This window comes from Paraburkholderia xenovorans, assembly GCF_046030735.1.
GTDB lineage: Bacteria > Pseudomonadota > Gammaproteobacteria > Burkholderiales > Burkholderiaceae > Paraburkholderia > Paraburkholderia xenovorans_A.
Map to the genome: position 1 here is coordinate 1 of NZ_JAQQBV010000029.1, position 56303 is coordinate 56303.

General features: G+C 64.1%; 53 protein-coding genes (1 of these 53 running past the window's edge). 34 read left to right on the forward strand and 19 right to left on the reverse strand.

All coding sequences use genetic code 11. The annotated features are described in order from the left end of the window. The 4 genes from PQQ51_RS24960 to PQQ51_RS24975 form a co-directional block, all read right to left on the reverse strand. Positions 1–267: DUF2147 domain-containing protein (locus tag PQQ51_RS24960; RefSeq protein ID WP_459252350.1), on the reverse strand; the 267-nt coding region annotated here is incomplete at its 3' end. Positions 268–397: 130 nt separating this feature from the next. Beyond that, a complete protein-coding gene (locus PQQ51_RS24965) occupies positions 398–2107 on the reverse strand; it encodes a ShlB/FhaC/HecB family hemolysin secretion/activation protein (RefSeq protein ID WP_408499543.1) in 1710 nt (569 codons plus the stop codon). Between the two features lie 257 nt (positions 2108–2364). Next, positions 2365–3750, reverse strand: a complete 1386-nt coding sequence (locus PQQ51_RS24970) for a collagen-like triple helix repeat-containing protein (protein ID WP_408499544.1) — start codon at positions 3748–3750, stop codon at positions 2365–2367. A 175-nt stretch (positions 3751–3925) separates the two neighbouring features. Beyond that, a complete protein-coding gene (locus PQQ51_RS24975; RefSeq protein ID WP_408499545.1) occupies positions 3926–5482 on the reverse strand; it encodes a collagen-like triple helix repeat-containing protein in 1557 nt (518 codons plus the stop codon). Between the two features lie 656 nt (positions 5483–6138). Between PQQ51_RS24975 and PQQ51_RS24980 the strand changes: the two genes are divergently transcribed. From PQQ51_RS24980 to PQQ51_RS25045, 14 genes are all read left to right on the forward strand, one after another. Beyond that, a complete protein-coding gene (locus tag PQQ51_RS24980) occupies positions 6139–6321 on the forward strand; it encodes a Flp family type IVb pilin (protein WP_408499546.1) in 183 nt (60 codons plus the stop codon). 140 nt (positions 6322–6461) lie between these two features. Then, positions 6462–6962, forward strand: a complete 501-nt coding sequence (locus PQQ51_RS24985) for an A24 family peptidase (protein WP_408499547.1) — start codon at positions 6462–6464, stop codon at positions 6960–6962. Further along, positions 6959–7447, forward strand: a complete 489-nt coding sequence (locus PQQ51_RS24990) for a TadE/TadG family type IV pilus assembly protein (RefSeq protein ID WP_408499548.1) — start codon at positions 6959–6961, stop codon at positions 7445–7447. The genes PQQ51_RS24985 and PQQ51_RS24990 overlap by 4 nt, the downstream gene beginning before the upstream one ends. A 91-nt stretch (positions 7448–7538) precedes the next feature. Next, positions 7539–8483 (forward strand): Flp pilus assembly protein CpaB, encoded by a 945-nt coding sequence (gene cpaB, locus PQQ51_RS24995; RefSeq protein WP_408499549.1) that lies wholly within the window; start codon positions 7539–7541, stop codon positions 8481–8483. Positions 8484–8524: 41 nt separating this feature from the next. After that, complete coding sequence (locus PQQ51_RS25000) at positions 8525–9985, forward strand: type II and III secretion system protein family protein (protein ID WP_408499550.1); 1461 nt, start codon at positions 8525–8527, stop codon at positions 9983–9985. A gap of 128 nt (positions 9986–10113) precedes the next feature. Next, on the forward strand, positions 10114–11346 hold the full coding sequence (locus tag PQQ51_RS25005) for a fimbrial protein (protein ID WP_408499551.1): 1233 nt from the start codon (positions 10114–10116) through the stop codon (positions 11344–11346). Positions 11347–11349: 3 nt separating this feature from the next. Continuing rightward, a complete protein-coding gene (locus PQQ51_RS25010; protein WP_408499552.1) occupies positions 11350–12759 on the forward strand; it encodes a TadA family conjugal transfer-associated ATPase in 1410 nt (469 codons plus the stop codon). Beyond that, positions 12752–13807 carry a type II secretion system F family protein gene (locus PQQ51_RS25015; protein WP_408499553.1) on the forward strand — a complete coding sequence of 352 codons (1056 nt, stop codon included), beginning with the start codon at positions 12752–12754 and terminating at the stop codon, positions 13805–13807. Before PQQ51_RS25010 ends, PQQ51_RS25015 begins: the two co-directional genes overlap by 8 nt. Before the next feature lie 2 nt (positions 13808–13809). Continuing rightward, the gene (locus PQQ51_RS25020; protein WP_408499554.1) at positions 13810–14829 is read left to right on the forward strand and encodes a type II secretion system F family protein; all 1020 of its coding nucleotides are present in this window, start codon (positions 13810–13812) and stop codon (positions 14827–14829) included. A gap of 11 nt (positions 14830–14840) precedes the next feature. Next, the gene (locus PQQ51_RS25025; protein WP_408499555.1) at positions 14841–15701 is read left to right on the forward strand and encodes a tetratricopeptide repeat protein; all 861 of its coding nucleotides are present in this window, start codon (positions 14841–14843) and stop codon (positions 15699–15701) included. Positions 15702–15727: 26 nt separating this feature from the next. After that, positions 15728–16084 (forward strand): DUF3613 domain-containing protein, encoded by a 357-nt coding sequence (locus tag PQQ51_RS25030; RefSeq protein ID WP_408499556.1) that lies wholly within the window; start codon positions 15728–15730, stop codon positions 16082–16084. Between the two features lies 1 nt (position 16085). Next, complete coding sequence (locus tag PQQ51_RS25035; RefSeq protein ID WP_408499557.1) at positions 16086–17906, forward strand: TadG family pilus assembly protein; 1821 nt, start codon at positions 16086–16088, stop codon at positions 17904–17906. A 10-nt stretch (positions 17907–17916) separates the two neighbouring features. Then, positions 17917–19308 carry a sigma 54-interacting transcriptional regulator gene (locus tag PQQ51_RS25040; RefSeq protein WP_408499558.1) on the forward strand — a complete coding sequence of 464 codons (1392 nt, stop codon included), beginning with the start codon at positions 17917–17919 and terminating at the stop codon, positions 19306–19308. A gap of 47 nt (positions 19309–19355) precedes the next feature. Continuing rightward, entirely contained in the window at positions 19356–20072 is a 717-nt protein-coding gene (locus PQQ51_RS25045; protein WP_408499559.1) for a DUF2968 domain-containing protein, read from the forward strand. 164 nt (positions 20073–20236) lie between these two features. Here PQQ51_RS25045 and PQQ51_RS25050 read toward each other — a convergent pair whose 3' ends face one another. Further along, the gene (locus PQQ51_RS25050; protein ID WP_408499560.1) at positions 20237–20446 is read right to left on the reverse strand and encodes a hypothetical protein; all 210 of its coding nucleotides are present in this window, start codon (positions 20444–20446) and stop codon (positions 20237–20239) included. Between the two features lie 315 nt (positions 20447–20761). Here PQQ51_RS25050 and PQQ51_RS25055 point away from each other — a divergent pair, with 315 nt between their 5' ends. Further along, positions 20762–20989 (forward strand): hypothetical protein, encoded by a 228-nt coding sequence (locus PQQ51_RS25055; protein ID WP_408499627.1) that lies wholly within the window; start codon positions 20762–20764, stop codon positions 20987–20989. A gap of 20 nt (positions 20990–21009) precedes the next feature. On the opposite strand, the gene hfq is transcribed toward PQQ51_RS25055, so the two are convergent. Continuing rightward, complete coding sequence (gene hfq, locus PQQ51_RS25060; protein WP_408499561.1) at positions 21010–21522, reverse strand: RNA chaperone Hfq; 513 nt, start codon at positions 21520–21522, stop codon at positions 21010–21012. A gap of 349 nt (positions 21523–21871) precedes the next feature. On the opposite strand from hfq, the gene PQQ51_RS25065 reads away from it, so the two are divergent. The 6 genes from PQQ51_RS25065 (at position 21872) to PQQ51_RS25090 (ending at position 26219) form a co-directional block, all read left to right on the forward strand. Next, a complete protein-coding gene (locus tag PQQ51_RS25065; protein WP_408499562.1) occupies positions 21872–22015 on the forward strand; it encodes a hypothetical protein in 144 nt (47 codons plus the stop codon). A gap of 15 nt (positions 22016–22030) precedes the next feature. After that, on the forward strand, positions 22031–22561 hold the full coding sequence (locus PQQ51_RS25070; RefSeq protein ID WP_408499563.1) for a sigma-70 family RNA polymerase sigma factor: 531 nt from the start codon (positions 22031–22033) through the stop codon (positions 22559–22561). Further along, complete coding sequence (locus PQQ51_RS25075; RefSeq protein WP_408499564.1) at positions 22561–23424, forward strand: anti-sigma factor family protein; 864 nt, start codon at positions 22561–22563, stop codon at positions 23422–23424. The genes PQQ51_RS25070 and PQQ51_RS25075 overlap by 1 nt, the downstream gene beginning before the upstream one ends. 245 nt (positions 23425–23669) lie before the next feature. Continuing rightward, on the forward strand, positions 23670–24164 hold the full coding sequence (locus PQQ51_RS25080) for a hypothetical protein (protein ID WP_408499565.1): 495 nt from the start codon (positions 23670–23672) through the stop codon (positions 24162–24164). Between the two features lie 69 nt (positions 24165–24233). Continuing rightward, positions 24234–25811: an FAD-binding oxidoreductase gene (locus PQQ51_RS25085; protein WP_408499566.1), complete on the forward strand. Its 1578-nt coding sequence runs from the start codon at positions 24234–24236 to the stop codon at positions 25809–25811. 15 nt (positions 25812–25826) lie between these two features. After that, complete coding sequence (locus PQQ51_RS25090; RefSeq protein WP_408499567.1) at positions 25827–26219, forward strand: hypothetical protein; 393 nt, start codon at positions 25827–25829, stop codon at positions 26217–26219. On the opposite strand, the gene PQQ51_RS25095 is transcribed toward PQQ51_RS25090, so the two are convergent. The 8 genes from PQQ51_RS25095 to PQQ51_RS25130 form a co-directional block, all read right to left on the reverse strand. Beyond that, a complete protein-coding gene (locus PQQ51_RS25095) occupies positions 26216–27106 on the reverse strand; it encodes a DUF1571 domain-containing protein (protein ID WP_408499628.1) in 891 nt (296 codons plus the stop codon). The genes PQQ51_RS25090 and PQQ51_RS25095 overlap by 4 nt on opposite strands. Before the next feature lie 127 nt (positions 27107–27233). After that, positions 27234–29009: an AMP-binding protein gene (locus PQQ51_RS25100; RefSeq protein ID WP_408499568.1), complete on the reverse strand. Its 1776-nt coding sequence runs from the start codon at positions 29007–29009 to the stop codon at positions 27234–27236. 107 nt (positions 29010–29116) lie between these two features. Next, entirely contained in the window at positions 29117–30418 is a 1302-nt protein-coding gene (locus tag PQQ51_RS25105; RefSeq protein WP_408499629.1) for an acetyl-CoA C-acetyltransferase, read from the reverse strand. Between the two features lie 35 nt (positions 30419–30453). Beyond that, positions 30454–31395 (reverse strand): MaoC/PaaZ C-terminal domain-containing protein, encoded by a 942-nt coding sequence (locus PQQ51_RS25110; RefSeq protein WP_408499569.1) that lies wholly within the window; start codon positions 31393–31395, stop codon positions 30454–30456. 2 nt (positions 31396–31397) lie between these two features. Then, a complete protein-coding gene (locus PQQ51_RS25115) occupies positions 31398–32807 on the reverse strand; it encodes a 3-oxoacyl-ACP reductase (protein ID WP_408499570.1) in 1410 nt (469 codons plus the stop codon). Positions 32808–32941: 134 nt separating this feature from the next. Next, on the reverse strand, positions 32942–35440 hold the full coding sequence (locus PQQ51_RS25120) for an acyl-CoA dehydrogenase (RefSeq protein ID WP_408499571.1): 2499 nt from the start codon (positions 35438–35440) through the stop codon (positions 32942–32944). Between the two features lie 403 nt (positions 35441–35843). Next, on the reverse strand, positions 35844–36713 hold the full coding sequence (locus PQQ51_RS25125) for a TetR/AcrR family transcriptional regulator (RefSeq protein WP_408499572.1): 870 nt from the start codon (positions 36711–36713) through the stop codon (positions 35844–35846). Positions 36714–37072: 359 nt separating this feature from the next. Beyond that, a complete protein-coding gene (locus tag PQQ51_RS25130) occupies positions 37073–38293 on the reverse strand; it encodes an MFS transporter (RefSeq protein WP_408499573.1) in 1221 nt (406 codons plus the stop codon). A gap of 460 nt (positions 38294–38753) precedes the next feature. On the opposite strand from PQQ51_RS25130, the gene PQQ51_RS25135 reads away from it, so the two are divergent. Next, complete coding sequence (locus PQQ51_RS25135; protein WP_408499574.1) at positions 38754–40085, forward strand: chloride channel protein; 1332 nt, start codon at positions 38754–38756, stop codon at positions 40083–40085. 42 nt (positions 40086–40127) lie between these two features. Here PQQ51_RS25135 and PQQ51_RS25140 read toward each other — a convergent pair whose 3' ends face one another. Beyond that, positions 40128–41204 (reverse strand): LacI family DNA-binding transcriptional regulator, encoded by a 1077-nt coding sequence (locus PQQ51_RS25140; protein WP_408499575.1) that lies wholly within the window; start codon positions 41202–41204, stop codon positions 40128–40130. Positions 41205–41414: 210 nt separating this feature from the next. On the opposite strand from PQQ51_RS25140, the gene PQQ51_RS25145 reads away from it, so the two are divergent. After that, entirely contained in the window at positions 41415–41684 is a 270-nt protein-coding gene (locus PQQ51_RS25145; protein ID WP_408499576.1) for a hypothetical protein, read from the forward strand. Between the two features lie 39 nt (positions 41685–41723). Here PQQ51_RS25145 and PQQ51_RS25150 read toward each other — a convergent pair whose 3' ends face one another. Then, positions 41724–42644 carry a LysR family transcriptional regulator gene (locus PQQ51_RS25150; protein ID WP_408499577.1) on the reverse strand — a complete coding sequence of 307 codons (921 nt, stop codon included), beginning with the start codon at positions 42642–42644 and terminating at the stop codon, positions 41724–41726. A 120-nt stretch (positions 42645–42764) separates the two neighbouring features. On the opposite strand from PQQ51_RS25150, the gene PQQ51_RS25155 reads away from it, so the two are divergent. The 3 genes from PQQ51_RS25155 to PQQ51_RS25165 are packed head-to-tail and all read left to right on the forward strand — an operon-like array spanning position 42765 to position 45053. Beyond that, a complete protein-coding gene (locus PQQ51_RS25155; RefSeq protein WP_408499578.1) occupies positions 42765–43649 on the forward strand; it encodes an intradiol ring-cleavage dioxygenase in 885 nt (294 codons plus the stop codon). Continuing rightward, a complete protein-coding gene (locus PQQ51_RS25160; RefSeq protein ID WP_408499579.1) occupies positions 43646–43999 on the forward strand; it encodes a Dabb family protein in 354 nt (117 codons plus the stop codon). Before PQQ51_RS25155 ends, PQQ51_RS25160 begins: the two co-directional genes overlap by 4 nt. Beyond that, the gene (locus tag PQQ51_RS25165) at positions 43986–45053 is read left to right on the forward strand and encodes a maleylacetate reductase (protein ID WP_408499581.1); all 1068 of its coding nucleotides are present in this window, start codon (positions 43986–43988) and stop codon (positions 45051–45053) included. The genes PQQ51_RS25160 and PQQ51_RS25165 overlap by 14 nt, the downstream gene beginning before the upstream one ends. A 92-nt stretch (positions 45054–45145) precedes the next feature. Here the strand turns inward: PQQ51_RS25165 and PQQ51_RS25170 are convergent, their stop codons facing one another. Both PQQ51_RS25170 and PQQ51_RS25175 read right to left on the reverse strand, forming a co-directional pair. Beyond that, positions 45146–46528 (reverse strand): MFS transporter, encoded by a 1383-nt coding sequence (locus PQQ51_RS25170; RefSeq protein WP_408499582.1) that lies wholly within the window; start codon positions 46526–46528, stop codon positions 45146–45148. A 48-nt stretch (positions 46529–46576) separates the two neighbouring features. Continuing rightward, on the reverse strand, positions 46577–47548 hold the full coding sequence (locus tag PQQ51_RS25175; protein ID WP_408499583.1) for an amidohydrolase family protein: 972 nt from the start codon (positions 47546–47548) through the stop codon (positions 46577–46579). Between the two features lie 243 nt (positions 47549–47791). Between PQQ51_RS25175 and PQQ51_RS25180 the strand changes: the two genes are divergently transcribed. From PQQ51_RS25180 to PQQ51_RS25200, 5 genes are all read left to right on the forward strand, one after another. Then, positions 47792–48256, forward strand: a complete 465-nt coding sequence (locus PQQ51_RS25180; RefSeq protein ID WP_408499584.1) for a MarR family winged helix-turn-helix transcriptional regulator — start codon at positions 47792–47794, stop codon at positions 48254–48256. Positions 48257–48421: 165 nt separating this feature from the next. Then, complete coding sequence (locus PQQ51_RS25185) at positions 48422–49171, forward strand: TonB family protein (RefSeq protein ID WP_408499585.1); 750 nt, start codon at positions 48422–48424, stop codon at positions 49169–49171. A 35-nt stretch (positions 49172–49206) separates the two neighbouring features. After that, entirely contained in the window at positions 49207–50013 is an 807-nt protein-coding gene (locus PQQ51_RS25190; protein WP_408499586.1) for a MotA/TolQ/ExbB proton channel family protein, read from the forward strand. Between the two features lie 2 nt (positions 50014–50015). Continuing rightward, positions 50016–50462, forward strand: a complete 447-nt coding sequence (locus tag PQQ51_RS25195; protein WP_408499587.1) for an ExbD/TolR family protein — start codon at positions 50016–50018, stop codon at positions 50460–50462. A 19-nt stretch (positions 50463–50481) separates the two neighbouring features. After that, a complete protein-coding gene (locus PQQ51_RS25200) occupies positions 50482–51465 on the forward strand; it encodes a fatty acid desaturase (RefSeq protein ID WP_408499588.1) in 984 nt (327 codons plus the stop codon). Here the strand turns inward: PQQ51_RS25200 and hutC are convergent. After that, the gene (gene hutC / locus PQQ51_RS25205; protein ID WP_408499589.1) at positions 51456–52226 is read right to left on the reverse strand and encodes a histidine utilization transcriptional repressor HutC; all 771 of its coding nucleotides are present in this window, start codon (positions 52224–52226) and stop codon (positions 51456–51458) included. The two genes, PQQ51_RS25200 and hutC, sit on opposite strands and share 10 nt — an antisense overlap. A gap of 419 nt (positions 52227–52645) precedes the next feature. Between hutC and PQQ51_RS25210 the strand changes: the two genes are divergently transcribed. The 3 genes from PQQ51_RS25210 to PQQ51_RS25220 form a co-directional block, all read left to right on the forward strand. Next, on the forward strand, positions 52646–53473 hold the full coding sequence (locus PQQ51_RS25210) for a DUF427 domain-containing protein (RefSeq protein ID WP_408499590.1): 828 nt from the start codon (positions 52646–52648) through the stop codon (positions 53471–53473). A gap of 199 nt (positions 53474–53672) precedes the next feature. Then, positions 53673–55838, forward strand: a complete 2166-nt coding sequence (locus tag PQQ51_RS25215; protein WP_408499591.1) for a TonB-dependent receptor — start codon at positions 53673–53675, stop codon at positions 55836–55838. Between the two features lie 45 nt (positions 55839–55883). After that, positions 55884–56303, forward strand: the 5' end (the start) of a protein-coding gene (locus PQQ51_RS25220) for an ABC transporter substrate-binding protein (RefSeq protein ID WP_408499592.1). It continues 1188 nt past the right edge of the window; the window shows 420 of its 1608 coding nt (coding positions 1–420); its start codon is at positions 55884–55886; its stop codon lies beyond the right edge, outside the window.

The window sequence follows — 56303 nt, forward strand, 5'->3', positions numbered from 1 at the left end:
GGTGCAGCGGCGGTCCGGTTGATCGTTCGGCCCTAATCCCTTGATGACCTTGCCGCTCAGCGAACCGCTGCCGTCGTCGGCGATTTGCACGAGTGCTTTGGGCTGGCCGGTGTTGTCGTCGATGGTTTGCCAGGTGCCGACCGGCGTGCCGGTTTGCGCGATCGCGGTGACGGCACCGGCGAGCAGTACGCCCGCGAGCGCCGCCTGTTTGGCCGTGCGAAGCGCAGCGGCGCGAGCGCGCTGAGTGAATCGAGTGACTTGCAGCATTGTCTTCCTCCTTGATAAAAGACGGCGCGATCTTGGTCGCGCGATGTGTTATGGGTCTGCGCAGAATACGTGAAAGCGCGCGTGCCGTTTGATAGTGGAACCTCTAATCAGCCCGCGGCACTTCCATCGATCAGTTGAGCTGGTACGAGAACGTCGCGTTCACACGCGGGCTGCGCGACGCGCTTTCCACCGGTGCGTCGCCGACCGGCTTGGCCACCGATAAATCGATGCTGTAGTACTTCGCGTCCGAAATGCGGAAGCCGAATGCAATCGACGAGAGCTTCGAAGGCGACGGCGTGCCGGCATGCAGATAGACGCGCGCCATGTCGAACGACACATAAGGCGTGAACGTGCGCAGATACGTGAAGCCCGGCGTGAACGCGCGGTTGACCTCGAAGGTCGCGCCCCAGCCCGAGTCGCCCGATGCTTCGCCAGGCTGGTAGCCGAGCGCGAAACGCTGCGCGCCGAACGAGATCTGTTCGGATGTGGGCAGCGAAACCGCGCTGTACTGGCCCGTCATCGATACCGACGTGCCGATCTTCAGCGGCCACTCGTTGGTTTGCGAAAAGCTCGCGCCGGTGCGCACGAAATTGATCGACGCCGGATTGGTTTGCACGAAGCCGGGCACATTCGAGTCGCCGCCTTTCGACGCGCCGAGAATATCGAAGGCCTTCGCGACGTTGAAACTCGCGCGCCGCACCTGGCCGGTTTGCACGCTCGTGTAGTCGGCCTGCAATTGCAGCACGCGTACTTGCGAGTGCAAGCCGATCTGCGCGCCGGTGGTGGTCGCGTTATAGCGGTCTTCGTCGTGCGACGCGTAGACCGACGCCGTGCCGAGCAGGCTGCGTTCGTTGCTCAGCAGGATCGGATAGGAGAGCGAGCCGCCGATCTTGTCGTTGATCACCGTGCGCTGCACGGAAGAGGGTAGGCCCGGATTGTCGGTCGGATTGCCGCGATAATGCGATGCGTCGATCTTCGCGATCAAACCGTTGCTGCCGATCGGCACTGCGCCGTGCGCGGCGAGATAGGTGACGTTGTCGCGCCCTTTCGGCAGCAGCGCCGATACGCTCAACTGTTCGCCGAGCGCGGTCAGTCCGTTCTCGGTTGCGGTCAGCAGGCCTTGCACGCCGGGATGATTGAAGTCGATGCCGGTGCTGACGTCGAACGGTTTGCGATCCACATTCAGCTCGAGCGTGGTCGCGCCGTCGGTGTTCTGCGGCGGCGGCACGTTGGCCGCGACCTTCACGCCGGGCAACAGGCCCAGCACGTTGATGTAGCGCTCGAAGGTCGCGCGTCGCAGCGGCCGGTCGGCGACGATGTGGTCCGCGATCGCGCGGATCTTGTCCTCGACCGCGCCCGCCTTGCCGGTCACCTTGACCGCCGACACGTAGCCTTCGACCACCGTCACGCGCACCACGCCGTCTTCGAAAGTCTGCGCGGGAACGAACGCGAACGACAGCGCGTAGCCGCGATCCTGATACAGCTTCGTGACGCCGTTGGCGACCTGGATCAGATCGCCGATCGTGATGTCCTTGCCGACCAGCGGCGTGAAGCGTTGCGCGACTTCGTCGAACGGAATGGACTTCACGCCCTCGACCTGCACGCGCGAAGGCGTCAGATGGCGGGCGAGCAGTTCCTGAAGTTGGGGCGCTTGCGACTCGACCTGAACGGTCACGTTGGGCCCTTTGTCGGGCGCCTTGATCTGCGGCAGCGAATCCATCGGATTGCCGCCTACCGCTGCGCCGCCGGGGCGCGCTTGTGCTCGTGCGTCGATTTGCAGGCTGCTCGCCGCAATGGCTGCGAGCACCAGGGTCCATTTACTGCCATACCCGAGTTTCATCGGATTTTCCTCGTATGCCGTTCTTGTCTTGCGGGCGCGCCGCCTGGCCGGGCTGGTCGCGATCGCTTATGTGTGGCTCGACGCATACTGCCATGCTTGCATGTATTACGTCACGTGCTCTCGTGGGCTTGAGCTTCGACAGCAAAAGCGCGGCACACGTGATGTTGCGAACTGCATATGCGTGCGGCATAAGCGCCCGCATCGGTGTATCGATGCGAGCGCTTGCCGGCGCGCCGTCGTCAGACGGGTTATGCGGACTACTTATGGCTTACCGGCAGCAGACCGCCGACCAGCGAGGTCAGGCCGCCCGCCGCGTTGCCCGAACCGCTGGTCGAACCGGCCGCCGACGTGAGCGTGCCGGTCAACGAACCGACCAGTGCCGTCACCGGCGCGAGCGGGTTGGCGCTGCCGCCCGAGGCGCCGCCGGCGAGGCCCGGGAGGGCGCCGGTCAGGCTCGACAACGGATTCGACGCGCTACCCGTGCCACCCAGTATCGAGGTCAGGCCCGACAGCGGCGAGCCGCCTAACGCCGAGGTCACGCCGGACAACGGCGTGCCGCCCAGTGCCGAGGTCAAGCCCGACAACGGTGTGCCGCCGAGCAGCGTCGTCACCGAGCCGAGCGGGTTGTTGCCGAGGCCCAGGCTTGCCAGCGAGTTCTGCAGCGGGCTGAGCGGATTGCCGTTGGCGGGCGGTCCATTCTGGACGACCACCGTCGTGCTGCCGACAAGGCTCGTGATCAAACCGGGAATCGGATTCGCGCCATTCGGGCCATTCGGATTGACGAGGCCGCCCGCATTTGTAACCGTGTTGCCGAGCGAGCCGACCAGCGTGCCGAGATCGGCGCCGACCGGATTGTTGGTCGCGGTGCCGACCTGCTTGCCGGCCGAGCTCAACGCGCCGCCGACCTGGCCGAGCAGGCCGCCGAGCGGTGCGCCGAGACCGGTCTGCGTGCCGATCGTCTGCGTGACGAGGCCGGCGGTCTGCACGATCGGCGTGATCGCGGTGCTGATCGGTTGCGTGATCTGTTGTACCGGTGCGGACGCGAGCGAGTTGCCGAGCGTCGTGCCGCCGGCGTTCAACGCGCCCGCGGCGGTCGAGAGAACGGACGACAGCGGCGTGGTGAGCGGCGACAGCGGCGCGAGATTGCCGCTGCCGAGTCCGCCAACCGCGGTGCTCAGGCCTTGCACGACACCGCTCGTCGAACTGACGACCGAGCCGAGTCTCGCCACGGTCGTGCCGACCGGATTGGCCGTCGTGCCGGTCTGGCCGAGGCCGGTGCTCACCGCGTCGGCGAGCGAGTTCAGCGTGCCGCTCGTGCTCGACACCGCGTTGCCGAGACCTTGCGTGACCTGCGGGCTGAGACCCGGGATCGTGGTCGAGGCGATTGTTTTGCCGAGGTCGGTGGTGGTTTGCGCGGCGGTGGTGGCGACGCCGGTGGTGCCTGTCGTCGCGACGGGCGTGGTGCCGCCGCCGCCCGAGCCCGACCCGCTGCCGCTACCGGTGCCTGCGCTCGGCGGCGCGCTGACGGTGCTGCCGCCACACGCCGCGAGCAAGCCGGCGACTGCAACGGCGACCAACGGTGCGCGCAACGACGATACGGTCGCGCACGCCGCATGGAGAGTAAAAAAACGTTGACTGGACATGGTGTGCTCCTCTCTGTCTTCTGGATGTCGTGTGCGGTGGTCGCCGCGCGCGGGTGCAACGGGTTGAGCGGTTCGGCTCAGGTCAGGGCAGGAGCGGAACACGGCTGGCGGGCCGCGTTCCGGCTGCGGGTTACTGCGCTTGCTACGGTCGAGTCGATGGTTGCGGCGACATCGATTACTTCTTCGTCAGACCGCCGAGCAGTCCGCCGACGAGCGAAGTCACCGGTGCGAGCGGGTTGTTGGCGGTGCCTTTGCCGCTCGTGCCCGACAACGACAGACCGGCGGCCGGGCTGTTCGACGCGGTGCTGGTCGCGGCCGCGGCAGCCGTGTTGCCGATGCCGCCGAGCGCGCCGGTGACGGTCGTGAGCAGGCCGGTCACCGGTGCGAGCGGGCTGTTGCTGCCGCCGGTCGCGCTGCTCAGACCGCCGGTGACGGCGGTGAGCAGGCCGGTGACCGGTGCAAGCGGGCCGGCGCCCGACGATGTGCCGCCTGCCGCGCCAGTCAGGCCGCCGAGTGCGCTGGTGAGCGGCGCGAGCGGGCCGCCGCTGGTGCCGCCGCTCAGGCCGCCTGTGAGGCCGCCCGTGAGGCCGCCGAGCACGTTGGTGAGCGGCGCGAGCGGGCTGCCGCTGGTGCCGCCGCTCAGGCCGCCCGTGAGGCCGCCGAGTGCGCCGGTGAGCGGTGCGAGCGGATTGCCGCCGTTGCCGCCGGTCAACAGACCGCCTACCGATGCGACCGTCGTGCCGGTCGCGCTGACCGTTTGACCAAGCGCGGTGGTGACCGGGTTGTTGCCGCCGCCTGCTGCGCCGAGCAGCGTGCCGGCCTTGCCGAGTCCGCCGCCGACTGTCGACAGCAGCGTGTTGAGCGGCGCGCCCAGGCCGGTGGTGTTGCCGACGGTTTGCGTGGTTGCCGCGACCATCGACGTGATCGGTGTGATCGCCGTGCTGAGGGTCTGCGTGATCTGTTGGACCGGGCCGGTCGAGAGCGCGGTGGTGAGCGTGCTGCCGCCGTTCGTGACCGCGCCGCCGAGCGTGCTGACGAGTCCGCCGACCGGCGTCGTGATCGCTGCCAGCGGCGCGAGCGGGCCGCTGCCGAGACTCGTCACGAGGCTGCCTGCGTCCGTCACCGCGTTGCCGACATGACCGACCACGCCGCCGACGCTCGAGACTGTCGTGCCGAGTGCATTGCCGCCGGTGCCGAGTTGACCCAGGCCTTGAGTCACGCCGTTACCGAGCGTCGAGACCGCGGCGCCGACCTGCTGAACGACGCCGCCGGCAGCTTGCGTGGTTTGCGGGCTGACGCCCGGCAGCGTTTGCGAGCCGATCACCGTGCCGATGCCCGAGACCGTCTTGCCGACTCCGTCGATCACACCGCCGCCATTGCCGACGACCGTGCCCAATGCATTCGCGACCGGCGTCGTGCCGCCTCCCGAGGTGCCGCCCGAGGTGCCGCCCGACGTGCCACCCGATGTCGAGCCGCCGCCGGAACTCGAGCCGCCGCCTGGATTGTTGTTGCCCGTGGTGGTGTTGGAGCCGCCCGAACCGCCGGAGCCCATCGAACCGCTGCCGCTGCTGCTACCGGTGCTGAGCGTGCCGCCGGCCGAGTTGCTGCCGCTGCCGCCGGTGCCGGAACTCAGGGTTCCGGAGCCTCCGCAGGCGGCAAGAGAAAGCAGGGCGGCTACGCTAGCCGCGATCAGGGTTGCCCGTACTGTGGTGTTGGTCGTTTGAATGTTCATGTCGCCCTCGTTTCGCATCTGTAGTTAGGTGGTGCTGCGTGCCTATCTCTGCACGACCCGTGCCATTTCACTCGGGCACTGCGCAGATTTTTTCGGGCGTCACGCGGCAAGCCTTGTGCGACATGGCATTGCGGGCGATTGATGGAGGAGTCGCTCAATCAGAACGGGTGTTGGAAACGGATTTGGTCAATCGTTTGCGCGGGTCGCGTAACGTAACGAGCCGGGCGCGCCGTTACGACGAACGGCGTAACGCACTCGCAGCGACGCGCTAATTTCGCTTGAAACGTTCTGTTCAAACAGATAATTAGTGCAGCGAATCTAACTCATGGTTATTCCTATGTGCTGCAACGCACTGACGGCCGTTAACCTGAGTGACGAGGTAAAACGCATAGCGTGTCGAGGTCCGGGCAGCGGAGAATTGCTTAAATAAGATTGTTCGGCTATAAAACCCGGAAGCATGAGTGATTGACGTTGGAGGTGCGTTATCGAACAGACAGCTAACAGTCATCCGTTTTATTGAAGCCGGCTGCAAGCCAGTGTTATCGCAGCGCAACAGGAAGGGCCAGGATTGAGAGACCAACGGCTCGTTTCGCTGAGAAATACCGGCGTTCGAAGCAGCACGTAACACGCAAAAAATTAAGTTCCGAGGGTTCAAAATGAAAAAGTTCACACTGCGCTTCCTGAGAGAAAACAAGGGCGTCACGGCCATCGAATACGGTCTGATCGCGGGGTTGATCGTTGTTATCATCGCTGCGTCGGTGACCAACATCGGCACTGGGCTCAGAACGGTGTTCACGAATGTCGTCACAGCGATCACGCCGGCGGCACCCGCAGCATAAGAAGCAGCCCTAAACGCCCCGCAAAGAGAATGGCGCTGCCGCGTCTTTCCTCTTTGCGGCGTCTTTTAGAGCACGGCCAATCTGTCTAATGCGAATTGCATTGAAATTCGCACGGCGTTGCTTCGTCTGTCGAGTGCGAAATGGATGAATTCGTTGGCATTTTTTTATTTATTTTCTGGTGCGGAGTCGTTGCGATATGCGACTGCCGCAGCCGGCGTATTCCCAATTCAATCGTGATTGCCGGACTCGTGACGGCATTCGCTTGCGCATTCGTCGAATGCGGTCCTTTTGGTATTTCGTTCGCGCGAGCGGGATTGGGCGTGCTCGTCGGCCTGCTCGCATTGATGCCTTTTTTCGCGCTTGGCGTGATGGGCGCGGCCGACGTCAAAGTTTTCGCGGTGCTCGGTGCGTGGTGCGGGATGAATGCGTTGCTCGGCTTGTGGATGGCGGCGAGTCTCGCGGCGGGCATCCATGCGGCATGGTTGCTGATCACTACGCGCACCCGGCTCTCCGTCTTCGGTCATCGTGAGGGAGCGACTTTCGAATTGGCGGGCAAGGCTTCCACGCCTTATGCAGCTTGTCTGACGGTCGCCGCGTGCGGGTGGCTTGCGCTGCATGCGCTGCCCGGCGGTCTGCAATGAAGTCGCGCACGCCCCAGCGCACGCACGGACGCAACGTGCGGCGCGTTAGCCCGCGCGCGATGCGTGGATCCACCGCGGTCGAGTTCGCGCTCGTGTTCCCGTTGTTCTTTGTGATCATGTACGCGATCGTGACCTTCAGTCTGATCTTCGTCGCGCAGCAGAACCTGACGCTCGCGGCCGAAGAGGGCGCGCGCGCCGCATTGAACTGGCAGAGCAGCACTTCCCTGCAAAACGCGCTCGATAACCGCGGTCAGGCCGCATGCACGGCCGCGACCCAGATGGCCACGGCATTCGTCGCGCGAGCCATGACGTGCACGCCGACATCGGCGCCTTGTGGCAACGGCATGCAATGCATCAACGTAGCACTGAGCTACAACTACAGCAGCAACCCCTTCGTGCCGAGTTTGCCGATCATGAACGTGGCACTGCCGGCCACGCTGCAAAGCAACGCAACCGTACAACTCAACCCGGAGAATGTTCAGTGATGTGTGCGCCGGCCTTCAACCCGTCTTTCCGCTGCTGCGCGCATGAACGCCCGCGCGGTGAGGCCTTGTTCAACCGACGCTGCGAGTCGTCATGCCGAATCTGACCAAAATTCTTGCGGGCGTGCTGATCGCGGTCGCGTTGTTGCTCGGCGTATTCGCGTGGACGCTGTCGCGCCGGCCGGCGCCGGTTGCGGTCACGGCTGCGTCGCAGGCGACTTTCCCGGTGGTGGTGGCCGCGCATCCTTTGCAGGCAGGTAAGGCGATCACCGTCGACGCGTTGCGCGTGCAGTCGTTGCCGATCAATCCGAATGGCGCGTTCACCGATCCTGCGCAACTGGCCGGCCGTATTCCGAACACCGACATCGGCGTGGACTCGCCGGTGCTGGAATTGCAACTGTCGTCGGGGCTCGCCGAGCGTGTCGAACCGGGCGAGCGTGCGCTGGCCGTGCGGGTCGACGAAGGCAATGCGGTCGGCAACCGGTTGCGGCCGGGCAATTTCGTCGACGTGTTCTTTACGCTCAAGCGTGACGGCGCGCTCGGCAATGGCGGCGAAGTCGATCAGAGCCAGGCGCGCCTGTTGATGTCGAAAGTACGTGTGCTCGCATTCGGCAACGCGACCACGAGCAACGACACCAGCGGCGATCCGAACGGCATGGTGCGTACGGCGGTGCTGGCGGTGCCGGTCGCAGACGTGGACCGGCTGACGCTGGCCGAAACCTCCGGCCGTCTGATCTTCGCGCTGCGCAATCCGAAGGATGCCGAAGTGGTCGATCAGAGCGTGCTGCCGGTTTATCCCGGCGTGTTGAAGACGGCCGCGCGCGCAGGGGCGAGCGAGCCGTTGCTGGATTCGACGCGCGCCGCCGCGGGCGTGTCGCTCGACGCATTGTCGGGTAGCTCGGGATCGGCCGGCGCCGGCATGCGCGTGCCGCCGGTGCCGCACATGCCGTTGCCGACGCGCGTCGCGAGCAACACCAACAGCACAAAAAGCAGTATCGAAGTGATACGGGGTGGGCGCGCCGAAACGGTCGCCCGATAAGCAGTTTCAGGGAGCGGGCGGCCAGACGCGTCCATAATTACATGAAAAAACGGATCTTTGTTTTTGGGAAAGCGGCATGCCTCGGCATGGCGTTGCTGGCCGTATCGGTGGCGACTGACGCGGCGGATCCGCGGGTGCAGCGGGGCCATGCGGCTGCCGGATCGGTGCCGGTCCAGAACGCGTTGCCGACTACGCAGACCATCGACCTGACGGTCGGCGCGCAGCAATCGCTCGCCGCCGGTCACACGTTGCAGCGTGTCGCGATCGGCGATCCGGCGGTGGCCGATGTGCTGGTCATCAAGGGCGAAAAGCGCGGAGGCGTGCTGCTGGTCGGCAAGTCGGCCGGCACGACGAATCTGATGCTGTGGGAGCGCGATCGCGACGCGCCGCTCAGCTACACGGTCAATGTGATCGCGGCGTCCGCGGCCACGCTGCTGGGTTCCGACACGCCCAGCGTCAAGGTGCTCGGCGGCACGGCGGTCGTGTCCGGCAACGCCGCGACGATGGAGGCGCACCAGCGCGCGGTCGTCGTGGCGGAAGGCTCGCTCGCCAAGGACAGCGCGGGCAAGGACGGCGCGTCGGCGAAGGATGGCGCGGTGTTCGACACCTCGACGGTCGACACGCGCTCGGTCGTGCAGGTCGAAGTGCGTGTAGTCGAGTTCAGCCGCTCGGTGCTCAAACAGGTCGGCTTCAATTTCTTCAGCCAGCGCAACGGCTTCGCGTTCGGCTCGATCGGGCCGAACGGCGCGACGTCGGTCACGGTGCCGCAGAAAGGCTTCGTTCCGAACTCGAGTGCGACCGTGGGCCCGGCGATCGCCTCGCCAATGGCGTCGGCCTTCAATCTCGTGTTCGGCTCGGCGACCAAGGGCCTGTTCGCCGACTTGAGCCTGATGGAAAGCAACAACCTCGCGCGGATTCTCGCCGAACCGACGCTGGTCGCCTTGTCCGGGCAGAGCGCGAGCTTCCTCGCGGGCGGCGAAATTCCGGTGCCGGTGCCGCAGGGATTGGGCACGACGTCGATCGTCTACAAGCCCTACGGTATCGGGCTCACGTTGACGCCTACCGTGCTGAGCCCGCAGCGTATCGCGCTGAAAGTCGCGCCGGAAGCGAGCCAGCTCGACTTCACGAACGCGGTGACGATCAGCGGCGTGTCGGTGCCCGCGATCACCACGCGGCGCGCGGACACCACCGTCGAACTCGGCGACGGCGAGAGCTTCGTGATCGGCGGGTTGATCGACCGCGAGACCGCGTCGAACGTGTCGAAGGTGCCGTTCCTCGGGGACCTGCCGATCATCGGCACCTTCTTCAAGCAGTTGAGCTACCAGCAGAACGAGAAGGAGCTGGTGATCATCGTGACGCCGCACCTTGTGTCGCCGGTTGCGAAGGGCGCGCCGCTGCCGTCGACGCCGGGCGAGCAGTCCGAGCAGCGTAACGCCCCGGTCTGGCGCTCGCTGCTGGGCGGCGTGGCGGCCGGCGATGCCGTGCCGGGATTTTCGAAGTGATGCCGGGTGCGCCGTTGCGGCGCGCCGGGCGAGTGGGGTGAGCCAGCCCGCGTGCAACCTGCGCGCGCCTGCTGGCAAGCGGTACGACGCGGCGGCTCCTGAGCCGATGCCGCAAGAGGATGTCCAACATGAACGCGAGAACGCATTCATTGACTGAACGAGCAGTCACCGATTACTTCGTGTTTGCGTCGCTGGCCGACGCGCACGTGCATTGGCTCGCCGATACGCTGGTCGGCGCCGGTGTGGTCGAGTCGGCCACGCTCGATCCGTCGATGCTGATGCAGCGCATCGCGACGCTGAATCCGTCGCTGGTATTCGTCGACTTTTCGGGCGGCCACGCCGCTGCTGCGAGCGCGGCCGCGAGCGCCGTGCGCACCGCCTATCCGGGCATGCAGATCGTCGCGCTCGGTTCGCTCGCCGAGCCCGAAAGCGCGTTGGCGGCGTTGCGCGCCGGCGTGCGCGATTTCATCGATTTTTCCGCGCCGACGGAAGACGCGCTGCGCATCACGCGCCAGGTGCTCGACAATCTGGTCGAGCCGGTCAGCCGTCATGGCCACGTCACCGCATTGCTGGGTGCGCGCATCGGCATGGGCGTGAGCACGCTGGCCGCGAATCTCTCTGTCATGCTGCAAAGGCGCGATGTCGCGCAGGGGCGGCAAACGGCGTTGCTCGATCTCGGCTTGCCGGCGGGCGACGGTTCGCTTCTTCTCAATACACGCAGCGAATTCAACTTCGTCGAAGCCGTACGCAATCTGCGCCGCTTCGATCAGACCTTCGTCCATACCGCGCTGTCGCACCACACGAGCGGTCTCGCGCTCACCGCGTTGCCGCCGAATCTCGCCGATATGCGCGAGGTGTCGTATTCGTCGTCGATCGGCTTGCTGAACCGGTTGCGAGCATTCTTCGACCAGCAGATCGTCGACCTCGGCGGCTTCGCCAACAGCGAGTTCATCGCGCACGTCGTGCAGGCCGCCGACGAAACCTGGCTGCTGTGCGATCAGGGCGTCGCGTCGATCGTATCGGCGGTCGGCGTGCTCGACGCGCTGCGCGAAGAGGGCGTCGACACGGCGAACGTGCGCTTGATCGTCAACAAGTTCGACGCCGACCTCGGCCTCGCCGCCGCGCAGATCGCGCAGCGGCTGGAAATTCCGCTGCTGGGCACGCTGCCGGACCGGCGCGTCGCGCTTGGCCAGGCGGTCAACCAGGGGCACTTGCTGTCCGACACGGCGGCGCGCGATCCGTATGTGCGCGCGCTCGAACCGCTGATCGAGCGGCTCGGCGGCGCTGCCGTGCAAGCAGGCGGCAAATCGGCGCTCGGCGCGCTCAAGCGCTTCATCCCAACTTCTAACAAGCGGTCATAGACGATGGCAAAAGAAATCGAATTTGCCGACGACGCGCCCTCGTTCGCGCATAGCCAGCAGTTCCAGGACATCAAGAACGCGGCACACGAGCATCTGCTCACGCGTATCGAGGAACTCGGCTCGGAGTTCGGCCGCTGGTCGCGTAACGCGATCAACCAGTTCGTCGATCTGGAAATGGACAGCTTCGTGCGGCTGCGCCGGATCCCGATCAACGAGAGCGAAGTGCGGCTGATCGCGGAAGCGCTCACCAAGGAGCTCGCGGGCTTCGGGCCGATCGAGGATCTGCTCGCCGATCCGGCCGTCGAAGATATTCTGATCAACGGCTACAACGACGTCTACGTGTCGCGCCACGGCATTCTGACGCGCATCCAGGTGCGTTTCGCCGACAACGCGCATCTGCTGCGAATCGTGCGGCGGATTCTCGCGCCGATCGGCCGGCGTCTGGACGAATCGAATCCGATGGTCGACGCGCGTTTGCCGAACGGCGGCCGCGTGAACGTGGTGATCGAACCGCTGTCGATCGACGGGCCGATCGTCTCGATCCGCAAGTTCCGCAAGGACCCGATGCGGCCGGACGATCTGCTCGCCAACGGCACGTACAACCCGGAGATCGGCGCGCTGCTCGAAGCGGCCGTGGCCGCGCGCTGCAACGTGCTGGTGTCGGGCGGCACGAGCTCGGGCAAGACTTCGCTGCTGAACGCACTGGCGTTTCACATCCCCGAAGGGGAGCGTGTCGTGACGATCGAGGACACGGCCGAACTGTCGCTGAATCACCCGCACGTGGTGCGGCTCGAAAGCCGGCCAGGCGGCTTCGACGGCGCGGGCGTCGTGTCGATTCGCGATCTGTTGCGCAACACGTTGCGGATGCGGCCGGACCGCATCATCGTCGGCGAAGTGCGGGGCGGCGAAGTGCTCGAAATGCTGCAGGCGATGAACACCGGCCACGACGGTTCGATGGGCACCGTGCACGCGAGCTCGCCGCGCGAATGTTTGTACCGCCTTGAAATGCTCGCGGGTTTTGCGGGCTTCCAGGGGACCGAATCGAGCTTGCGCCGTCAGATCGCCAACGCGATCGACTTCATCGTGCAGATCGGCCGGCTCTCGAACGGCCGCCGGCGGATTCTGTCGATCACCGAAGTCACGGGGCTGTCGGACAACATCATCGCGACGCAGGAGCTGTATCGCTACGAGCCGGTGTTGACCGCCGAAGGCGATGAACTCGACAACTGGGTGTCGCTCGGCATTCATCCGCATTCGCCGAAACTCGCGCGTTTCCGCCAGGCGTTGGGCGGTGCCGAGCCGGGCAATGCGTTCGGTAACGCGGGCTTCGGCGGCAGCGGTGGCGGAGGGTTCGGCGGCGGCTTCGGAGGCGGCGGTGGTAGCGGCGGCTTCGGTGGAGGCTTCAATGTCTAGTGTGGTGCTGGTCTTCGCGGCGCTCGCGCTGATGTGCGCGGCGGGAGCGTTGCTGTTGTGGCAACGCGGCGCGCAGCGCAAAGGCCAGGCCAGTGTCGAGCGGTATATCGATAGCCGGATGGCGGCTGCGCCTGCCGCGGGCGTCGCCATGACCGCGGGCATGGCGGCGAACCAGGCGGGTGCGGCGGGTTCGGCGGCCAGTGCGCGTGCGGCGTCCGCGCGGGCCGCGGCGGGCGCTGCCGTGATCGCGCCGCAAGAGCCGCCCGCCAATGCGGACTGGCTGGTTCGCGTGCGCTATCACCAGGCGCGCGCAAGCTTCATGCTGCGGCACATGATGGCTCGCGCCGGTTTTGCCAACGCAAAGGGGCCAGCGGCGATCTCCGTCGCGCTCGTGCTGTTGCTGACGCTGTGGGCCGCTGCGGTAGGCGGCGCGCTCGCCGCGGCCGCAGCGCTATTCACGTGCACGATGGTCCTGTATTTCCTGCTGTCGATACGCATCAACAAGCGGCGGCAACTGATCGTGCGGCAATTGCCGTCGTTTCTCGACGGCATCGTGCGTCTGATTACGCTCGGCAACAGCGTGCCGGCCGCGTTCCAGTCCGCGTTGCAGAGTACCGAAGCCCCGCTGCGCGAATGTCTCGACTATGTGTCGCGGATGCTGCGAACCGGCATCGAAGTCGATCGCGCGCTTTATCAGGTCGCGGTGATTTACGGCGTGCGCGAACTCGAACTGGTGGGCTCCGTGCTGCGTCTGTCCGTCAAATACGGCGGCCGTGCCGACGTGATGCTCGATCGCATGTCGTCCTTCATGCGCGATATGGAACAGGCGGAGCGCGAACTGGTCGCGATGTCGGCGGAAACGAAGCTGTCGTCGTGGATCTTGGCGGCATTGCCGATCGGCATCGGCGGTTTTCTGATCCTGTCCAATCCTTCCTATTTCTCGACCATGTGGTTCGACCCGACAGGCCGGCAACTGGTCTATCTGGCGTTCGTGCTGCAGGTGGTCGGCGCCTGGTCGCTGCATCGTCTCGCGAAGCTGAGGACATGACGATGGAAGCCCATCAATTCGCCGCACTCGCGCTCGCTATCGCAGCGTTCGCGTTGCTGCTGCTCGCCGGTCTCGTGCTGGCGCGCGTGGCGGCCGCGCGGCGCAGCGATCGCACGCTCAAGCAGGCGCTCGACGAACGCGCGCTACAGACCGCGGCGCTCGCGGCCGCGGCCGCGCGAGGCGCGCACGCTGCGCAAAACGATCCGGCCGGCGCGAAGACGGCGGCGCGGCAGATCAGGGCGACCGGTTTCAAAGGACTCCTCGAGCGCTTTGCGCATATGGGGATTCGCTGGCTCGACACGCCGTTGGGCCGCCTGATCGTCGCCGAAGAGGATCGCCGCCTGCTGGAGCAGTGCGGCTTCGTCGATACGCGCACGCGGGGCATGTTTCTGGTGGCGCGGTTGCTGTGCGCGCTGGGGTTTCCGTTGCTGGCGGCCATCTTCGCGCAGGGTCATATCGACGGTCCGCGCTATGTGATGTTGCTGGTCATCGCGATGACGGCGGGCTTCATGCTGCCGAAGATCGTGTTGACCCGGCGCGCCGCGAAACGCCGCATGGGTGTGGTCGACGAACTGCCGCTGCTGGTGGATCTGCTGCGTCTGTTGCAGGGCGTGGGTTTGTCGCTCGATCAAAGCTTGCAGGTGATGGTCAACGATTTTCGCAGCGTATTGCCGGTGCTTTCCAGCGAGCTCGAAATCGCGCAGCGCCAGTTCGCCACGGGCCGCACGCGCGAGCAATCGCTGAACCGACTGGCGTCGAGTTACGACAACGAGGATTTGCGCGCGATCGTGCGTCTGCTGGTGCAGGTCGACCGGCATGGCGGCGCCGTGCAGGAACCGCTCAAGCAGTTCGGCGACCGGCTGCGCGAAACGCGTCGGGCGATGCTGCGCGAACGGATCGGCCGTCTCGCGGTGAAGATGACCGGCGTGATGATCGTCACGCTGCTGCCGGCGTTGTTGATCGTGACGGCAGGCCCTGGTGTGCTGGCGGTCACGCATTCGCTCGGCTCGATGCATCGGTAAGGATTTTTGCAATGACTCACTCGCTATCAATCGAATCTCTGACGCGCTTGCGCCGACCCACTCAGCGCTGCGTGGCCGCGCTCGCTACGCTCGCGTTGCTTGGCGCGTGTGCGTCGAAGGACCTGAACGGCTATGGCGTCGGACCGCAAGCGGAGCGGGCGGCGATGGCGCAGCAGGCCAATCGCGATCCCGCGCCCGATACGCCGGGCATGTACCTCGGCCTGATCGACCAGATGCAGTCGCAGGGGCTTTATTTCGCGTCGCTCGCGCATATCGATGCGTACGACAAGCAGTACGGCGCGAGTCCCGACACGATTCTGCTGCGTGCCGACGCGCTGCGCATGACGGGGCAGCCGGAAGCCGCGGCGAGCGCTTACGGGCAATTGCTGAAGACACCGCTGGCGGCGCGCGGCCATCGGGGTCTCGGTCTGATTGCGGGCGGCGCGGGTGATTTCGCACGGGCGGCGCAGGAGTTGGATCAGGCGGCGCAACTCACGCCGACCGACGCGGTGACCTTGTCCGATCTCGGTTACGCGCGCTTGCGCAATGGCGATGTGAACGGCGCACGGGTGCCGTTGATGAAGGCGGTCGAACTCGACCAGAAGAATACGAAGATCGTCAGCAACGTCGCGCTTTACCTGCTCGCGAGCGGCGAGCCGGCGCAGGCACTGGCGGTGATGAATCAGTTGAAGCTGACGCCGGACGTGCGCGCGGCGATTCGCGGCGATGCGGCGAAAGTCGCGGCGGCTGAGCGCGGCCAGGCGCGCGCGCAGCCGTCACGACCGACGCTGGGGCAGAGCAGCGCCGGCACGGTCGCGAGCGTGCAGGGCGTCGAACCGGCGCCGCGCCTGTTGCAGCGTTTTGCGCAGTGACCGGTGGGGCAAACAGGGGAATGGACATGAACAATAAGACGAGCGGGCGGAACTGGGCGGGGTCGATGCTGTGCGTCGGCGTGTTGATGGGTGGGGGCACCGTAGCCGGTGCGCAGACGACGGATGAAGCGCCACGCCAGGTCGATGCGAGCGAAGTCGGACATTCGACCCGTGCTTGGCTCGACCTGCAAAGCAGCAACAAGGAAGCCGCGCCGGCGGTCCCGATGCTGGGTGCGGAAGCCGGACTGGCGTACCGGCGCTATCTGGAATCGTTCAAGAGCAAGATTCCCGATCTCTACGGCTCCACGCTGAACAATTCGGGCGGCAGCGTTGGCGGTGGCGGCTCTGGCGGCGGCTCCAGTTCGGGTGGGGGCGGGTACTGATATGGTCCGGCGTCGATCGTCCACCGCCGTTGCGGTTCCCCATCCGCGCGCGCCCGGCGTGCGCGGGCGGCTTGCGTCGATGCGAGCCGGGCGGCGTGAGCGCGGCGCGATCGCGGTGCTGGCGGCGATCTGGGTGAGCGTGGCGATTGCGGCGCTCGGGGCCTTGGACATCGGTCACGCGTATTTCGAACGCCGGCAGTTGCAGCGCACGGCGGATCTGGCGGCGATGGCGGCCGTGCAGGTGATCAGCACCGCGGGCGCTTGCGCGAACGCGGGCACGGCCGCCCGGCAGAATGCGACGGCCAACGGCTTCACTGTCGGCAACGGCGCGACGCTCACCACCACCTGCGGACGCTGGGACACGAGCGCCGCCGCCCGCTTCAGCACGACGGGTAATCCGCTCAATGCGGTGCAGGTGCAGGTCAGCCAGGCGTTGCCTTATTTCTTCATGGTGGGACCGACGCGCAACGTCAGCGCGACCGCGACCGCGTATGCATCGAATATCGACGCCTTTTCGCTCGGCACCGGCATCGCCACGATCAACACGCAGCAGTCGGCGTTGCTGAACGCGATTCTCGGCGGGCTGTTGAAAACCAGTGTGTCGCTCAGCGTGGGCGACACGCAGAGTCTCGCGAGTGCCCATATCAAGCTGCAGGACCTGATGGTGGCGCTCAACGCGTCGACGATGCAGGGGCTGCTCAACACCACGGTGAGCTATCAGACGCTGATGCTGGCGATGGTGACGGCCTTGCAAAAGGGCGGCGACACGATCAACGCGGCGATTCTGCAAACGCTGGCGGTGACCATTCCCGGCGGCCAGAACATCACGATAGGAGACGGTGGTCAATCGGCTCCCGGCCTGCTGGCGCTCGGCCTCGCCAATCCGAACGCCGCGGCGACCGCCACCATCAACGCGTTCGACGCGTTGATGGTGGCCGCGCAGATCGCGAGGAGCAGCCCTGACGGCACGCAGGCGAAGGCGCCGGTGATCAACGCGTCGGTCGGGTTGGCCGGCATCGCCGCCATTTCGCTGCAGGTTATCAATCCGCCGGTGCTGGCGGTGGGCGAGGGCGGCACGACCACGGTCAATGGCGTCAGTCAGGCGCGGACGACGGCGCGCACGGCGGTGGTCAACGCGAGTGTGACGCTGCTGCCGGTGCTGCTGCCGAGTTTGCCGCCAGTCGGCATTCCGCCGCTGGTGTCGGCGACGATATCGGCACTGAGTACACCGCTGGTGGTGAGTGTGGCTGTCGCACAGGGCACCGCCTCGTTGACCTCGGTCGACTGCGAAAACACCAAGGCAGCGACCAATGCGGCGATTCTGGTGACGCCGGGCATCGCTAAACTCTGCATCGCCGGCGATGCGTCGTGTACCGCGCCGGTCAATGTGGCGTCGATTACGGCGACGCTGCTCGGTATCACCCTGAAGGTCGCGAATGTGACAATAAACGCGATCCCGCTGCCCTTGGGTCCCGCGCCCACCACGCTGGTTTTCAACGGCTCGTCCGGCAGCTTCGACTCGACCCAGACCGTCAACTCCAATGCGGTGGGGAGCGCTGCCTCGGTGATGACTTCGACATTGCTCGCCAACCTGCCCAATACGCTTCAGGTGTCGCTTCTGAATAATTCGATCGACATCTCCACTCTCCTCACGCCGATTCTTTTGCTTGTAGGGCCGGCCCTGACGGCATTGCTCCAGCCGGTCTTCGCGCTGCTCGACGCGATCGTCGTTCCAACCCTTTCGTTGCTGGGCGTGCAGGTCGGCACCGCCACGGTCCACAACATGTCGCTCACCTGCGGCGTTTCGCAACTGGTCAACTAGCCTATCCAAGATGAGAACCACCACCAAAATCGAGGAACTCGATATCTACGTCTGGGAAGGCAAGGCCGACATCGTCGACCGGGTCGCGCGTTGCATGGCGAGCTTCGACGTCGAAGTGATCCGCGCGGACGATATCGCGATTTCGCCGGAACGGACCGCGCTGCGCCCGTCGCTCGCGATCATCAGCGTGTCGGTGATCGACAGCGGCGCGCTCCTGATGCGCGACTGGCAGGCGGCGCACGGCATTCCGGTCGTGTGGGTCGGCGCGGCGCCGCGCGACCACGATCCGGCGACGTACCCGTCCGACTACTCGCACATCCTGCCGCTCGATTTCACCTGCGCCGAATTGCGCGGGATGGTGATGAAGCTCGTGTTGCAACTGCGCGCGCACAGCGCGAAGACGCACGAGTCGGACACGATGATCGCCAACTCGGAATGCATGCAGGCGCTGCTGCACGAAGTCGACACCTTCGCCGACTGCGACACCAGCGTGCTCGTGCATGGCGAGACCGGCGTCGGCAAGGAACGCATCGCGCAACTGCTGCACGAAAAACATACCCGCTACGGCCAGGGTCCGTTCGTCGCGGTGAACTGCGGCGCGATTCCGGATGGCCTGTTCGAATCGCTGTTCTTCGGTCACTCGAAGGGTTCGTTCACCGGTGCGGTGGTCGCGCACAAGGGCTACTTCGAGCAGGCCGACGGCGGCACGCTGTTCCTCGACGAAATCGGCGACTTGCCGCTCTATCAGCAGGTCAAGCTGCTGCGCGTGCTGGAAGACAGCGCGGTCACCCGGATCGGCTCGGCGACGCCGGTGAAGCTCGACTTCCGGCTGGTGGCGGCCACCAACAAGCATCTGCCGCAGTTAGTGAAGGAGGGCACGTTTCGCGCCGATCTTTACTACCGGCTTGCGGTGATCGAGTTGAAGATCCCGTCGCTGGAAGAGCGCGGCGCGGTCGACAAGATCGCGATCTTCAAGGCGTTCATCGCGCAGATCGTCGGCGCGGAACGTTTGTCGGCGCTGCCGGATCTGCCGTACTGGCTCGCCGACGCGGTCGCCGATACCTACTTCCCCGGCAACGTGCGCGAGCTGCGCAACCTCGCCGAGCGGATCGGCGTGACGGTGCGCCAGATCGGCGCGTGGGACGCGGCGCGCCTGCAACGGCTGCTGGCCCTCGCGCGCACCAGCCAGCCGGTGCCGGCCGAGAGCGCGGCCGAAGTGCTGGTGGACCGCAGCAAATGGGACATGGCGGAGCGCAACCGCGTGCTCGCCGCGCTCGACGCAAACGGTTGGCGCCGGCAGGACACGGCGCTCTATCTGGGCATCAGCCGTAAGGTTCTGTGGGAAAAGATGCGCAAGTATCAAATTTTTGACGAAGAGCCCGAAACACGCGAAAGTGAGTAATAATGAGACGGTTGTACTAAAACAAAAACTGTTCAAGCAGGATTTACATGGACCACAAGTCGAAACTACGACAGATTGCCCTGGCCGCATTCATCGCGATGGGGGCCGTGCAGGGCGTGAACGCGCAGGCTCTGCAGGATAGCGGAGCGAGCGCTGGCGTTGTTTCCCAGCCGGGCGCGACGACCGCGTTGCCGGCCAATTCACAGGCTCCGCAAGTGCAGACCGGTGCGCTGACCACGGACGAAGCGAAGCAGTCCGCGGCGGGCAATGTCGCGGAATTGCAGCAGATGATCCACGGTTCGGATCTGAGCGAACTGCGTACGACCTACAACGGCAGCTACGGCGCGAGTCTCCTGTTCTACGGCAAGGAGATGACGTACTACGTTGCGTTGTTCCAGCAGAAGAACTTCTGGCGCGTCATCAAGACTCAGGACGCTGCCCGCGCGGACATGATCTATAAGGATTTTGTGCGTCAGACCTTGCAACTGTCGGACGTCGAGATTCGTCGCACGCAACTGGAAGCGCAGAAGGCGTTCACCGAGCGGATGATCGCGTTGTCGCAGGATCGCGCGAACCGTTTGCAGGCCGACATCGACGTCGCGCGCCAGCAGCAGAGCATCGTCGCGACGCAGCAGCAGCAAACGCGTGCCGAAGCAACGGCGCTCGCGCAGCAGAAAGCCAGCGCGCAAGACCAGTTGCGCGCCGCGCAGCGCCAGGTTCGCGAGTTGCAACGTCAACTGGAAAGCGGGCTGCCGTCGCACTGAGTCCGTTTGATCGACTCGATGAATTGAATGGGGCACAGGGCGCGTCGTCGCCCGGCCCCGTTGTCACTTAGGCGTGTCGCTTCCTGCGGCGAGCCTGTCCGTCTGTTTCCGCAGCACACCATCCCACTTCTTTCACGCAGACGAACCGCGCGACGTATGCCCGGTCAATGCCGCTTCTTGTTCGCTGCCGGCGCATCGGTCGCGGGCTTTTGCGTGCTCTTCGACTGGTGCGGCGCGGGATGGTCGACCGGGTCGACCGCGATCGGATCGCTTGCGGGGAAGTTTTCCATCAACGCTTCGTCGAGGCGGCTGTCGACGCCGGCGGTCGGGTCGACGGTTTTGTCATCGGCTGCATGCGGCTTTTGCTTGGACATGGCAACGCTCCACAACGCAAGGGATCGGTTGTTCAGCATAGACCAAAGCCGATGGTGACGTCGCTGGCGTGACATTTACGTGGGGCTTGGTGGTCAGGGGCCGCCTCCAGCTAACAAAAATTAAATTCAACACGCATCAAATCGTTCTTCGGGTGTCGCTACAAAGACACTGAAGCACGCGCCGACCGCATGCGCCGGCCATCGCGAGCCCGTGAAATCGAGCTCAAAAGGAAGCGACAACCAGCCGGGTGATGCGGTAGCCGAGCAGATGACGAGGCAGTTGAACGGGTGGTCGACGACAAGGCAGCGGAAAACATGGACCCGAAGAACCGTGCACGTGCGCAGCGCTACAACGCCTCACATGTGGTGGAAGCGGAACTGGAACACCTGGATTGGGCGACACGGCAACCGGCGCAGCGCATGCTGAACGCCGTCTATTGGCGGCGCCGCGTACTGGCGGTCAAATGTGGATTCGAGCTGACGGAGCAGCAGGTGATGCGGGTGGAGAAGATTTTGCAGCGGCTCGGCGCTCCGGCGGAGTAGCGAGCCGCTGCATGCAGTGCTTATTCGGTGCTGCCGCCATTACCACTGCTGCCGCCGCCGTGATGGCCGCCGCCATGGTTGCCGCCGTCACCGCCCGTGCCGAACAGGCGCCGGCGGCGTGTGACGACCACCGGGCCGTCGGAAGAGCCGCTGCGCTCGGACGACGACGAAGCCGGCCGTTCGGACGAGGACTGCGCGCCATACGACTCGCGCGGTTCACGTGGTTCACGCGGCTCGCGATGGTCGCGTGGTTCACGCGAGCCGTGCGGGCCGCGCGTGGTGTGCTCGCCATGCGAAGGACGCCCGGCGCGCGGCGCGGGGCGCGTGCCCGTGTCGAGCTGGATCGTCGAGATCGCGCGCTTGTAGATGCCTTGCAGGCCGACAGGCGTGCGCAGCATCACCAGATACTGATCGAACGACTCGATGCACCCTGTCAGGCGAATGCCGTTGACGAGGTAGATCTCGACGCGCTTTCGTTCCTTGCGCGCAGCATTCATGAAGTCGTTTTGCGGATGCGATTCTGCAGAAGCCATGGACAATTCAGGTTAGAAAGACGGTTGTTCGCCGCGATTCTACCCTGTGTGGGGGCAGAACGCGTGGGCGGGCGAACTGCGTCCACTATAACGGCTTGCGCGGACATAAGCATCTGATAACGCCTGGCTGTAACGTTGAGTTACGAATCTGCCGACGAATGATGCGTTCTGCGGTCCTGCCTGCACGGTTTGCCGCGCGGCTGGCGGAAAAGATGGCGGAAGAAAGAGACGCGCGCGTGGAATAAAGCCGCGTCGGTTTGCGTTCAATCAGCATGGCAGCGCATTTCGCGTATGCCGATCGGCGCCTTGCCGGCATCTGCCGAGGCTGGACGTCATCAGGAGACTCCACATGAAAGCATCCCGCATCCTTTCCGCCGTCCTCATGCTCTGCGCGCTCGCGCTGGGTTCGCTCGCGACCACCGCCTGCACGTCGGGAACCGACGGCGGCGCGTCCGCCACCAGCGGCGGCAGTGGCAGTAGCGGCGGCTATTGAGCATTCGCGTACCGGGTGAATTTCGAAGCGGAAGTGATTTCGTGGCTCCCGCAGTTGCGCCGCTATGCGCGCGCACTGACGGGCGACCGCGCGTGGGCCGACGACCTCGTGCAGGATACGGCGGAGCGTGCGCTCGCGCGCTGGTCCGCGTTCCGGCCGAACAGCAACTTGCGCGCGTGGTTATTGACGATCCTGCGGCATCTGTACATCGATCAGTTGCGCGGGCGCCGCGAAATTGCCGTCGACGAAGAAAGCGCGCCGTGGCGCACGCTCGAGGCGCCGCATGGCGAAGTCGACGGTCTGGTGCTGCGCGATCTGCAGCGGGCGCTATATTGTCTGCCGCTCGAGCAACGCGAAGTGCTGTTGCTCGTCTGTGTGGAGGAACTGACTTACCAGGAGGCGTCGAGCGCGCTCGGCGTGCCGATCGGCACGGTGATGTCGCGGCTGTCGCGCGCGCGTGAGCACGTGCGCGTGCTGCTGACGGAGGGGCCGGCCGACGGATCGGCGCGCAAGACCCAGCCGCTGAAAGTAGTGAGAAATCCGTGATGAATAACGACGACCACGATTCCAGCTTGCCCGAAGGGCTCGATCTGCGAGCGCTGTCGGCGTTCGTCGACGGCGAACTGACGCCCGCCGGGCGCGCCGCGGTCGAGGCACAACTCGAACAGCATCCGCAAGCCGCAGCGCGGGTGGCGGCGTGGCGCGCGCAGAAAGCGGCGCTGCGGGCGTTGTGCGGCGCGCCGCTTCTGCCGCAAGGGGCTGCGTATGAAGATAGGCGCGGCAGCCATCCCGCGGTCGCTTCAGATGATGAACCGGCCTTCATCGTGGTGCGCCGGACGAGGCCGTGGTGGCAACGCGCCGGTCTCGCGGCAAGCTGGCTTGCGCTCGGCGCGGGACTCGCGCTGGCGCTCGGCCCGCTCGCGCCGCGTCTGACGGGCGGCGCGTGGAACGGCCTCGGCGGTCAGCCGATGAACTTCGCGCAGCGCGCCGACATCGCCTATGCGGTGTATACGCCCGAGCAGCGCCATCCGGTGGAAGTGGCCGCGAGCGAAGAAGAGCATCTGATCAACTGGCTGTCGAAACGGCTGAACCGGAAATTGTCGGTGCCGTCGTTGCAGGAGTATGGGTACTCACTGGTGGGCGGGCGTCTGCTGCCGGGAGAAGCGGGACCGGCCGCGCAGTTCATGTACGAGAATCGCAGCGGCGCGCGTCTCACGCTCTACATCACCGGCATCTCGCGCGACGAAACCGCGTTCCGTCTGTTTCGCGACGGCAACCGCCGCACGTTCTACTGGGTCAGCGACGGCATGGGCTACGCGCTGTCGGGGCCGATCGCGGAAGGCAAACTGCGCTCGATTGCAGTGGATGTGTGCAGCGCGCTTGGAGGGAAGCCGGAAGCGTGGCAGTAGTGCGAGTTGCGGCCGGATTCGCACCTGAACCGGCGCGGAAACACGTAGTAACAGAAATGTCCGGTGCTCAGGTGCGGCCGGCGGAATAGCGTCGCGTAGCGCATCGTTTACTTGCAGCAGGACCTTGCAGTTGAGATACCGACAGAGGCTCGACTGCAAGTCCGGGCGAGGCAAACCGACGGGGCCTTCACGGCGCCGGCACGCTGCCCGCGTGTCGCAAAGCCGGAGCGTCGAGGCAGTTCATCATGTTTACTTTTCATCGATTCAGCGCGGGGCTAGGCGTCGGCCTGGGTGGTCTGCTCGTGTGTGCCGGTTGCGCGGCGCAAGTCAACGCCAATACGGACGACGCCGACGTCGCCACTGCGGCTGCCGTTGCGCAGCCGAACGACTCGCCGACGTGCCGCCTCGTTGCGGGGCAGGCGGAAATCGACGGCGTCATGCAACCGGTCACTGGCCGCGCGTGTCTGCAGCCGGACGGTTCGTGGCAGATCGTCGAGGGCGATGAAGGCGCGCAGGCGTTGGCGCCCGCGCCGGTCTACTACTACGATCCATGGTTCTGGGGACCGCCGGTGGCGTTCGTCGGCGGCGTATCGTTCGTGTTTGTCGACCGCTTCCATCATTTTCATCGTATGGATCATGTGCGCTACTCGCGCGGTTCGTACGGGATGGGCATCGGCGGACATGGCGGTTGGCACGGCGCGGGCGCGATGCCGCACGGCGGCGGTGGAATGCACCGATAAGTTCGCGCGACCCCACATGACCGATGCCGAACGCAATCGCTCACGCGCCATCGCCGTAAAGGAGATACTTTGACCCGCAGCTTGCCGCCGAAACTTTCCGCCGCGTCATTCGACGAGGCGCTCGCCGCATGGCGCGCGATCGTCGGCGACGCGCACGTGGTGACCTCGGCAGCGGGGCTTGCCGCGTATCTCGATCCGTTCGCGCCGGGCGAGCGCGAAGCGTTTGCGGCATCGGCCGCGCTGTTGCCCGCATCCGTCGACGAGATTCGTGCCGTGCTACGGATTGCCAATCAATTCCGCATTCCGCTATGGACGGTCTCCACCGGCCGCAACTTCGCGTATGGTGGCGCGGCGCCGCGTCTGCCGGGGTCGGTGGTGCTCGATCTGCAACGGATGAACCGCATCATCGAAGTGAACGAGTCGCTCGCGTATGCGCTCGTTGAGCCGGGTGTCACGTACTTCGATCTGTACGCGCATCTGCGCGACAAGGGCTACCGTTTGTGGGTCGATCCGCCGGCGGCGGGGTGGGGCAGTGTGGTCGGCAATACGCTCGAGCGCGGTTTCGGCTATACCGACTACGGCGATCATGCGGCGCAGCAGTGCGGAATGGAAGTGGTGCTGGCCAACGGCGACGTGTTGCGTACGGGCATGGGCGGCATCGACATCGGCACGGCGTGGCAGTTGTATCAGCCAGGTTATGGACCGTCGTTCGATTCGATGTTCATGCAGTCGAACTACGGGATCGTCACGAAACTCGGCGTGTGGCTGATGCCGGCGCCGCCCGCGTATCTGCTCGGCGAAATCCAGTTCCAGCATGAAGAGGATCTCGAAGCGATCGTGGAGATGCTGCGTCCGCTGCGTCTCGACGGCACGATCCGCAATCACGCGGTGATCGAAGGCGGTCTGCGCCGGGCCGCAGGTTTGTCGGCGCGAGCGCAGTGGTACGAGGGCACAGGCGCGATGCCCGAGTCGGCCGTCGCGGCGATGCTCGACAAGCTGAACGTCGGCCGCTGGAATCTGCATTTCGCGCTATACGGCACGCCTGAACTGATCGACGCGCGTTACGCGATCGTGCAGCGTGCGTTCGCGCGCGTGCCGCAAGCGCGGCTCTCGGCCACGCGCTATAACGGCGACGCGCAACCCGTGGCGGGCGGCGATCGCAATCTCGCGGGCATTCCGGCGATGAGCGCGTTTCGCATGCTCGACTGGCGTGGCGGCGCGGGGGCGCACGTGGATTTCGCGCCGGTGTGCCCGGCCACCGGACGCGACGCGCTGCGCCAATACACGATGGTGAAGACCCGCGCCGCGGAATACGGCTTCGATTACTACGGCGGTTTTACGGCGGGCGCGCGGCATCTGCATCACATCTTCGCGGCGATTTTCGATCGCGACGACGCAAACCAGGTCGAGCAGGCCGGTGCATTGCTGCGCGCTCTGATGAGCGATGCGCGCGCGGCGGGTTACGGCGAATATCGCGCGCATCTCGCGTACATGGATTTTGCCGCGGCTCAATACAGTTTCAACGACGGCGCGTTGCTACGTCTTTCGGAAACGATCAAGGACGCACTCGACCCGAACGGCATCCTCGCGCCGGGCAAGCAGGGTATCTGGCCGGCGGCGTGGCGCGATCGTCGCGGCTATACCTGAGCATGGGATGAAAGCATGGATCGTCGCACGTTCATGACGGCAGGCGCGTGGTGCCCGGTGGCGGCGGCCGGCGTGAGCGGTGTCTGGCCGTGGCTCGCGCAAGCGGCCGTCGAGCCCGGCACGATAGCGGTAGTCGATACGACGCTCGCGCGCGGCGCGGAGTTCGCGCGGCACCTCGCACGCATGAACGTACCCGTACTGGACACCGGCGACGATATCGGCACGCTGTGGTACGCGACGCTCGCGCCGCGTCTTGCGCAAACGCCTGCATCGCTGATCGGCCTCACGCGCGCTTCCGATTATTTCGTGCTCAGACAGCTCGCGACACGCGGCGGCCTGATGATCGAACACAGCCGCGAACGCAGCGTTGACGCGGCGTTCGTACTGACGCCGCGCCGTGTTCGTTAGAACTTGTACTCCGCGTTCTTCGGATCGAACGTGGCGTCGTCGAAGGTCTTCGGCGTGATGGTTTCAAAAACGATCTTCTCGAAGATCTTGCCGTCGTTGTCGTAAGACTCGACGGTGCGGAAATACGGATGCCGCAGATCGAGTCCGAGCGTTTCCTTCTTCGCGTAGAACTGGGGCTGGCCGGTGGGCGTTTCGAATGTGAACGCGACGACGCGCACGCCGTCGATGGTTCTGACTTCCACCTGGGTCGAGCGCGGCAAACCGGCTTCGATGTATTTCTTGCCTTCGGCAAGATACTGATTCGCGATGTACTCGGTGCCCAGATCGCGTATCTGATGGTTCGATTGCGCACGCGCCAGCGAGCCGTTCAGCGAGGTCCACAGCGGCAATACGTTGAGCAGGCCGCCGAGGTGGCCGTACATTTCGTCGGTGCGTCTGGATTCGTCGTAGATGACTTCCTGGCCCGCGTGCGCGCCGTCAGGCAGCCATTTCGCGTAGATTCGCAGCGGATCGCGCGCGATCCGCACCAGCATGTGATCGGCTTTGTCGGGCCACTGGCCGTGAATGCGTTCCGAACGCGCCATCGTGAACTCGTAGGACGCGTAGCCGTTCGGCCCTTCCTTGATATAGCGGGGCAGCGCAAGCGGATCGAGCGACTTGAAGAGCGCGACGAGCTGGTCGTCCTCGAGCTTCGCCATCGCGCCGCTCTGTTGCGCGCTGCGCAGCCACTTCACCTGCTGGTCCAGCGTGAGCTTGCCGACCTGCGACGACGGCGTGGCCGGCGGCGCCTTGGCCGCGCTGGCGGCGTCGAGCGGGGGCGGGGTGTCGTCGTTCTGCGCGAATGCCGGGGGTGTTACGAACGCGGCTGCGAGCGCGCCGATCAGCATGGCTTGCGACAGCCGCTTGCGGTCGAGGTACATGAAGCCCGGCCTATGCAGCAAACGGCGCGAGTGTGCGGACATGCTGTGCTTCATGAAGCTCTCCGAAAGGTGACGGCGCGGCGCGCCCTGCCTCTCAGGCAGACTTTTGCTTCGCGAGTTCCTCATCGCGCAGCGCGCGGCGCAGAATTTTGCCGACATTGGTTTGCGGCAGCTCGTCGCGGAACTCGACGAGCTTCGGCACCTTGTAGCCGGTCAGGTTCTTGCGGCAATGCGCGATCACCTGTTCCGCGCTCAGCGACGGATTGCGCCTCACGACGAACACCTTCACGCGCTCGCCTTGCGCCTCGTCGGGCACGCCGATTGCCGCGACTTCGCGCACGTCCGGATGCATCGCGATCACGTCTTCGATTTCGTTCGGATACACGTTGAAACCCGACACGAGGATCATGTCCTTCTTGCGATCGATCAGACGCATGAAGCCGCGCGAATCCATTACGCCGATGTCGCCGGTGGCGAGCCAGCCGTCGTCATCGATCACCTTGGCGGTTTCCTCCGGACGATTCCAGTAGCCTTTCATCACCTGCGGACCCTTCACGCACAGTTCGCCCGCTTCGCCGATGTTCGCCCACGTGCCGTCGTCCTTCCTGAAGCGCACTTGCGTGGATGGCGCGGGCAGGCCGATCGATCCTTCGAAGTCGCGCAGATTGGCGAGGTCGACCGGATTCATCGACACGATCGGCGAGCATTCGGTGAGCCCGTAGCCCTCGATGATCGGCTTGCCGGTGACGGCCTTGAAGCGTTCGGCGACCGACTTCTGCGTCGCCATGCCGCCGGCCATTGCGAGCTTCAGGTTCGAGAAGTCGCGCTTGCGGAATTCTTCGTTGTCGAGAAACGCGTTGTAAAGCGTGTTGACCGCGGTAATGCCGGTGAATGTCTCGTGACGGATGATCATCATCACGCGCTTCATGTCGCGCGGATTGGCGATCAGGATGTTGCGCCCGCCGAGCCCCATGAAGATCAGCGCGTTCACCGTCAGCGAATAGATGTGATAGAGCGGCAGCGGCGTGAGCACGGTTTCGATGTCGCCGTTCAACTGGCCCTCGGACCACGCCTTCGCCTGCAGCAGATTCGCGATGATGTTCTTGTGCGTGAGCATCGCGCCTTTCGCCACGCCGGTCGTGCCGCCGGTGTATTGCAGGAACGCGATGTCGTCACGGCTTGCGCGCACCGGCGTCAACGGGCGCGTGTAGCCGATTGCGAGCGCTTCGAGGATCGGCACCGCTTGCGGCAAACGGTACGCGGGCACCATTTTCTTCACGTGGCGCAGCATGAAGTTGAGCAGGCGTCCTTTCAGGTTCAGACCGTCGGCGAGCAGATCGCCGAGACCCGTGACGATCACGTTCTGCACCTTGGTGCCCGGCAGCGCGTCTTCGACAGTCTTCGCGAAGTTCTCGAACACGATGATGGTTTGCGCGCCGCTGTCCTTCAACTGATGCGCGAGTTCGCGCACCGTGTAGAGCGGATTCACGTTGACCACCACCGCGCCCGCTTTCAGCACGCCGAATAGCGAGACCGGATACTGGAACGTGTTCGGCAACATGATCGCGACACGTTCGCCGGGCTTCACGCCGATGTTCTGCAGGTACGCGGCGAACGCGGTCGCTTTGCGGCCCAGTTCGCCGTAGGTCAGGTTGGCCCCCACGCTCACGTATGCGACGCGCTCGCGGAATTTTTCGATGCATTCGTCGAAGAATTGCACGATCGATTCGTATTGCGTGACGTCGATTTCATGCGGGACGTCGAGAGGGTACGCGTTGTACCAGATGCCGTCGGTGTTCGGCGCGTGAGGCGCCGCTGACGCATGGGGCTCGCTGGCGGGCGACAGTGGGGCTTGCGTGGGCTCGGTCATCGGTCGTCTCCTGAAGCGGTGGCTTCGATTGTTTATGTGCTGGTTCCGCGGTGGTCAAAACAGCAGCCGGTAAAACGTTGAAGCGAGTGCCGCCGCGCCGGCGCGGCTCAGCGTTCCAGAATCGCGACGACACCCTGGCCGCCCGCCGCGCAGATCGAGATCAAACCTCGCGCCGTGCCGGCCGGTTTGTCGAGTTGCGCGAGGAGCTTCGCCAGTCCCGCGACGATCCGCCCACCGGTTGCGGCAAACGGATGGCCGGTGGCGAGCGAACTGCCGTTCACGTTCAGCTTCGAACGGTCGATCGCGCCGAGCGGGCCGTTCAGGTCGAGTTGCGTGCGGCAATACTCGTCATCCTGCCACGCCGCGAGCGTGCACAACACCTGTGCGGCGAAAGCTTCGTGAATTTCGTAGAAATCGAAGTCCTGCAGCGTCAGGCCGGCACGCGCGAGCATGCGCGGCACCGCATAGGCTGGCGCCATCAGCAGGCCTTCTTTCTTGTCGAAGAAGTCGACCGCGGCGGTTTCCGACCAGCTCAGATAAGCCAGCACCGGCAACCCGCGTTCGGCCGCCCATGCTTCGCTTGCGAGCAGCACGGCGGAGGCGCCGTCGGTCAACGGCGTCGAGTTGCCGGCGCTCAGCGTGCCGGCATCGCGGTCGAACACCGGCTTCAGGCCGGCGAGCTTTTCGAGGGTGAGATCCGCGCGCAGGTTGTTGTCGCGCGCGAGGCCGCGATACGGCGTCATCAGATCGTTGACGAAGCCGCGCGCGTAAGCGTCGGTGAGCTTGCGGTGGCTCTCGAACGCGAGCACGTCCTGCGCTTCGCGCGAGATGTTCCAGCGCTTGGCCATCAGTTCGCAATGCTCGCCCATAGACAATCCGGTGCGCGGCTCGCCGTTGCGCGGCAGCAGCGGCTTGAAAAACATCCCCGGACGCAGCTTGCTCAGCGCGCCGACACGCTGGCCCGTGCTCTTGCCGCGATTCGCTTCGAGCAGGATCTTGCGCATGCGTTCGTTGACGCCGATCGGCGCGTCCGAGGTCGTATCCACACCGCCCGCGATGCCCACTTCGATCTGTCCGAGCGCGATCTTGTTGGCGACCAGGATCGCCGCTTCGAGACCGGTGCCGCAGGCCTGCTGCACGTCGTAAGCGGGTGTTTCCTTCGCCAGCGTGGTGGAGAGCACCGATTCGCGCGTCAGATTGAAATCGCGTGAATGCTTGATCACGGCGCCGGCCGCGACTTCGCCGAGACGCAGGCCGTGCAGGTCGTAGCGGTCGATCAGCCCTTGCAGCGTGAAGGTCAGCATGTCCTGATTCGACGCGGTCGCGTACGCGGTGTTCGAGCGGGCAAACGGAATCCGGTTGCCGCCGACGATGGCGACGCGGCGCACGGCGGGCAGCGGGTTGGACATGCTCGTCTCCTGGGTCGTGAGGTCGGTGATTGCGGTCATTGCAGCTTCCAGCGCATGCGGGCGCGCAGATGCGGTTTTTCTCCGCCGATATCGCGCACTTCGATATCGCGTTCGATCAGCGATGACGACGCGCTCCACAGCGAGACTTCGCCGGGCAGCAGCATCGGCAGTTTGAATTCGGCGCTGAGCGTGGCTTCGGCGAGCGGCTTTGGCGGTTGCAGCGCGGCCGCGGCACGCGCGAGCGTCCACATGCCGTGGGCGATCGCGCGCGGAAAGCCGAATACCTTCGCCGACAGTGCAGTGAGGTGAATCGGGTTGTAGTCGCCGGAAACTTTCGCGTAGTCGCGCCCCAGTTGCGACGGCAACTGCCAGCGCGCGATGCGTTGCAGCGGATCGGAGCCCGGTTCGAGCGGATCGAGCACACTGCCGCTCGCCGTCACGCCGCGTTTCAGATAGACGCTGTCGCCGTCCCACACGGCCTCGCCGCGCCGGTACATGCGTGTGTGCAGCACGAACGCCTGGCCTTTGTCGTGACGCAACAGCGCGCCGAATTCGACTTCGACGCGCAACATGTCCTTGTACGCGAGCGGCCGGCGCAACCGCACGTGATTGGCCAGATGCACGAGTCCGAGCGCCGGCCACGGAAACGCGGGGTCGGTCAGCATCAGCAGATGCAGCGGAAACGCGAGCAGATGCGGATAGGTGAGCGGCACGCCGTGCTCGGGGATGAAGCCGCACACGCGCGCATAGCGCCAGATCGAGCCGGGGTCGAGCGCGACCGCGGGGCGCACGAGGCGCAGCGCCGGCAGTTGCGTATCGCGCCCGCGCTTGACGAGGCCCGACAACGCGCGCGCATACAGCTTGCCCGGCGCGGGCAACGGCTCGACGACGACGGTTCTCGGTCGCGCGGCGTCAGGCCGCGCCGCATCGGGGCGGGGCACGCCGAACTCAGGACCTTCTCCGAACGGCTCGCCCATGCTCATGCTCCGATCAGACTTTGACCGCACACGCGCACGATCTGGCCGCTCACGCCGGCCGAGCCCGGATGCGCGAGCCACGCGATGGTCTGCGCGACGTCGACCGGCTGGCCGCCCTGGCTCATCGAATTCATCCGGCGGCCGGCTTCGCGAATGGTCAGCGGAATCTTCGCGGTCATCTGCGTTTCGATGAAGCCGGGCGCGACCGCGTTGATCGTGATGCCGCGCGTGCGCAGAAGCGGCGCCATGCTCTGCACGCGGCCGATCACGCCGGCTTTCGACGTCGCGTAATTGGTCTGGCCGAGATTGCCCGCGATGCCGCTGATCGATGACACGGCGACGATGCGCCCGCCGTCGCGCACAATGCCGGCGGCGAGCAGCGCGTCGTCGATCCGCTCCTGCGCGGAAAGATTGATGTCGATGACGTTTTGCCACGCGGCGTCGGTCATCTTCGCGATGGTTTTGTCTTTGGTGATGCCCGCGTTGTGCACGACGATATCGACGCCGAGTTCATCGAGCGCCGCGGCGATCTGTGCGGGCGCTTCGGGCGCGGCGATGTCGAACGCGAGGGCGGTGCCGTTCAACTGGCGGACGGTCGCATCGAGTGCATCGCTCGCCGACGGAATGTCGATGCCGATCACGTGCGCGCCTTCGGCTGCAAGCACGCCCGCGATCGCCGCGCCGATGCCGCGCGCCGCGCCGGTGACCACCGCGCGTTTGCCGGCGAGCGGTTGCTGCCAGTCGAAGGCCGGCTTTTCCGTCTGCACGCTTGCGGCAATCCGTACGACCTGGCCCGATACATAGGCCGAACGCGGCGACAGAAAGAACCGCAGCGTCGCATCCAGCGCGCTCTCCGCGCCTGCTTCGACATACACGAGATTCGCGGTGATGCCGCGCCGCGCTTCCTTGCCGAGCGAACGGGTGAGGCCTTCGAGCGCGCGTTGCGCGGTCCACTGGCGCGGATTCGCGCATCGCTCGGGCGTGCGGCCGAGCACGACGATGCGCCCGCATTTGCCGAGCGAGCGCAGCGTATCGTGAAAGAACGCATGCAGCGGTTCGAGCTGGCTGCTGTCTTCGATTCCGCTCGCGTCGAACAGCAGCGCGGCGAGCTTGCCCGGCGAGCCGGAATCGGCGGCCTCGAAACGGCCGGTCATCAGACCGTGCCGATTCGCGAGCGGCACCCACGGCGCCGCGCTTTCATGCGCGACGCTGGTCACGCCGATACTCGCGACCAGATTCGCGAGTGCATCCAGCAACTGCGGTTCGCGTGCCGCGCCGATCGCCACCAGCCCGTCGAACTCGGGACGGTCCGCGCGATAGCGGCGCAGCACCTCGGGCTGTGGCAGGCCGAGCGAGCGCGCGAGGCGCGCGCCGAACGGCGAGTTGACGAAATTCAGGTAAGAGTCGTTCATGTCGTTGCCTGCTCCGCTGACCACGCTCCGAGGTAAGCCCTGTTGGGGTTCATTAAGGGCCTATAGGATCTGCGTCAGTGTGCACTGAGTTGGGCCGCTTGAGTGTGTCTCAGCGGCATGTCTTTTTTGCGAGTTCACGCCGCGAGTTCGAGCGCCTTGTCGAGCGCCTCCTTGCGCTTCTGCAAACCGGCGAGCATGTCGAAGTCCGCGGGGAAATCGTCGACCTTCACGACCTGCGCGCCATAACGCGCGTAGTCTTCCAGCACGCGCCGATCGTCGGCGTCGAGCAGGCCTTTCTGCTCGGCCTCGTCGGTCCACGCGGCCAGTTGCGGCAAGCTTTGCGGCAGCGGCGAGAGCAGGCCCTGCTTGACCGCGTCGCGCAGTTTCTGGTCGATCTGCGTGAAGCGCGGATTCAGTTCGAACACCAGCTCGCCGTAACCGAGCGCGTCGACGTCCGGATGCGGAACGTAGGAATCCGATACGAGCCGGTTGCGCGCGGCGCCAGGCGTTTGCATCAGTTCGGCGATCCCGGTGCCAAGCTGGTCCGAAGGTTCGCGATACGGCAGCCCGAACGGAAACGCTAGCACACGCACGAGGCCGGCCGCGAAACGGTTCGGATAGTTCGCGAGCACGCCGTCGAGCGCGTGCTGTGCGCGGTACAGCGAATCTTCGACGCCCCAGCGCACCAGCGGCAGATCTTCCGGCTGACGACCTTCGTCTTCGAAACGCTTAAGTGTTGCGGAGATCAGGTAGAGCTGCGAGAGCACGTCGCCGAGACGCCCGGAAATCCGTTCGCGCCGCTTCAGATCGCCGCCGAGCACGAACATCGAAACGTCGGCGAGCAACGCGAACGCGGTGGAGACGCGAGTGGCCGCGCGATAGTACGCATGCAGCGGCGCATGCGCGGCCTGCGGTCTCGCGATGAACGCACCGCCCGTGATCCCGTAGACGAAGCTGCGCACCACGTTCGACAGCGTGAAGCTGACGTGGCCGAAGAACGCTTCGTCGAAATCGCGCAGCGCCTTCGCGCGATCGGTTTCGCGCGTCGCGGCCATTTCCTTCAGCACGTACGGATGGCAGCGAATCGCGCCCTGGCCGAAGATGATCAGGCAGCGCGTCAGAATGTTCGCGCCTTCCACCGTGATCGCGATCGGCACCTGCTGATAGGCGCGCGCGAGAAAGTTCGACGGCCCCATGCAGATGCCCTTGCCGGCGGCGATATCCATCCCGTCGTTGATGACCATGCGCGCGCGTTCGGTGATGTGATACTTCGCGATCGCCGAAATCACCGACGGCTTTTCGCCGAGGTCCACCGCGTGCGCGGACAAACGGCGCGCCGCGTCCATCACATACAGGTTGCCGCCCATCCGGCCGAGCGCTTCCTGCACGCCCTCGAATTTGCCGACGGGGGTGCGGAACTGGCGGCGAATCGCCGCATACGCGCCGGTGCCGCGCACGGCGATCTTCGCCATCCCGACGTTCGACGACGGCAGCGAAATCGCGCGGCCGGCCGCGAGGCACTCCATCAGCATGCGCCAGCCGTTGCCGACCTGCGCGCGACCGCCGATCACCCAGTCGAGCGGAATGAACACGTCCTTGCCCGAATTCGGGCCGTTCTGGAACACCGCGTTGAGCGGCCAATGGCGGCGGCCGATGTTCACGCCCGGATGGTCGGTCGGAATCAGCGCGCAGGTGATGCCCGGTTCGTCTTCCGTGCCGAGCAGATGGTCCGGGTCGAGCGCGCGGAACGCGAGACCGAGCACGGTCGCGATCGGCCCGAGCGTGATGTAGCGCTTGTCCCACGTCACGCGAAAGCCCAGCGTTTCGCGACCCTCGTGAATACCCTTGCAGACGATGCCGACGTCCGGAATCGCCGCCGCATCCGAACCCGCGTACGGGCTCGTCAACGCGAAGCAGGGGATTTCGTCGCCGCGCGCGAGCCGCGGCAGATAGTGGTTCTTCTGTTCTTCGGTGCCGTAGTGCATCAGCAATTCGGCGGGGCCGAGCGAGTTCGGCACCATCACCGAAACAGCGGCCGCCGAACAGCGCGTGGCGAGCTTCATGATGACCTGCGAATGCGCGTACGCGGAGAACTGCTTGCCGCCGTACTGTTTCGGAATGATCATGCCGAGAAAGCCGCTTTGCTTGATGTACTGCCAGGTTGCCGGCGACAGGTCCTGCCACACCACGGTGGTTTCCCAGTCGTTCGCGAGATCGCATAGATGCTCGCATTCGACGTCGAGGAAGGACTGTTCTTCGGCGGTCAACGTGGCCGGCCCGTAGCCGAGCAGCGTGTCCCAGTGCGGGCGGCCGGAAAACAGTTCGGCGTCCCACCAGACGGTGCCGGCTTCGATCGCGTCGCGCTCGGTCGGCGACATCTCCGGCAGGATCTTGCGGAAGATATCGAGCACCGGTTTCGCGAGCCACGCGCGGCGCAGCGGCTTGAGCGTCAGCACGAGAGCAGGCAGCACGAACACGACAGCGAGGATCGTGGTCGCCACCGGACCCGCAGCGCCGCTGACATGCGCGGCCGCCACCCAGACGATCATGAAAGCGAGCCACCAGGACGCGCGGGCCTGGACATAGGTGAGCGCCAGAGCGGCGATGACGAGCACAAGGATGAACCACGGCATGACGTTTCCTCCTGTTTCGATGGTGCGTGCGAATGCATCCACGGGGCGCGGACGGCTCGCGTTCTGTCGATCTTCATTGGCGGTTCTGCTTCGCCGTGTGCTGCGGGGCGCTGTCGGGCCGCGCGACCCAGTCACGTTTGCATCGTGCCTGTCTGCTGTTCGACAGCGGCACGGCGCTTAGGTGCGCGACCTGGACGTGCTGCTCGGGTCGGTTGTTTTCATGATGTTTCGGTCTGCTGTGTATCCGGTGTTTCGGGTTGCCTGTCGCTGCTTATCGTTAGTGCGGCGCGGCGCTCTCACGCGAAATCCGCAACGCACGTTTCGTTCCCGGTTGTGCGCGGACGGCCCGAGTGGGCGCCGTCTGCTTCAGGCCGCGTTTCACATAGCGTTTTGACGCCGGGTTTTATGCTGTGCCCTGCAACGAGTGCTGCCACGAACTCGCCTCGATGTCGCCGCCGCCGCGGCGCTCGCCGTCGGAGTTCGCCGAGTCCGTCGGTGCCGCGCCGGACGTCTGCTGCGGGGTGCCGGCCGCCTGTGCCGCGCTCTGTACCGGACAGTCCACACCGCCCTCGGTGGCGTCGCCCAGCACGGCGGCGAACGTCGCGAGTTGCGAGCCGTCGGGCAGCGGCGCCTTGAGTGCCGCGACCATCAGCGACGCGAGACGTGCGATCAGTTGCAGATCGTTCATCGACTTGCCTTGCGAGAACTCCGAAATGAGGCTGTCGGTATCGGTGCCGGCCAGCACGCCCGATAGCGCGCCGATCGCGAAGTGCAGACGCCAGCCGAGTTCCTCGCGCGGCAGATGCGGCAGCGCGCGCTGGAACGCGTCGAAAAAGCGCACCGCCACCGACGCATAGTGCCCATTCAGAAAGTCGCGAATGAACGCGGACGGATCGGTATAAGCGCGCCCGAGCAAACGCAAAAACGCCTTGCCGCCGACGCGCGGATCACGCGATAGCCGCAATGCCGGAATGAACATCGCGCCGAGCACATGCTCGCAGGTCAGGCGCGCGCCGAGCATTTCGTCGAAGCGGTCGAGCAGTTTGACCCGCTCCTGGTTGAGCCGGTCGAGCCGGCGCGACAACATCGAATGAATCAGCGATTCCTTGCTGCCGAAGTGATAGTTGACTGCCGCCAGATTGACTTCGGCGCGCGAAGTGATCTGGCGCAAAGACATGGCCTCATAGCCGCATTCGATGAAGAGCGTTTCGGCGGCGTCGAGGATGCGGGATTTCGTGTCGCCGGCATGCCGGCCTGTTGTGCGAACTGCCATGTTGCGTCTCCCAGTTGCCGGGCGTCCGGCCCGCAAACAAGCGATTCAAATGTCGATTTGAAACAGCCGTTTTTTTCAAGATAAAGAAAGTGTGGATAGCGATCAAGGGGTGTCTGTCGATTAACTCCTCTAGAAGACCTGACGAGGGTCTGCTCCCAAAGGCGCGCGTTGCGTCAAAAACGCGCGGAAATAAAAAAGGCCGTTCCGATGGAAATCGGAACGGCCTCGTATTGCTTGCTACCTGTGTTTGGCCCTGCGTGCTGCTTTTTATTCGCGTCGCCGACGCGTGCGGTTCGAGCCGCCTGTGTAGCTATTGTGCACGATAACGCGCCGGCGAAATAGCTGTTTAGTTCGAACGCTTAAAGCTGGGCGGCCACCTGTTTCGCCGACTGCGTCATATCGATGCCGCGACGTTCGCGGCTAAACGGAATCAACACCGCAATCATCACGGCCACGATGCCGATCACCACCGCCATGATCAACGCGTAGTTGTTGCCGTGCGCTTCCGCGGCGCTCGCCTGCAACGGTCCGTTCACGGATGCGATCAGATTGCCGAGTTGATACACGAGACCCGGGAAGGTCGCGCGAATCTCATCGGGCGAGATCTCGTTCAAGTGCACCGGGATCACACCCCACGCGCCTTGCACGGAGATCTGCATCAGAAACGCGCCGACCGCGAGCAGGACCGGCGTGGACGAGAACGCCCACAGCGGCAGCACCGGCAACGCTATCAACGCGGCGATGAAGATCGCGCGCTTGCGACCGATCCGCTCCGAGATCCAGCCGAAGAACAGACCGCCGATCATCGCGCCCACGTTCAGCGTGATCGTGATCAACGACACCGTGTGCGCATCGAACTGATGCTGCACCCGCAGGAAGGTCGGATACAGATCCTGCGAGCCGTGCGAGAAGAAGTTGAACGCGGTCATCAGCACGATCGCGTAGAGCGACAGGCCGATGTTCTGTTTCAGCGTGGCGATCAGACCTGGACGCGTTTTCTTTTCGAGCGTCTTGAACGCGGGCGACTCCGGCACATGGGCACGCACGTACAGCACGAGCAGCGCCGGCAACACGCCGACAAAAAACATCCCGCGCCAGCCGATGTACTGATAGAACACGCCGAACACCACCGACGCGAGCAGATAGCCGCTCGGATAGCCGGCCTGCAACAGACCCGAGACGATGCCGCGCGATTTCGGCGGCACGGTTTCCATCGTCAGTGCGCCGCCTACGCCCCATTCGCCGCCCATCGCGATACCGAACAGCGCGCGCAGCACGAGCAGGGTGGTCAGGTTCGGCGAGAAGCCGGACAGCAGTTCGAGCAGCGAGAAGCACGCGATGTTGACCATCAGCGTGGGGCGTCGGCCGTATTTGTCCGCGAGCCAGCCGAAAATCAGCGCGCCGACCGGCCGCATCATCAGCGTCAACATGATGCCGAAGGCAACCGCAGGGATTTTCGTATTGAATTCCGCCGCGATATCTTTCAATACGAACACCATTAGAAAGAAATCGAATGCGTCCAGCGTCCAGCCGAGATACGCGGCGATCGTGACGTTTCTCTGTTCCCGTGTCCAGCTCATTGATTGTTCTCCTGAGTCTCCAATAACCCGCTTTCGACGACGGGCCGCTCCGTAACCCCGTGCGCCCCATGCTGCGGGCTTCGAGCGAGTGTACGCCGACTGTTAAACGCTTGCATGAATGAAGCCGCGTTTATCCGTGTTAATCCCGAGAGCAAATATCGTGCTTAATATCAATGCATGGTTTATGTATGGTTAATGTAATTATCGTATTTAATATGTGGGGAATTTAGACGGTTATCTGTAATGTGTATTTAATACCTGGGCAATCTGATTTCCGGTCGGTTTGACTGTCGAGATTTTTCGTGTCGGCGGGTTGAAATCGCGCGAACATAAGCCAGCTCGGCGCCTACTGGATATATGCGTAATTCGTATCAGTCGAACAGAAAAATCAATTGGACTCATGTTGCGACGCGCCATAACATGGCGCTTATCTCATTAACACCCGCCAGGTCGACGCGTCATGTCAGTCAAGTCCATCACTTCCGCACCCGTGCGCCGCGAACGCAGTCCGCTGCAGGCGCTCGTCGTCGTCACGCTGTTGACGGGGCTCGGCGCGGGTCTCGGCGGCATGTTGCTCGCGTTGCTGCTGCACGGCATTCAGCACCTCGCATTCGGTTATAGCGCGGCGCATCTGGTTAGCAGCGAGAGTTTCCTGCAAGGCGTCAGCGGCGCATCGCCCGAGCGGCGCGTGATCGTGCTGACGATCTGCGGTCTCGTCGCGGGACTCGGCTGGTGGTTGCTGTATCGCTTTGGAAAGCCGCTGGTCAGCATTCGCCAGGCCGTGAAGTCCGACGATCCACGCATGCCAATGCTGAGCACGACCGTGCATGCGGTACTGCAGATCGTCACCGTCGCACTCGGCTCGCCGCTCGGCCGCGAAGTCGCGCCGCGCGAGATCGGCTCGGCGCTCGCCGGTTGGTTGTCGCGCCGCGCGGGACTGTCGGTGGCGGACAGCCGGGTCATGGTGGCGTGCGGTGCGGGCGCGGGTCTCGCGGCGGTGTACAACGTGCCGCTCGGCGGCGCGGTGTTCGTACTCGAAGTGCTGCTCGGCACCTTCGGCTGGAAGGCGCTCGTGCCGGCGGTCGCGACTTCGGCGGTGGCCGCGCTGGTCGCACAGGCGGGCCTCGGCAACGAGCATCAGTACCTGGTGCCGTCGCTGACGCTCAATGCGTCGCTCGTGGTGTGGGCGGTAGTGTGCGGGCCGGTATTCGGCGTCGCGGCATGGGCCTTCACGGCGCTGACGAAGCATGCACGCGCTCAGGCGCCGAAAGATTGGCGTCTGCCGGTGCTGTCGCTGCTGAACTTCGCGATCATCGGCGTGCTGGCGATGCATTTCCCGCAGTTGCTCGGCAACGGCAAAGGGCCGGCGGGCCTCGCGTTCGACGGCGGCCTGAGCCTGAGCCTCGCGGCGATGCTACTGGTTCTGAAGGTCGTGATCACGGCGAGCAGTCTGCGCGCCGGCGCCGAAGGCGGTTTGCTCACGCCCGGACTCGCGAACGGCGCGTTGCTCGCGATCGTGCTCGGCGGGTTGTGGAGCATGTTGTGGCCGGGCGCGTCGCTGGGCGCGTTTGCGATCGTCGGCGCGGCGGCGTTTCTCGCGGCTTCGATGCAGATGCCGATTACGGCCGTGGTGCTGGTGTTCGAATTCACCCGCGTGAGTCACGACTTCCTGATTCCGGTTCTGTTCGCGGTCGGCGGAGCGATGCTGGCGTATCAGGCTTGCGTGAAGTGGGTTCCCGCGTTGCAGGCCAGCCTGGGTCTGAGCTGGAGTGGGGCGAGCAAGGCTCGCTGACAGCGTGGGGACCATCTGAGCGTTCGCGGCGGGCGGGGGCGTTCATGCGCGAACGGCGCGGCCTCGTTTCGACGGATTCGGTTTGCTCTGCGCGGCATTCTCGTCCGTTACACGATGAGGACCGTCCGACGCGCGCGCGATCAACTCCGGCGTCCACACCTCTTGCAGATCCTTCGGCGATTTGCCCGCAAAGCGTTCGAGCAGCATTTCCGCCATCCGCTTGCCGGCACGGTGCGTTTCGGCCGTAAAGGTCGTGAGCGCCGGCTGGACGTAGCGGCCGATCGGATGATTGTCGCCGCCGATAACACCCACGTCGCGGCCCGGCACCTTGCCGGTTTCCGCGATGCCGCGCAATACGCCCAGCGCGATCAGGTCATGGCCGCACACGATGGCGGTGGGCGGGTCGGGCAGTTCGAGAAGGCGCCGGGCGGCATCCGCGCCGCCTTCTTCGGAAATCGCGGCTTCGACACAGAGGGCCTTGTCGAATTTGATGCCGGCGGCGCGCAATGCGTCCGCATATCCCTGATGTTCGAGGTGGCTGAACATCAGATACTCGGGGGCATGGACGAGCGCAATCCGCCGATGCCCCAGCGCGATGAAGCGCGCACAACCGGCGCGGCCCACCACGCGATGATCGATATCGACATAGGGGAAATCGTCGGAGGTCTCGCTTCTGCCGAAGGCGACAAACGGAATGTCGTTATCGAGCAGGTAGGCAATGCGTTCGTCCTGCCGACGCGTGCGCCCGAACAGCAGCGCATCGACGCGCTGGCGTTCTATCAGGCGCTTGAACACGTCGAGCTCCGCCTCCACGCTTCGTGCGGAAGCGACGATGACCTGGTAGCCGCTGTTGTCCAGCGCATCGTTTACGCCCATCAACATGTCGAGAAAGAACGGATGCGCGAATGACGTTTGCGGCGCCGACACGACGAACGCGATCGTGTCGGCCGATTGCCGGCGCAAGCGGCGCGCGGCCGGGTCCGGGGAAAAGCCGTGCTGTTCCGCTGCTTCCAGTACGCGCTTGCGGGTCGCGGGACTGACGTCCTCGCGGCCATTCAGCGCTTTCGACACCGTGCTGATCGACAGCTTGAGCATGGCTGCAAATTCGTGAATGTTCATTGCGCTTTTCTCTGGGTTCGCTGGGGATCGAAAACGATTTTCGACATTCTACGCGACCGTCCGGCGACTTCAGGAATTGGGAGGAGAGCGGCCGATTTCACGGCTCTGGTTTGCGTGCCTTGAATTTTCGTTGGTACACGGCTATGCTGTTATCGAAATCGTTTTCGATCAATCCTCGTGATGTCCGTGCTGAGAAGCCTGGCGACCGCTATGACCTTTTCACTTTCAACCGTCCGTAACGAACGTCTGGATCCGCTAGAGATCGTCCGCCTGCGGGGACTCGCGATCGCCAATATGGAAGATGCCAGCCTTTGGCGGTGGTTTTCGCTGCTGCTGCAAGACTCGCGCATAAGGTGGTGCGTTGCCCACGGCAGTTGGCTGGTGTCGGTCGACCATCGGCATGTGGCGACCGAAGCGACCTTCGATGAGGCAATGCGCGCCGCGAAGGCCCGAGTGGAAAAGCCAGGAAAACGGCGCTGAGTCGCCGGTTCAAACGCAGCGATGCCGCTCGCGCAAACGCTACATCTTCTCGGTCCATTTTCTTGTCAGTTCCAGTCGCTCGAAGCGATCGATCAATGCCTGCGTGAATACGCGAATTTTCGCGGGCTGGTGCCGGCGGCTCTGGTACGCGAGATTGATCGTCAGGCGCGGCAGTTGCCAGTCGTTCAATATCGGCACGAGCCGTCCTGCGACGATTTCGTCGTGGATGATGTAGAGCGGCTGGATTACGATGCCCATGCCGGCCCTGCCCGCGGCGCAGATCACCTGGCCTTCGTTCGAATCGAGCGCGCTGACGATCGGAACGTCGCGTGTCTCGGCGTCTCGCGAAAGATGCAGTACGTACGGGTCGACCGCGAGGTCGTACACCAGCATCCGGTGACGCGCGAGATCTTCCGGCGTTTTCGGGCGGCCGTGCTTCGCCAGATAGCCTGGAGACGCCGCGAGAACCCGCCGGGTTTCCGCAAGCCGTCTGACCGTGATGCCTGAATCGCCTTCGTGCTCGCGCGTGCGGATCGCGACGTCGATGCCGGCTTCGATGAAATCGGGGTAACGGTTGGCCGCGACGATCTCCACCGATAGTTCGGGATACTGTTCATTGAATTCGGGCAGCCACGGCGCGAGCTGCATCATCGCGAACGATACGGAGCTGGTCACGCGCAACGTGCCGCGCGGATTTACCGTGGCGTCGCCGGCGGCCGCGTCTGCCTCGGCCATCTCCGCAAGAATCGCCACGCAGCGACGGTGATATTCGCGTCCGGCGTCGGTCAGCCACAACCGCCGGGTCGTGCGTTCGATCAGGCGCGCGCCGAGGCGGTCCTCGAGCGCCGCGAGCGTGCGGCTGGCCGCCGCGTTGGACATGTCGAGACGCTCGGCGGCCTTCGACAGGCTCCCTGTTTCAGCCGTCAGAACAAAAAAATGAATCTGGGTCCATCGGTCCATGCCGGGATTCTTCCGCTGGGTGGAAATATCATTTCACTATAGCGTGTTTTTTTCCTCCCGCATGGCGCTTAACATTCGACAATCAAAAATGGCATAACGCCTATGTTCCGGAGACCCACGATGCGCAATATCAGCGAAGACACCATTACCCAGGCGGTACTCGCGTCCATGGACGGCTGCGGCGATAAACGGCTGCATCGGATCATGACGAGCCTCGTGCAGCACCTGCACGCGTTCGCCCGCGATGTCGAACTGACCGAGCAGGAATGGTTTCACGCCATCCAGTTCCTGACCGACGTCGGTCACATCACCGACGACAAACGGCAGGAATTCGTGCTGCTGTCGGACACGCTCGGTCTGTCGATGCTGGTCACGACCCAGAACAATCGCAAGCCCGCCGTGTGCACCGAGGCGACGGTGCTGGGGCCTTTCTTCGTCGACGGCGCGCCGCTGTTCGAAAACGGCGCCGATCTGTCGAACGGCGCGCCGGGTTCGCCGTGCTTCGTGAGTGGCCGCGTGCGCGGTGTGGACGGCGAGCCGGTGGTGGGCGCGTGGGTCGATGTGTGGCAGTCGGATGAAGACGGTTACTACGATGTGCAGAAAGTCACGGACGCAGTCGGCGACATGACGCACAGTGCCCGCGGCAAGGTCTGCACGCAAGCGGACGGCAGTTTCCACTTTCGCTCGATTCTGGCCGAGGCTTATCCGATCCCTTACGACGGCCCGGTCGGCCGGATGCTCGATGCGCTCGGCCGGCATCCGTGGCGGCCCGCGCATCTGCATTTCTGGATCAAGGCGCAAGGCTATGAGCCGCTCATTACGCACGTGTTTCGCGCCGGCGATCAATACCTCGATTCCGATTCCGTGTTCGGCGTTCGCTCGAAACTGATCGTCGAATGGGTCGGGCACGAGCCGGGCATTGCTCCGGACGGCACGCCGATGGATATTCCGTTCCACACGCTCGATTACGACTTTGTTCTCAACCCGACCGGGAGTGACGCATGATTCGCCATATCGTGATGTGGCGGGTTCGCGGCGATACGCCGGAAGAAAAGGCCGCGTCGCGGCAACTCGTCAAGAAAAGTTTCGAGGGCCTGCGCGGACGGATTCCCGGCATGACGCATCTGGAGATCGGGCTCGATTCGAGCGCGGTGGATTATGCGTGCGATGTCGTACTCGTGACGGATTTCGAATCGCAGCAGGCGCTCGACAACTATGCTCAGCATCCCGAACATTTAAGGGTGAAGCAGGTGCTGGGCGATGTCCGGATTGCCCGCTTTCAGGTCGATTATCAGGTCGACTATCAGGTCGACGCCAATACGCAACGTCAGGATTCCACGCATGCCCCTACATGATTTCGTCTACAACGCGCGGCCCGCTCGTGTCGTATTCGGCGCCGGCAGTTTGCAGCATCTCGAACGCGAAGTACTGAATCTGAACGCCCAGCGCGCGTTGATTCTCTGCACGCCGCAGCAGCGCGATATCGGTGAAGCGCTTGCCGCGCGGCTCGGCTCGCGCGCGGTCGGCATTTTCGATCGCGCCGCGATGCATGTGCCGATGGCGCTCGCGATCGAAGCGCGCGAACAGGCGGCCGCGTTGGGCGCGGACTGTGCGATTGCGGTGGGCGGCGGCTCGACGATCGGGCTCGGTAAAGCCATTGCATTGGAATCGGGTTTGCCGATCCTGGCCGTGCCGACGACTTACGCCGGCAGCGAAATGACGCCGATTTACGGTCTGACTGAAAACAGCCTGAAGCGAACCGGGACCGACCTGCGGGTTCTGCCGCGCACCGTTATCTACGATCCCGAACTGACCGTTTCGCTGCCGGTCGATCTGTCGGTCACGAGCGCGATCAATGCGATCGCGCACGCGGCCGAAGGTCTCTATGCGCGCGACACCAACCCGGTGATGAATCTGATGGCGGAAGAGGGTATCGCGGCGATCGCGCGTGCGTTGCCCGGTGTCGTTGCGGATTCGGGCGATCTGCACGCGCGCGCTGACGCACTGTATGGCGCGTGGCTGTGTGGAACCGTGCTCGGCAATGTGGGCATGGCATTGCACCACAAGCTGTGTCATACGCTCGGCGGCAGTTTCAACCTGCCGCATGCGCAGACTCATACGATCGTGCTGCCGCACGCGCTTGCCTATAACGACAAGGCCGCGCCGGACGCGATGCGCAGAATCGCGCGTGCGGTCGGTCATGACAATGCGGCGCTGGGTGTCTACGAACTCGCGCGCGCCAATGGTGCGCCGCTCGGACTGAAGGACATCGGGATGGACGGTGCGCAACTCGATCGCGCGGCGGAACTGGCGTGCGCGAATCCTTACTGGAATCCGCGTGCTGTCGAATATGCGGCGATTCGTGCGCTTCTTCAGGATGCTTTCGATGGCGTTGCGCCGCGTGTTTAACGTCGTGCAGAAGTAAAAGCCGGTTCTCATGAAAACGGCGCAAAGCCATGCTTTGCGCCGCTTTTTTATCGTGCCGCTTCTCGCTCTCGCTCTCACTCTCGCCGCGTCGCAATCATCGCGGGCAGCTTCCTGCGCGACAGTACGATCAGCATCGTCGCTGAAAGCAGCGCGGGAACGGCCGCCGCGATGAACAGCCTGGAAGACGACCAGTGCAACTCCATCAGAATGCCCGCAGCTATCGGACCGACGATCGATCCCGCGCGTCCGATCCCGAGGCTCCATCCCACGCCGGTCGCGCGCAGCGTGGTCGGATAGAGCGTGGCCGACAGCGTGTTATTGGCCGGCTGCCCGCCGACGATGCCGAAGCCGCTAATCGTCACGAACACCAGCAACAGCAGAAACGACGCATGGGCGCTCTGGCCGATCGCCGCGATCGACAATGCGGCGATCAGGTAACACGGCACCAGCACGCGGGAGAAGCCCCAGCGATCGATCATCGGACCCATCGCGATGGTGCCCGCTACGCCGCCGATTTGCAGCAGCGTTCCGGCAATGGCCGCGCTCGACACGTCGTAGCCGGCGTCGGTGGCAATCGTCGGCAGCCAGTTCGCGAGGAAAAACAGATCGAGCAGATTCAGGAAATTGATGCCCCAGAGCAGCAGCGTCGTGGCCGCGCGGCCCGACGCAAAAAGCGCGCGGACCGGCGCACCTTGATGAGTCGATTCATGAACACGATAGCGGTGGTTTCCGTATGCGTCGATAGACGGATCGATTTTGTTCAGGCAGAACGCGACCTGATGCAGATCGCGCCCACGCAACGCGAGAAACTGCATCGACTCGGGCAGAAACGTGAGCATCGCCAGCGCCACCAGCAGCGGAACGATGCCGCCCGATACGAACACCGCCTGCCAACCCCACAGCGGAATTACCGCAGCCGAAACGACGCCGCCGAAAACGGCGCCGCCGGTGAAGCCGCACGATACCCACATCATCAACGTGACGCGTTTGCGCGCCGGACTGTATTCGCTGACGAGAGAGATCGCGTTTCCCATGATCCCGCCCATACCGAGGCCGGTAATGAAGCGCAGAATCAACAGTTGCGGCAGCGTGGACGCGAGCGATGTAGCGAGCATGCACAACGACAGAAACGCGGTCGCGCCGATCAGTACGGGCCGGCGGCCGATCCGGTCGGCGACCGGCCCAAGCACCAGCGAGCCGATCAGCATGCCGATCAGGCTGGTGCCGAACACCGGCCCCATCGCGGAGCGCGATACGCCCAGCGCATGCATCACGGACGGCGCGACGAAACCCATCGCCTGTACGTCGAATCCATCCATCACGACCGACAGCCCGATCAGGATCATTATTCCGATCTGGAAGCGGCCGATCGGCCGGCGGTCGATTACCGCCGAAATATCGATGGCATCGTCAGATCCGACGGGGACGACATTTCCGTCGAGTCGCTCAGCGTTCATACAGGCTCCCGGTGAACAGCGCGCCGTTGCGTTCGGCGATGCTACCTGTTATTTCAGGCCGAACAGACGGCGTGCGTTGTCGCGTCCGATCTTGCGACGGTCGTTCTCGCTGATTTCGCAGCGATCGAACCAGCCCGCCGCATCTTCGTGTTTCTCGAAAGGATAGTCGACGGAGTACATGATCCGGTCGCTGCCGACTTCCAGCATCGTCGACAGCAATGTCGGCGTGCGGAAATTGCCGCTTGTCGTGATGTACACGTTTTCGCGCAGATAGTTGCCGATCTCGCGCTCGCACGGCATGCCGCGCCGGCCTTTGCGCAGGATATGGTCGATGCGCCAGACGTTGAAGGGAATGCCCTCGCCGAAGTGGCCGAGAATCATCTGGAGTGCCGGGTGGCGGTCGAACAGGCCGCCCGACATCAGCCGCAGCGCGTGCGCGGCCGTTTCGACGGCGAACGCCCATGTCGGTCCGGTCAGCCACGGGCGGTCGTCGTAAATCGGCTCGCGGCTCGCGAGCGGATCGCGCGGATGCATATAGAACGGTTTGCCGAGCGCCGCGGCGTGGGCCCAGAAGTCGTTGAACTGCGGCGCGTCATAGTAGACAACCGTTTGCTCGTCGCCGACCTGCGAGAAACCGTTGACGAGAAAGCCATGAAAGCCGAGCTCGGCAACGCAGCGCTCGAGTTCGCGCGCGGCCGCTTCCGGGTCTTGCATCGGCAATGCGGCAAAACCGCCGAAGCGGGTGGGGTGCCGCTGAATCTGCTCGGCAAGAATGTCGTTCGCATGCCGTGCAACGTCGATCGCCCGGCCGACATCGGGAATGGACTGCACAGCCGGCGAATTCAACGACAGGATCGACAGTTCGGTGCCCCATTGATCCATCTGGTCCAGGCGTTGATTCTCGAAGTCCAGCAGGTTGCTGCGCAGGTGCGTCCACATCTCCGGGCGTGCATAGACTTGCGAATCGGCAATCGTCAGGTCGATTGCGAAGTGTTCTTCCAATGCAATTTTGTCTTTCATTTCAGGTACTCCGACGAGGGTGAGAGGCAACGCCCAAGCGTGGCAGTTGCGCTGTTTTGTCCGTATATATTTGAAAAATCAATTAAGTCGAGCCGAGTATATGCTTGATTTATCAAACATGAAGTCGGGAATACCCTGGCATGAAACGGGTTCCTTGCGACACGTTGTGGCGGCCACGCTCCGGAGCGATATACTTGAAACTGCAACTACATTCGAACCCCGGATTTTTCAGGCAAACCGAACATGGCCAAACGAACTGAGGCAGCGATCAAGGTCGACCATGATCTCGAAGCGGCAATTCCCTATCTGGTTGCGCGAACCGGTAGCCGCATGGGCAACGCATTTGCGAAGGCGCTGAAGCCCTACGGCTTGAGCCTGACGGAGTGGCGCGTTTGCGCTTCGCTCGGACATACGCCGCACCAGCGTCTGTCCGAGCTGGTGGTGACGGCCTGCGTCGACATGTCGGCGCTTTCCCGCATCGTCGACCGGCTGGTTGCGCAAGGGCTGGTGTTCCGTCAGAAGAACGAAGAGGACGGACGGGCGATCCGCCTGTCGCTGACCGCGGACGGCGCACGCCTGACGCAGGAGATCGTGCCGCTCGCCGAGCACTACGAGGTGGTGGCGGTGAACTGCTTTACGAAGTCCGAGATCAAGGTGCTGCGCGATCTGCTCAACCGTTTATACGAGAATGTCGCTCCGCTCGCGTGATCTTCGCGTCTTCGTGCCGTTCACATGCGGAGGTCGGATACCGGCATAAGCTTTTCTCAAATGCTTCCTTGGTTTGATGGGGTCGTTTCGCTAGACTCAGGTTGATTAATCAACCATAGTCAACCGTCCCGCTATCGCTGGGACGGTGTTGCCGGACCGCCCGCAATGAACCTCGCCTCTTTCCCGACCTATCCGACAGACGGTTCGACGTCGCCACAACAAGGTCATTCGAAAAGACTTGGAATCGGCTGCTCGGTTGCGCTTCACGCGTCCGCTCTGGCCGCATTAATCCTGCTTGCGCAGCACAAGCCCGAGGCGCCGCCGGTCGAGAAAACGATTCGGCTCACGCTGGTTGCGCCTGCTCAGGAGCCGCAGCCTGTGCCCGCGCCGAACAAGCCCGTAGCAGTGCCGACGCCGAGCCAGCCGCGCAGCATCAGTCCGCCGCCTCGCCGCATCGCGCCGCCGAAGCCCGCGCATGTCGAGAAGCCTGCTGTGGCGGCGGTTGCGCCGCCACAGCAGGCGGCCGAACCGCAGCAGGACGCCGCTGCGCCGCAGCCGGCAGCGCCGGTGCAGTCGGCGCCACCCGCGCCGCCCGCACCCCCGGCAGTGGTCGGCATGAGCGGTATTCCCACCGATTACGTCAATCAGGTCTATGCGCGCATCAACGCGCAGGCCGTCAACCATTACCCGCGCGCCGCGCGAGTACGGCAGTTGCAGGGCCGCGTGCGCTACACGCTGACGATGAGCCCCGACGGCCGCCTGCTCGATTGCCGTTTGCAGTCGTCGGGCGAACCGATACTCGATCAGGCCGCGGAAGACGCGATTCGCGCGGCAGCGCCGTTTCCAAAGCTACCTGATCTGGGCGGTGCGACCTATCAGTTGACGGGCGTCATCGCGTACACGATTGCCGATTGATCGTTATTAGCAGCTTTTCTCTGGAGGAAATTCGAATGAACGTAGCGAATCTGTCGGGGCAGCTGTCTCCGTGGAATCTGTTCCTGCACGCCGACATCGTCGTGAAGGCCATCATCGTTTTGCTGGCGCTCGCATCGGTCGTGAGCTGGGCCGTGATCGGCGACAAACTGATCCGCTTCGGCAAGCTCAAGCGCCAGGCCGACCAATGGTTGCGCGTCTTGCAGAACCGTCACCCGCTCGCGAAGCTGTCGGCTGAAACGGCTCGACAGCCGGCCGATCCATTCTCGCGCATCTATCGTGCGGTGCTCAACGAGTGGGATGAAAGCCACGCACAAGGCGTGGTGAACGACGCGCGCGGCAGCGACGGACTCAAGGACCGCCTTGGCCGCGTCGCGCAACTGGCGACCGGAGTCGAACTGGAGACGGCGCAACGTGGGCTGAGCCTGCTGGCGACGATCGGTTCGGTGAGCCCGTTCGTGGGCTTGTTCGGCACGGTGTGGGGGATCATTCACGCATTCCAGGGTATTGCGGCATCGAACAATACGAGCCTCTCGGTGGTCGCGCCGGGGATCGCCGAAGCGTTGTTCGCGACGGCGCTGGGCCTCGTCGCCGCGATTCCGGCCGTGATCGCATACAACCGCGCGAGCGGCGAATTGAACAGTTATGCGAATCGTCTTGGGACCTTGACCGGCGTGGTCGAGATTCAACTGGCGCGCCTCGTGGATGCAGGGCAGTCGACGATCGGTTCCGACGACGAACCACGCACACCGAAAGCGACGAATCAAACCGCGACGGCACGCTCGCACGACACGGCTGTGGGTCTTTCGGCTCAGGTGGGTTGACCATGGCCGTCAACCTCGGTTCGCGCAACACGCGTAACGCTTACGGCAACGCGGTCGTCGCCGCACCGGTGAGCGAGATCAACGTCACGCCGCTGGTCGATGTGATGCTCGTGCTGCTGATCGTATTCATGGTCGCGGCGCCGCTGATGACCTCGGGCGTCAAGGTCGACCTGCCGACCAGTCAGGCGCAGCCGCTCAAGGAAGAGCATGCGCCCATTCAGGTCTCGTTGACCGGCGACGGAAAAGTGTTCGTCGATAAAACGGAAGTCAGTGCGGCATCGCTGGGTCAAACGCTGGATAGCGCGGCAGGCGGGGACAAGTCGCGCGAGATCGATTTGCATGGCGACAAAGCGTTGTCGTACGGCAGCGTGATTCGCACGATGGGTTCGATCAGCGACGCCGGCTTCTCGAAGATAGCGCTCGTTTCAGAGCCGCCGAAGAGCAACTGACAAATAGTTCAGGAAATTCATGTCAGCGTATTTTGACGACGCTCACCGGCGCGGGGTGAAGCGATTGCAAGCCAGTTTCACGGGCCGCTCGGAATGGCCCACCTGGCTGGTGCTGGTGACAGTGTATGGGGGGTGGGGCGGCACACTCGTGCTGCTCGGTGCCGGCGCGATTCGCTTGCCGACCGCGACAGTATTGCTCGTCGTGCTGTGTGCGTGGTACATGTCCGTGCAGCACGAATTGCTGCATGGACACCCGACGCGCTCCGTCCGCGTGAACAAGCTACTCGGTTATGCGCCGCTTGCCGTCTGGTATCCGTATACGTTGTATCGCGACAGCCATCTGCGGCATCACCAGGATGAGGACCTCACGGTGCCGGGCATCGATCCGGAGAGCAACTATGTCAGCGCGGAGCATTGGGCGCGGATGCCGCCCTGGCAGCGTTTGCTGTGGCGTGCGCGCAAGACGCTGTCAGGGCGTCTGCTTGTCGGCCCGCCGATAGCCGTGTTCGGCATCGTCATGGACACGCTGCGCGAATGGCGCTCAGGCGATTACCGGTACGTACCCATGTGGCTGGCGCACGGCACACTGGTTGGCGTGATGCTGTTCGCGATACAGCGGTGGACCGGCATGCCCGCCTGGTACTACCTTCTGGTCGTATCGTGGCCGGCGCAGTCTCTCGCGATGGTGCGTTCGCTGTACGAGCACAAGGCCGCGCCGACCAGCAGCGCGCGCATCGTGATCAACGAGGCCGGCCCGCTGATGCGACTGCTCTATCTGAACAACAACTATCACCTGGTGCACCACGATCTGCCGGCTTTGTCGTGGTATCAACTGCCCACCGTCTATGCGATGCGTCGCGCCGAATATATCGAGAAATGCGAGGGATTCAGAATGACGGGTGGCTATGGAGAATTGCTGTCCCTCTACGCGTTTCGCACAACCGACGCGGTGGTGCATCCGTACGCCGGAGAAGCGGCGCCGTCTGAAATGAATCAGCGATAACTCGCTTGCCCTGAAAATTCGAAGCGCGGGGCGGGGTGCCACAGGTTCACCGCGGTCGCGATCTGGTCGCCGACCCAGGCACGCTGCCACAGCACGAGACAAGGATCGCCGTTTTCCATTTGCAGACGGCGGCGCATGGGTACGTTCGGCACCTGCGCGGAAATCTTGAATTCGACGCGCTGCACCGGCGCCACCAGAATCATGTAACTGCCCGGCGTCTGTTTCGTGAAGTCCTGGCTGAGATAGTGCGGAAAGAGTTTCGGATGCACATAGCGGTCTTCGTACTGGATCGGCACGCCGTCTTCGAAATGCACGATTCGCGAGTGATAGACCTGTTTGGATGTACATCGCAGCGAGGTCAACGCGGCGGGCTCGTCGGTCGGATCGAGGCTGAGCACCTTCGCTGAATAGCGGCGCCCGCGGCTGCGAATTTCTTCGTCGATGCTGAGAATTTCGGCCAGCGTGGATTCGTGGCGCGGCGTGGCGACAAAAGTGCCGGTACCTTGCCTGCGGGTCACGAGTCCGGAATTCGCGAGTTCACGTAACGCACGCGCCACTGTCATGCGCGCGACGCCGAACTGCTTGGCGAGTTCGTTCTCCGATGAGATCAGATCGCCGGGTTTCCACGCGCCGGTGGTGATGCATTCGCGGACATAGCTCTTGATCTGTTCGTAGACAGGCGCGGTTTTCAGGTCGACGGTTGCTTCGATGCGAGTCTTGATCTCGGATTCCCGGTAGCCGGGTGGTCGTCGCGATTCCATTGCGCGTGAGCCTTGGTCGAAGTGAAGTTCTTGAATGGATGTTGACCTGCGCATAACCCTGATGGATCACGCTGCGCGCAGCACGTGAACTGGCGAACAGCGGCAGGTTGAATTCCGCAATTCTACTGCGTCGTTCCGATCCTCGCTCGATACTCCGATTGCCGGAACAGGTAGGCGTACGCGATAGCAGCACCCGGGAATAAAAGAAAATCCTTAGCATGAAATGTTGATTCGGCCAGGTTCGATGCATTGGTATGATCGACTTGATTAATCAAGTTGGCGTGCGTCGCCGGCTTGCCAGGCGATAGCTTGATTTCAACACTTGAAACGTGATGCAAGTCCGACGGGCAACTGAGGCGGGGGCTGTTCCTCATGCGCGTGGAAAGCGAAGATTGGTGTCACACAAAACCCTACTCTCAATGAGCGACTCACTGCATCCCTACGACGTTTTTATCGAACCCAGTTTCCGCCGGGTCAAGGTGATTTTCGCGGGGCAGACACTGGTCGACACGCGCGACGCGTTGCTGGTCCATGAGCGCGGACATGTGCCGGTGTATTACGTTCCTGTCGAACAGGTGCGCGACGATCTGCTGCATCCATCGGATACCACGACAAACTGTCCGGGCAAGGGCGACGCGCGGTACTGGGACCTGAAATACGGCGAGCACTGGTCGGAGAACGCGGTGTGGCGTTACACGCGCCCGAGCACCGATGTCGGCGAGCGGCTGACGGACTACTACGCGTTTGACTGGCGCGCGGTCGACGTCTGGTACGAGGAAGATGAAGAGCTGTTCTCGCATTCGCACGCACGCGATCCGTACAAGCGTATCGATGCGCTGGCGAGCAGCCGCCATGTGCGCGTGATTGTGGACGACGTGGTGGTCGCGGATTCGCATCATCCGATCGTGGTGTTCGAGACGGGCGTGCCGGCGCTTTACTACCTGCCGTTGCAGGACGTGCGCACCGATCTGCTCGAGCCCACGCGAACGGTCACGCATTGTCCTTATAAAGGGGCCGCGCGTTACTGGTCGATCTCCATCGACGGCCGCACGCGCCAGGACGTGGTCTGGACGTATTCGTCGCCGTTCACGGAGATGTCGAAAATCGCCGGACTGCTGGCGTTTTTCCCCGAGCGGGTCGATCGCTTCGAGGTCGACGGTGAGCCGCTCGACGTCGGCGAGTGGAATTTTTCAGTACTCGATTACCTGAATCGCGGCCGCTTCTACGGTTCGAAACCAACGCCGTAGCGATCTGACCAGGCGGCCTGCCGCCAGAACCTTTTCCGGATTCGTCTTCCTTCGGGCGCCTTCATCGCAGCGCACCCGACGGACTTTTGCGCGCGGTCGTTTCTCAGCGAGCGCCGGTGCGTCGACGGTTGTCGTTTTAGTTGAAAACTAACTTGAAAATATAAAGAGGGGAATTACCGTGTTATCTGAAGTCACTCGCATGCGGCCATTGCCGCTGATGATCGTTGCCGCGCTGGCCTCGATGGCCGCACTCCCAGCGCTATCCGCGCATGCCCAGGAAGCCGCACCGTCGACGACGAAACCTGCGGACCAGGACAGCAGCGGCACTGTGGCGCTGCCGCAGGTCAATGTGGTCGGCAAGTCGTTGCCTACCGATCTTTCTCGCGCGTATAAAGGCGGTCAGGTCGCGAAGGGCGCGCAACTCGGCTTGCTCGGCAATACCGACGTGCACGATGCGCCGTTCAACGTGATCAGCTACACCGCGCAGACGATCGCGGATCAGCAGGCACGCAATCTCGCCGACGTGGTCGCGAACGATCCGTCGGTGCGGATGAACGATCCGGGCGGCAGCATTTCGGATGACTTTGCGATTCGCGGTTTCTCGGTGCCCAGCAACGACGTCGCATTGAACGGTCTCTATGGGATCGCGCCGAAATGGCGCGTGCCGACTGAAATTCTCGAACGCGTCGAAGTGATCAAGGGGCCGACTGCGATGCTGACCGGCGCGTCGCCGAACGGCAGCGTGGGCGGCGGCATCAATGTGATTACGAAGCGCGCGACCGACACGCCGGTCACCAGTATCACCGAGAGTTATCAATCGGACTCGCAGTTCGAAACGCATGTCGACGTGGGCCGCCGTTTCGGCGACAACAATCAGTTCGGATTCCGTGCCAACGGCGTATTCAGCAACGGCAACACGGCGGTGAATAGCCAGTCGGACCGCCGCGAAGTCGGCTCGATCGCACTCGACTATCGTGGCGACCGTCTGCGCGCATCGTTCGACTACCTGAAGCAGATCGACCACCAGGACGCGCCGAACCGCTGGATGGCGTTCGCGACGCCGATCATTCCGACCGCGCCGCGCTCGTCGACCAATTATCTTCCGGACGGCTATGCGAACGAGCGTGACGGTTCGCTGCTCGCGCACGTCGAATATGACATCCTGGACAACACGACGGTCTACGCGAGTGTAGGCGGCGCGCGCCGGCAAGGCGACGAGCGGGTGGGCGATCCGGTCAACGCGCAACCGAACGGCGATTTCACGTCGGCCTATTACAACCGCAAGGCGGCCACCTCGGTGAATACCGCGGAGATCGGCGCGCACACGCAATTCGACACCGGGCCGATCCACCATACCGTGTCGATCAGCGGTTCGACCTACACGGAAAAAGACTGGCTCACCGTCGTGCCGGGCGAAGCGATTACGTCGAATCTGTACGACGTGGTGTCGCCGCCGCTGCCCACCACGGCCGCGGGCGACCCGTTGCCGCTGTCGAAAGTCATGCTGAAAAGCGTGGGTCTCGCCGATACGTTGTCGTTCGCGCACGATCGCGTGTTGCTGACGCTCGGCGGCCGCTACCAGGAGGTCGGCGTGCGCAACTACGATGCGAGCGGCGCTACGTCGAGCGGCTACGACAAGCATGCGGCCACGCCGATGGCGGGGATCGTGTTCAAGGTCACGCCGGGTGTCTCGGTCTACGCGAATTACATTCAGGGGCTCGGGCTCGGCAATATCGCGCCGAGCACGGCGGCGAACCAGGGCCAGGTGTTCGCGCCGGCGAAATCGGAGCAGTACGAGACCGGGGTGAAGTGGGACGTGGGCAACTTCACGACCACCGCGAGCGTGTTCCAGATCACGCAACCGGGCGGCATCACCGATCCGGTCACCAACATCTATAGCCTGAGCGGCGACGAACGGCATCGCGGTTTCGAATGGAGCGTATTCGGCCAGGTGTATCGAGGCGTGCGACTGCTCGGCGGCGTGTCGTATATCCAGGCATTGCTGACCAATACCGCGGGCGGCGTCGATGCGAACAATGTCGCGCCGGGTGTGCCGCGAGTGCTGGCGAATCTCGGCGCCGAGTGGGATACGCCGTGGGTGCCGGGCCTGACGTTGACGGCCCGCACGATCTACACCGGTTCGCAATATGTCGATTCCGCCAACACGCAGAAGCTCGCGAGTTCGACACGCTTCGATCTGGGCGCGCGCTACAAGACGGTCATCGCGAGCGAGCACGTGACGTTCAGGGCGAGCGTCGACAACGTGTTCAATCGTTCTTACTGGGCAGGTGTGTACAGCGGCGGCGGTTTCGTCTATCTGAGCTCACCGCGCACGGTGCGCCTGTCGGCCACGGTCGATTTCTGATCTTCTGATTCTGCTTGTCATGCACGATTTCACAGGGGCATTCCAATGAAAAAGCAGGACCATCCGACACGGGACAACGGCGCTCCGCATGGGATGACTCGCCGCACAGCCTTGCGCCGCATTGCACAGACCGGTGCGTCGGCCTTCGCATTGAGCGGCGGCTCGTGGCTCGCGCCGGGCAGCGCGCAGGCCGCGGCGCCGAAGCCCGGTGCGACGATTCGCGTCGCGTCGCTCACGCCGGTCGCCGCAATCGAGCCCGTGCACCTGACCGATCCGTACGCCGTCCTGCTGATCAATCAGACGGGAGAGTATCTGCTCAACGACGATCCGGCACGCGGGCTCGTGCCTTCGCTCGCTGAAACATGGCGCGCGAATGCGGATGCGACCGTGTGGGTGTTCACGATCCGGCGCGGCGTCAAGTTCCATGACGGGCAAACCCTCACCGCCCGCGACGTGGTCGCGACA

What these genes read in the sequence shown, in the direction of transcription:
- PQQ51_RS24965 (WP_408499543.1), bottom strand. Translation starts at nt 2,107, where the DNA reads ATGAAACTCGGGTATGGCAGTAAATGGACCCTGGTGCTCGCAGCCATT.
- PQQ51_RS24970 (WP_408499544.1), bottom strand. Translation starts at nt 3,750, where the DNA reads ATGTCCAGTCAACGTTTTTTTACTCTCCATGCGGCGTGCGCGACCGTA.
- PQQ51_RS24975 (WP_408499545.1), bottom strand. Translation starts at nt 5,482, where the DNA reads ATGAACATTCAAACGACCAACACCACAGTACGGGCAACCCTGATCGCG.
- PQQ51_RS24980 (WP_408499546.1), top strand. Translation starts at nt 6,139, where the DNA reads ATGAAAAAGTTCACACTGCGCTTCCTGAGAGAAAACAAGGGCGTCACG.
- PQQ51_RS24985 (WP_408499547.1), top strand. Translation starts at nt 6,462, where the DNA reads ATGGATGAATTCGTTGGCATTTTTTTATTTATTTTCTGGTGCGGAGTC.
- PQQ51_RS24990 (WP_408499548.1), top strand. Translation starts at nt 6,959, where the DNA reads ATGAAGTCGCGCACGCCCCAGCGCACGCACGGACGCAACGTGCGGCGC.
- cpaB (WP_408499549.1), top strand. Translation starts at nt 7,539, where the DNA reads ATGCCGAATCTGACCAAAATTCTTGCGGGCGTGCTGATCGCGGTCGCG.
- PQQ51_RS25000 (WP_408499550.1), top strand. Translation starts at nt 8,525, where the DNA reads ATGAAAAAACGGATCTTTGTTTTTGGGAAAGCGGCATGCCTCGGCATG.
- PQQ51_RS25005 (WP_408499551.1), top strand. Translation starts at nt 10,114, where the DNA reads ATGAACGCGAGAACGCATTCATTGACTGAACGAGCAGTCACCGATTAC.
- PQQ51_RS25010 (WP_408499552.1), top strand. Translation starts at nt 11,350, where the DNA reads ATGGCAAAAGAAATCGAATTTGCCGACGACGCGCCCTCGTTCGCGCAT.
- PQQ51_RS25015 (WP_408499553.1), top strand. Translation starts at nt 12,752, where the DNA reads ATGTCTAGTGTGGTGCTGGTCTTCGCGGCGCTCGCGCTGATGTGCGCG.
- PQQ51_RS25020 (WP_408499554.1), top strand. Translation starts at nt 13,810, where the DNA reads ATGGAAGCCCATCAATTCGCCGCACTCGCGCTCGCTATCGCAGCGTTC.
- PQQ51_RS25025 (WP_408499555.1), top strand. Translation starts at nt 14,841, where the DNA reads ATGACTCACTCGCTATCAATCGAATCTCTGACGCGCTTGCGCCGACCC.
- PQQ51_RS25030 (WP_408499556.1), top strand. Translation starts at nt 15,728, where the DNA reads ATGAACAATAAGACGAGCGGGCGGAACTGGGCGGGGTCGATGCTGTGC.
- PQQ51_RS25035 (WP_408499557.1), top strand. Translation starts at nt 16,086, where the DNA reads ATGGTCCGGCGTCGATCGTCCACCGCCGTTGCGGTTCCCCATCCGCGC.
- PQQ51_RS25040 (WP_408499558.1), top strand. Translation starts at nt 17,917, where the DNA reads ATGAGAACCACCACCAAAATCGAGGAACTCGATATCTACGTCTGGGAA.
- PQQ51_RS25045 (WP_408499559.1), top strand. Translation starts at nt 19,356, where the DNA reads ATGGACCACAAGTCGAAACTACGACAGATTGCCCTGGCCGCATTCATC.
- PQQ51_RS25050 (WP_408499560.1), bottom strand. Translation starts at nt 20,446, where the DNA reads ATGTCCAAGCAAAAGCCGCATGCAGCCGATGACAAAACCGTCGACCCG.
- PQQ51_RS25055 (WP_408499627.1), top strand. Translation starts at nt 20,762, where the DNA reads ATGGACCCGAAGAACCGTGCACGTGCGCAGCGCTACAACGCCTCACAT.
- hfq (WP_408499561.1), bottom strand. Translation starts at nt 21,522, where the DNA reads ATGGCTTCTGCAGAATCGCATCCGCAAAACGACTTCATGAATGCTGCG.
- PQQ51_RS25065 (WP_408499562.1), top strand. Translation starts at nt 21,872, where the DNA reads ATGAAAGCATCCCGCATCCTTTCCGCCGTCCTCATGCTCTGCGCGCTC.
- PQQ51_RS25075 (WP_408499564.1), top strand. Translation starts at nt 22,561, where the DNA reads ATGAATAACGACGACCACGATTCCAGCTTGCCCGAAGGGCTCGATCTG.
- PQQ51_RS25080 (WP_408499565.1), top strand. Translation starts at nt 23,670, where the DNA reads ATGTTTACTTTTCATCGATTCAGCGCGGGGCTAGGCGTCGGCCTGGGT.
- PQQ51_RS25090 (WP_408499567.1), top strand. Translation starts at nt 25,827, where the DNA reads ATGGATCGTCGCACGTTCATGACGGCAGGCGCGTGGTGCCCGGTGGCG.
- PQQ51_RS25095 (WP_408499628.1), bottom strand. Translation starts at nt 27,106, where the DNA reads ATGCTGATCGGCGCGCTCGCAGCCGCGTTCGTAACACCCCCGGCATTC.
- PQQ51_RS25100 (WP_408499568.1), bottom strand. Translation starts at nt 29,009, where the DNA reads ATGACCGAGCCCACGCAAGCCCCACTGTCGCCCGCCAGCGAGCCCCAT.
- PQQ51_RS25105 (WP_408499629.1), bottom strand. Translation starts at nt 30,418, where the DNA reads ATGTCCAACCCGCTGCCCGCCGTGCGCCGCGTCGCCATCGTCGGCGGC.
- PQQ51_RS25110 (WP_408499569.1), bottom strand. Translation starts at nt 31,395, where the DNA reads ATGGGCGAGCCGTTCGGAGAAGGTCCTGAGTTCGGCGTGCCCCGCCCC.
- PQQ51_RS25115 (WP_408499570.1), bottom strand. Translation starts at nt 32,807, where the DNA reads ATGAACGACTCTTACCTGAATTTCGTCAACTCGCCGTTCGGCGCGCGC.
- PQQ51_RS25120 (WP_408499571.1), bottom strand. Translation starts at nt 35,440, where the DNA reads ATGCCGTGGTTCATCCTTGTGCTCGTCATCGCCGCTCTGGCGCTCACC.
- PQQ51_RS25125 (WP_408499572.1), bottom strand. Translation starts at nt 36,713, where the DNA reads ATGGCAGTTCGCACAACAGGCCGGCATGCCGGCGACACGAAATCCCGC.
- PQQ51_RS25130 (WP_408499573.1), bottom strand. Translation starts at nt 38,293, where the DNA reads ATGAGCTGGACACGGGAACAGAGAAACGTCACGATCGCCGCGTATCTC.
- PQQ51_RS25135 (WP_408499574.1), top strand. Translation starts at nt 38,754, where the DNA reads ATGTCAGTCAAGTCCATCACTTCCGCACCCGTGCGCCGCGAACGCAGT.
- PQQ51_RS25140 (WP_408499575.1), bottom strand. Translation starts at nt 41,204, where the DNA reads ATGAACATTCACGAATTTGCAGCCATGCTCAAGCTGTCGATCAGCACG.
- PQQ51_RS25145 (WP_408499576.1), top strand. Translation starts at nt 41,415, where the DNA reads ATGACCTTTTCACTTTCAACCGTCCGTAACGAACGTCTGGATCCGCTA.
- PQQ51_RS25150 (WP_408499577.1), bottom strand. Translation starts at nt 42,644, where the DNA reads ATGGACCGATGGACCCAGATTCATTTTTTTGTTCTGACGGCTGAAACA.
- PQQ51_RS25155 (WP_408499578.1), top strand. Translation starts at nt 42,765, where the DNA reads ATGCGCAATATCAGCGAAGACACCATTACCCAGGCGGTACTCGCGTCC.
- PQQ51_RS25160 (WP_408499579.1), top strand. Translation starts at nt 43,646, where the DNA reads ATGATTCGCCATATCGTGATGTGGCGGGTTCGCGGCGATACGCCGGAA.
- PQQ51_RS25165 (WP_408499581.1), top strand. Translation starts at nt 43,986, where the DNA reads ATGCCCCTACATGATTTCGTCTACAACGCGCGGCCCGCTCGTGTCGTA.
- PQQ51_RS25170 (WP_408499582.1), bottom strand. Translation starts at nt 46,528, where the DNA reads ATGAACGCTGAGCGACTCGACGGAAATGTCGTCCCCGTCGGATCTGAC.
- PQQ51_RS25175 (WP_408499583.1), bottom strand. Translation starts at nt 47,548, where the DNA reads ATGAAAGACAAAATTGCATTGGAAGAACACTTCGCAATCGACCTGACG.
- PQQ51_RS25180 (WP_408499584.1), top strand. Translation starts at nt 47,792, where the DNA reads ATGGCCAAACGAACTGAGGCAGCGATCAAGGTCGACCATGATCTCGAA.
- PQQ51_RS25185 (WP_408499585.1), top strand. Translation starts at nt 48,422, where the DNA reads ATGAACCTCGCCTCTTTCCCGACCTATCCGACAGACGGTTCGACGTCG.
- PQQ51_RS25190 (WP_408499586.1), top strand. Translation starts at nt 49,207, where the DNA reads ATGAACGTAGCGAATCTGTCGGGGCAGCTGTCTCCGTGGAATCTGTTC.
- PQQ51_RS25195 (WP_408499587.1), top strand. Translation starts at nt 50,016, where the DNA reads ATGGCCGTCAACCTCGGTTCGCGCAACACGCGTAACGCTTACGGCAAC.
- PQQ51_RS25200 (WP_408499588.1), top strand. Translation starts at nt 50,482, where the DNA reads ATGTCAGCGTATTTTGACGACGCTCACCGGCGCGGGGTGAAGCGATTG.
- hutC (WP_408499589.1), bottom strand. Translation starts at nt 52,226, where the DNA reads ATGGAATCGCGACGACCACCCGGCTACCGGGAATCCGAGATCAAGACT.
- PQQ51_RS25210 (WP_408499590.1), top strand. Translation starts at nt 52,646, where the DNA reads ATGAGCGACTCACTGCATCCCTACGACGTTTTTATCGAACCCAGTTTC.
- PQQ51_RS25215 (WP_408499591.1), top strand. Translation starts at nt 53,673, where the DNA reads ATGCGGCCATTGCCGCTGATGATCGTTGCCGCGCTGGCCTCGATGGCC.